At 43.2% G+C, this 57,445-nt stretch carries 55 protein-coding genes (1 of these 55 running past the window's edge); 32 read left to right on the top strand and 23 right to left on the bottom strand.

Annotation, left to right across the window (positions count from 1 at the left end):
* Positions 1–1,294: the 3' portion of a DNA recombination protein RmuC gene (rmuC, locus tag GSF04_RS05020; RefSeq protein ID WP_211856928.1), read on the top strand. It extends 188 nt beyond the left edge of the window; only the last 1,294 of its 1,482 coding nucleotides appear in the window; the start codon falls outside the window, past its left edge; it ends in the stop codon at positions 1,292–1,294.
* 75 nt (positions 1,295–1,369) lie between these two features.
* Here the strand turns inward: rmuC and GSF04_RS05015 are convergent, their stop codons facing one another.
* Entirely contained in the window at positions 1,370–1,855 is a 486-nt protein-coding gene (locus GSF04_RS05015) for a hypothetical protein (RefSeq protein WP_039495343.1), read from the bottom strand.
* Positions 1,856–2,213: 358 nt separating this feature from the next.
* On the opposite strand from GSF04_RS05015, the gene GSF04_RS05010 reads away from it, so the two are divergent.
* Positions 2,214–4,757, top strand: a complete 2,544-nt coding sequence (locus GSF04_RS05010) for a TonB-dependent receptor (RefSeq protein ID WP_211856926.1) — start codon at positions 2,214–2,216, stop codon at positions 4,755–4,757.
* An 88-nt stretch (positions 4,758–4,845) separates the two neighbouring features.
* Here GSF04_RS05010 and GSF04_RS05005 read toward each other — a convergent pair whose 3' ends face one another.
* Together GSF04_RS05005 and GSF04_RS05000 are read right to left on the bottom strand one after the other, a co-directional pair.
* Complete coding sequence (locus GSF04_RS05005; protein WP_211856924.1) at positions 4,846–6,894, bottom strand: ATP-binding protein; 2,049 nt, start codon at positions 6,892–6,894, stop codon at positions 4,846–4,848.
* Positions 6,895–7,381: 487 nt separating this feature from the next.
* Positions 7,382–8,986 (bottom strand): isocitrate lyase, encoded by a 1,605-nt coding sequence (locus GSF04_RS05000; protein WP_039495346.1) that lies wholly within the window; start codon positions 8,984–8,986, stop codon positions 7,382–7,384.
* Positions 8,987–9,233: 247 nt separating this feature from the next.
* Here GSF04_RS05000 and GSF04_RS04995 point away from each other — a divergent pair, with 247 nt between their 5' ends.
* Positions 9,234–11,411, top strand: coding sequence for a malate synthase G (locus GSF04_RS04995; RefSeq protein ID WP_211856922.1), 2,178 nt, complete (start codon positions 9,234–9,236; stop codon positions 11,409–11,411).
* A 151-nt stretch (positions 11,412–11,562) separates the two neighbouring features.
* Here GSF04_RS04995 and GSF04_RS04990 read toward each other — a convergent pair whose 3' ends face one another.
* Positions 11,563–12,078, bottom strand: coding sequence for a cysteine hydrolase family protein (locus GSF04_RS04990; RefSeq protein ID WP_211856920.1), 516 nt, complete (start codon positions 12,076–12,078; stop codon positions 11,563–11,565).
* Positions 12,079–12,180: 102 nt separating this feature from the next.
* Here GSF04_RS04990 and GSF04_RS04985 point away from each other — a divergent pair, with 102 nt between their 5' ends.
* The 11 genes from GSF04_RS04985 (at position 12,181) to GSF04_RS04935 (ending at position 22,374) form a co-directional block, all read left to right on the top strand.
* Complete coding sequence (locus tag GSF04_RS04985; RefSeq protein WP_211856918.1) at positions 12,181–13,092, top strand: helix-turn-helix domain-containing protein; 912 nt, start codon at positions 12,181–12,183, stop codon at positions 13,090–13,092.
* Positions 13,093–13,396: 304 nt separating this feature from the next.
* Entirely contained in the window at positions 13,397–13,897 is a 501-nt protein-coding gene (locus tag GSF04_RS04980; protein WP_010605544.1) for a hypothetical protein, read from the top strand.
* Complete coding sequence (locus GSF04_RS04975; RefSeq protein WP_045988593.1) at positions 13,890–14,102, top strand: helix-turn-helix transcriptional regulator; 213 nt, start codon at positions 13,890–13,892, stop codon at positions 14,100–14,102. The genes GSF04_RS04980 and GSF04_RS04975 overlap by 8 nt, the downstream gene beginning before the upstream one ends.
* A 214-nt stretch (positions 14,103–14,316) precedes the next feature.
* A complete protein-coding gene (locus GSF04_RS04970; RefSeq protein ID WP_211856916.1) occupies positions 14,317–15,168 on the top strand; it encodes a transporter substrate-binding domain-containing protein in 852 nt (283 codons plus the stop codon).
* Between the two features lie 299 nt (positions 15,169–15,467).
* Complete coding sequence (betI, locus tag GSF04_RS04965; protein WP_211856914.1) at positions 15,468–16,058, top strand: transcriptional regulator BetI; 591 nt, start codon at positions 15,468–15,470, stop codon at positions 16,056–16,058.
* A 1-nt stretch (position 16,059) separates the two neighbouring features.
* Positions 16,060–17,523 (top strand): betaine-aldehyde dehydrogenase, encoded by a 1,464-nt coding sequence (betB, locus tag GSF04_RS04960; protein WP_045988596.1) that lies wholly within the window; start codon positions 16,060–16,062, stop codon positions 17,521–17,523.
* A gap of 9 nt (positions 17,524–17,532) precedes the next feature.
* Positions 17,533–19,200: a choline dehydrogenase gene (gene betA / locus GSF04_RS04955; RefSeq protein ID WP_211856912.1), complete on the top strand. Its 1,668-nt coding sequence runs from the start codon at positions 17,533–17,535 to the stop codon at positions 19,198–19,200.
* A 151-nt stretch (positions 19,201–19,351) separates the two neighbouring features.
* The gene (locus GSF04_RS04950) at positions 19,352–20,569 is read left to right on the top strand and encodes a BCCT family transporter (protein ID WP_211856910.1); all 1,218 of its coding nucleotides are present in this window, start codon (positions 19,352–19,354) and stop codon (positions 20,567–20,569) included.
* Positions 20,570–20,581: 12 nt separating this feature from the next.
* Positions 20,582–21,283 carry a TorF family putative porin gene (locus GSF04_RS04945; RefSeq protein ID WP_130165587.1) on the top strand — a complete coding sequence of 234 codons (702 nt, stop codon included), beginning with the start codon at positions 20,582–20,584 and terminating at the stop codon, positions 21,281–21,283.
* A 101-nt stretch (positions 21,284–21,384) separates the two neighbouring features.
* Positions 21,385–21,768, top strand: coding sequence for a VOC family protein (locus GSF04_RS04940; protein WP_211856908.1), 384 nt, complete (start codon positions 21,385–21,387; stop codon positions 21,766–21,768).
* 297 nt (positions 21,769–22,065) lie between these two features.
* A complete protein-coding gene (locus GSF04_RS04935) occupies positions 22,066–22,374 on the top strand; it encodes a cupin domain-containing protein (RefSeq protein ID WP_211856906.1) in 309 nt (102 codons plus the stop codon).
* A 25-nt stretch (positions 22,375–22,399) separates the two neighbouring features.
* Here the strand turns inward: GSF04_RS04935 and GSF04_RS04930 are convergent, their stop codons facing one another.
* The gene (locus GSF04_RS04930; protein WP_039495368.1) at positions 22,400–23,335 is read right to left on the bottom strand and encodes a LysR family transcriptional regulator; all 936 of its coding nucleotides are present in this window, start codon (positions 23,333–23,335) and stop codon (positions 22,400–22,402) included.
* A 122-nt stretch (positions 23,336–23,457) separates the two neighbouring features.
* On the opposite strand from GSF04_RS04930, the gene GSF04_RS04925 reads away from it, so the two are divergent.
* From GSF04_RS04925 to GSF04_RS04915, 3 genes are read left to right on the top strand one after another with little or no spacing between them, the layout of a single operon-like run.
* Positions 23,458–25,452, top strand: coding sequence for a ligand-gated channel protein (locus GSF04_RS04925; RefSeq protein ID WP_211856904.1), 1,995 nt, complete (start codon positions 23,458–23,460; stop codon positions 25,450–25,452).
* Positions 25,452–26,543: a PepSY-associated TM helix domain-containing protein gene (locus GSF04_RS04920; RefSeq protein WP_211856903.1), complete on the top strand. Its 1,092-nt coding sequence runs from the start codon at positions 25,452–25,454 to the stop codon at positions 26,541–26,543. Before GSF04_RS04925 ends, GSF04_RS04920 begins: the two co-directional genes overlap by 1 nt.
* Positions 26,544–26,545: 2 nt before the next feature.
* A complete protein-coding gene (locus tag GSF04_RS04915; RefSeq protein ID WP_211856902.1) occupies positions 26,546–27,373 on the top strand; it encodes a DUF4198 domain-containing protein in 828 nt (275 codons plus the stop codon).
* A gap of 129 nt (positions 27,374–27,502) precedes the next feature.
* Here GSF04_RS04915 and GSF04_RS04910 read toward each other — a convergent pair whose 3' ends face one another.
* The 5 genes from GSF04_RS04910 to GSF04_RS04890 all read right to left on the bottom strand — a co-directional run bounded on the left by GSF04_RS04910 (position 27,503) and on the right by GSF04_RS04890 (position 32,957).
* Positions 27,503–29,038 (bottom strand): ATP-binding cassette domain-containing protein, encoded by a 1,536-nt coding sequence (locus tag GSF04_RS04910; protein ID WP_249122348.1) that lies wholly within the window; start codon positions 29,036–29,038, stop codon positions 27,503–27,505.
* Between the two features lie 560 nt (positions 29,039–29,598).
* A complete protein-coding gene (locus tag GSF04_RS04905) occupies positions 29,599–30,354 on the bottom strand; it encodes a DUF3307 domain-containing protein (RefSeq protein WP_211856901.1) in 756 nt (251 codons plus the stop codon).
* A gap of 38 nt (positions 30,355–30,392) precedes the next feature.
* The gene (locus GSF04_RS04900) at positions 30,393–31,001 is read right to left on the bottom strand and encodes a hypothetical protein (protein ID WP_211856900.1); all 609 of its coding nucleotides are present in this window, start codon (positions 30,999–31,001) and stop codon (positions 30,393–30,395) included.
* Positions 31,002–31,230: 229 nt separating this feature from the next.
* Entirely contained in the window at positions 31,231–32,124 is an 894-nt protein-coding gene (locus GSF04_RS04895; protein ID WP_211856899.1) for a PD40 domain-containing protein, read from the bottom strand.
* Positions 32,121–32,957 carry an alpha/beta hydrolase-fold protein gene (locus tag GSF04_RS04890; RefSeq protein ID WP_211856898.1) on the bottom strand — a complete coding sequence of 279 codons (837 nt, stop codon included), beginning with the start codon at positions 32,955–32,957 and terminating at the stop codon, positions 32,121–32,123. The genes GSF04_RS04895 and GSF04_RS04890 overlap by 4 nt, the downstream gene beginning before the upstream one ends.
* Positions 32,958–33,203: 246 nt before the next feature.
* On the opposite strand from GSF04_RS04890, the gene GSF04_RS04885 reads away from it, so the two are divergent.
* The gene (locus tag GSF04_RS04885) at positions 33,204–35,339 is read left to right on the top strand and encodes a winged helix-turn-helix domain-containing protein (protein WP_211856897.1); all 2,136 of its coding nucleotides are present in this window, start codon (positions 33,204–33,206) and stop codon (positions 35,337–35,339) included.
* A 12-nt stretch (positions 35,340–35,351) separates the two neighbouring features.
* Complete coding sequence (locus GSF04_RS04880) at positions 35,352–35,579, top strand: hypothetical protein (protein WP_010376146.1); 228 nt, start codon at positions 35,352–35,354, stop codon at positions 35,577–35,579.
* Between the two features lie 104 nt (positions 35,580–35,683).
* Here GSF04_RS04880 and GSF04_RS04875 read toward each other — a convergent pair whose 3' ends face one another.
* The gene (locus GSF04_RS04875; protein WP_211856896.1) at positions 35,684–37,516 is read right to left on the bottom strand and encodes a peptidase S41; all 1,833 of its coding nucleotides are present in this window, start codon (positions 37,514–37,516) and stop codon (positions 35,684–35,686) included.
* 294 nt (positions 37,517–37,810) lie between these two features.
* On the opposite strand from GSF04_RS04875, the gene GSF04_RS23315 reads away from it, so the two are divergent.
* The 3 genes from GSF04_RS23315 (at position 37,811) to GSF04_RS04865 (ending at position 38,912) form a co-directional block, all read left to right on the top strand.
* Positions 37,811–38,143 carry a hypothetical protein gene (locus GSF04_RS23315; protein WP_249122347.1) on the top strand — a complete coding sequence of 111 codons (333 nt, stop codon included), beginning with the start codon at positions 37,811–37,813 and terminating at the stop codon, positions 38,141–38,143.
* A gap of 240 nt (positions 38,144–38,383) precedes the next feature.
* A complete protein-coding gene (locus GSF04_RS23445) occupies positions 38,384–38,506 on the top strand; it encodes a hypothetical protein (RefSeq protein WP_017216907.1) in 123 nt (40 codons plus the stop codon).
* Between the two features lie 46 nt (positions 38,507–38,552).
* Positions 38,553–38,912 (top strand): nuclear transport factor 2 family protein, encoded by a 360-nt coding sequence (locus tag GSF04_RS04865; protein WP_130165605.1) that lies wholly within the window; start codon positions 38,553–38,555, stop codon positions 38,910–38,912.
* Positions 38,913–39,007: 95 nt separating this feature from the next.
* Here GSF04_RS04865 and GSF04_RS04860 read toward each other — a convergent pair whose 3' ends face one another.
* The 3 genes from GSF04_RS04860 to GSF04_RS04850 all read right to left on the bottom strand — a co-directional run bounded on the left by GSF04_RS04860 (position 39,008) and on the right by GSF04_RS04850 (position 40,558).
* Entirely contained in the window at positions 39,008–39,382 is a 375-nt protein-coding gene (locus tag GSF04_RS04860; protein WP_211856895.1) for a PH domain-containing protein, read from the bottom strand.
* Between the two features lie 146 nt (positions 39,383–39,528).
* Positions 39,529–39,897, bottom strand: coding sequence for a nuclear transport factor 2 family protein (locus tag GSF04_RS04855; protein WP_010605566.1), 369 nt, complete (start codon positions 39,895–39,897; stop codon positions 39,529–39,531).
* Positions 39,898–39,922: 25 nt separating this feature from the next.
* Positions 39,923–40,558, bottom strand: coding sequence for a glutathione S-transferase family protein (locus GSF04_RS04850; RefSeq protein ID WP_211856894.1), 636 nt, complete (start codon positions 40,556–40,558; stop codon positions 39,923–39,925).
* A gap of 112 nt (positions 40,559–40,670) precedes the next feature.
* Between GSF04_RS04850 and GSF04_RS04845 the strand changes: the two genes are divergently transcribed.
* The 4 genes from GSF04_RS04845 to GSF04_RS04830 all read left to right on the top strand — a co-directional run bounded on the left by GSF04_RS04845 (position 40,671) and on the right by GSF04_RS04830 (position 46,094).
* On the top strand, positions 40,671–41,030 hold the full coding sequence (locus GSF04_RS04845) for a MerR family transcriptional regulator (RefSeq protein WP_039495396.1): 360 nt from the start codon (positions 40,671–40,673) through the stop codon (positions 41,028–41,030).
* 280 nt (positions 41,031–41,310) lie between these two features.
* The gene (locus GSF04_RS04840; protein ID WP_010376134.1) at positions 41,311–41,883 is read left to right on the top strand and encodes an NAD(P)H-dependent oxidoreductase; all 573 of its coding nucleotides are present in this window, start codon (positions 41,311–41,313) and stop codon (positions 41,881–41,883) included.
* 102 nt (positions 41,884–41,985) lie between these two features.
* Positions 41,986–42,936, top strand: a complete 951-nt coding sequence (locus GSF04_RS04835) for a cytochrome c peroxidase (RefSeq protein ID WP_211856893.1) — start codon at positions 41,986–41,988, stop codon at positions 42,934–42,936.
* Positions 42,933–46,094 carry an EAL domain-containing protein gene (locus GSF04_RS04830; protein WP_211856892.1) on the top strand — a complete coding sequence of 1,054 codons (3,162 nt, stop codon included), beginning with the start codon at positions 42,933–42,935 and terminating at the stop codon, positions 46,092–46,094. Before GSF04_RS04835 ends, GSF04_RS04830 begins: the two co-directional genes overlap by 4 nt.
* Before the next feature lie 136 nt (positions 46,095–46,230).
* On the opposite strand, the gene GSF04_RS04825 is transcribed toward GSF04_RS04830, so the two are convergent.
* Together GSF04_RS04825 and GSF04_RS04820 are read right to left on the bottom strand one after the other, a co-directional pair.
* Complete coding sequence (locus GSF04_RS04825) at positions 46,231–46,518, bottom strand: hypothetical protein (protein WP_019647463.1); 288 nt, start codon at positions 46,516–46,518, stop codon at positions 46,231–46,233.
* Entirely contained in the window at positions 46,515–47,162 is a 648-nt protein-coding gene (locus GSF04_RS04820; protein ID WP_211856891.1) for an HAD-IA family hydrolase, read from the bottom strand. The genes GSF04_RS04825 and GSF04_RS04820 overlap by 4 nt, the downstream gene beginning before the upstream one ends.
* 144 nt (positions 47,163–47,306) lie before the next feature.
* Here GSF04_RS04820 and GSF04_RS04815 point away from each other — a divergent pair, with 144 nt between their 5' ends.
* On the top strand, positions 47,307–48,062 hold the full coding sequence (locus tag GSF04_RS04815) for a DeoR/GlpR family DNA-binding transcription regulator (protein ID WP_039495499.1): 756 nt from the start codon (positions 47,307–47,309) through the stop codon (positions 48,060–48,062).
* Positions 48,063–48,146: 84 nt separating this feature from the next.
* Here the strand turns inward: GSF04_RS04815 and GSF04_RS04810 are convergent, their stop codons facing one another.
* Together GSF04_RS04810 and GSF04_RS04805 are read right to left on the bottom strand one after the other, a co-directional pair.
* Positions 48,147–48,638: a GNAT family N-acetyltransferase gene (locus GSF04_RS04810; RefSeq protein ID WP_193522024.1), complete on the bottom strand. Its 492-nt coding sequence runs from the start codon at positions 48,636–48,638 to the stop codon at positions 48,147–48,149.
* 794 nt (positions 48,639–49,432) lie between these two features.
* Positions 49,433–50,257 carry an IS110 family transposase gene (locus tag GSF04_RS04805; protein WP_249122346.1) on the bottom strand — a complete coding sequence of 275 codons (825 nt, stop codon included), beginning with the start codon at positions 50,255–50,257 and terminating at the stop codon, positions 49,433–49,435.
* A 165-nt stretch (positions 50,258–50,422) separates the two neighbouring features.
* On the opposite strand from GSF04_RS04805, the gene GSF04_RS04800 reads away from it, so the two are divergent.
* Both GSF04_RS04800 and GSF04_RS04795 read left to right on the top strand, forming a co-directional pair.
* Entirely contained in the window at positions 50,423–50,842 is a 420-nt protein-coding gene (locus tag GSF04_RS04800) for a nuclear transport factor 2 family protein (RefSeq protein WP_211856889.1), read from the top strand.
* A 37-nt stretch (positions 50,843–50,879) separates the two neighbouring features.
* The gene (locus tag GSF04_RS04795; RefSeq protein WP_130165615.1) at positions 50,880–51,116 is read left to right on the top strand and encodes a helix-hairpin-helix domain-containing protein; all 237 of its coding nucleotides are present in this window, start codon (positions 50,880–50,882) and stop codon (positions 51,114–51,116) included.
* 243 nt (positions 51,117–51,359) lie between these two features.
* On the opposite strand, the gene GSF04_RS04790 is transcribed toward GSF04_RS04795, so the two are convergent.
* The 3 genes from GSF04_RS04790 to GSF04_RS04780 all read right to left on the bottom strand — a co-directional run bounded on the left by GSF04_RS04790 (position 51,360) and on the right by GSF04_RS04780 (position 53,366).
* Entirely contained in the window at positions 51,360–51,713 is a 354-nt protein-coding gene (locus GSF04_RS04790) for a VOC family protein (protein ID WP_045988624.1), read from the bottom strand.
* A 54-nt stretch (positions 51,714–51,767) separates the two neighbouring features.
* On the bottom strand, positions 51,768–52,280 hold the full coding sequence (locus GSF04_RS04785; protein WP_039495406.1) for a hypothetical protein: 513 nt from the start codon (positions 52,278–52,280) through the stop codon (positions 51,768–51,770).
* 213 nt (positions 52,281–52,493) lie between these two features.
* Positions 52,494–53,366 carry a LysR family transcriptional regulator gene (locus tag GSF04_RS04780; protein WP_130165616.1) on the bottom strand — a complete coding sequence of 291 codons (873 nt, stop codon included), beginning with the start codon at positions 53,364–53,366 and terminating at the stop codon, positions 52,494–52,496.
* 95 nt (positions 53,367–53,461) lie between these two features.
* On the opposite strand from GSF04_RS04780, the gene GSF04_RS04775 reads away from it, so the two are divergent.
* Positions 53,462–54,835: an MATE family efflux transporter gene (locus tag GSF04_RS04775; RefSeq protein WP_211856888.1), complete on the top strand. Its 1,374-nt coding sequence runs from the start codon at positions 53,462–53,464 to the stop codon at positions 54,833–54,835.
* 40 nt (positions 54,836–54,875) lie between these two features.
* On the opposite strand, the gene GSF04_RS04770 is transcribed toward GSF04_RS04775, so the two are convergent.
* Positions 54,876–55,409 carry a dihydrofolate reductase family protein gene (locus GSF04_RS04770; RefSeq protein ID WP_211856887.1) on the bottom strand — a complete coding sequence of 178 codons (534 nt, stop codon included), beginning with the start codon at positions 55,407–55,409 and terminating at the stop codon, positions 54,876–54,878.
* An 86-nt stretch (positions 55,410–55,495) separates the two neighbouring features.
* On the opposite strand from GSF04_RS04770, the gene GSF04_RS04765 reads away from it, so the two are divergent.
* Positions 55,496–56,053: a TetR/AcrR family transcriptional regulator gene (locus GSF04_RS04765; RefSeq protein WP_211856886.1), complete on the top strand. Its 558-nt coding sequence runs from the start codon at positions 55,496–55,498 to the stop codon at positions 56,051–56,053.
* Between the two features lie 59 nt (positions 56,054–56,112).
* On the opposite strand, the gene GSF04_RS04760 is transcribed toward GSF04_RS04765, so the two are convergent.
* Positions 56,113–56,907, bottom strand: a complete 795-nt coding sequence (locus tag GSF04_RS04760) for a helix-turn-helix domain-containing protein (protein ID WP_239980908.1) — start codon at positions 56,905–56,907, stop codon at positions 56,113–56,115.
* Between the two features lie 144 nt (positions 56,908–57,051).
* Between GSF04_RS04760 and GSF04_RS04755 the strand changes: the two genes are divergently transcribed.
* Positions 57,052–57,432, top strand: a complete 381-nt coding sequence (locus tag GSF04_RS04755) for a DUF3224 domain-containing protein (RefSeq protein WP_045988631.1) — start codon at positions 57,052–57,054, stop codon at positions 57,430–57,432.
* Positions 57,433–57,445 lie beyond the last annotated feature (13 nt).

Below are 57,445 nucleotides of genomic sequence, written 5' to 3'. Positions count from 1 at the left end.
ATTAAGAGCGCAGCAACTACAAAACCATGGCCAACAGCAGCAATTGCAAGCAAGATTAGCTGAGCGTCAACGGCAAGCCGCTGAATATCAGCAGCTGTGGCAGCGAGAGCTAGATGCCAAGGAAGAAATTCAAGTACATGCTCATGAGTTAGAAGTTGAAATGGCCAATCTGCAAACCTTGCTGGAGCAAAAGCAACTAAGCTTTGAGCAGCAGCTCGCGCAGCTTGAGCAAGCAAAGGTCCAGTTGAAAGAAGAGTTTCACAATCTCGCGAATCAAATATTTGATGAGAAAAGCGAGCGCTTTAGTCACCAAAGTAAAGAAAAAATCCAGCAGTTGCTGCAGCCAGTACAAGGTGAGTTAAAGGGCTTTAGAGATAAAATGGAAGCCATTCATAGTGAAGAGCTTAAGCAACGGGCGTCATTAAAAACTGAATTGCTGCACTTACAAGCCAACAATAAAGCCATGACTGAGCAAGCAGATCGTTTGACCACTGCGTTACAGGGCCAAAAGAAAGCACAAGGTAATTGGGGCGAACTCATGCTCGAAAATGTACTAGATAGCGCTGGGCTACGTCCGGGTTACGACTATCAGCGAGAAGTCAACTTTAATACCGATGAAGGCAAGTTTCGCCCTGATGTCGTGGTTTACTTACCGCAATCTCGTCACTTGGTAATTGACGCTAAAACCTCATTGAATGCCTATACACGGTATATTAATGCCACAACCGATAGTGAAGCGAATCAAGCCATTGTGGCACACACCGAAGCCATCACTGCACGGATCAAAGAGTTAGGTAGTAAATCTTATGAACGCTTACCAGGTCTTAACTCCCCAGAGGTGGTCATCATGTTTATCCCTGTGGAATCTGCATTTGTTGAGGCGGTTAAGCATAAACCAACGCTTTATCAGGAGGCTTTACAAAACAATGTATTGGTGGCAACGCCAACAACGCTTTTAACCAGTCTTAATATCGTTAAACAGTTATGGCGTTTTGAGGAGCAAAGCAAGCACACCAGGGAGCTGGCGCTTCGAGCTGAGAAGTTTTATAACAAGCTCAATAGCTTCCTACATAGTATGGAAGGGGTGGGTAAACAGCTTGATAAAGCAAAAGAGAGCTACGAGCGAGCGTTTTCTCAGTTATATATGGGTAAAGGCAACTTAATTAAGCAAGCTTCTGAATTTAAAGAACTAGGCGTTGCCGTAGTCAAGGAGTTACCCGAAGAACTCGAAGAAAAAGCTAAACTTGAGCTCGAGCCGGTAAGTCAGCTTGGCAACCACGATAGCTCGAAATAACCCTTGAAATCCAAAAGAACAAAAAAGGCCCAATGGGCCTTTGAACGAAAGATAAAAGAATTTAACTTGAAATGATTAAGGTGCCTTGCACTTGGCATAGTCACTGTGGCGTGGCGTATCCGAATACAAGTGCATATAAAGCGCAAACTGGCTGACATCACGCCAAACATTGCTACTGGCCGGTGGGCATAGTGACTGCTCGATATAACCCTTAAGTGCCTGTCCCGTTAATGCTAATTTAGTCGGGATACGGATAAACACATTGATGTCATCTTTACTGGTTTTTAAATGTGAGAACTGCCAGCTACCAACCATATACTGTTTGGTAAAGTAGCGGTTGATACGCATTTGAGATTCTTTACTAAGCTGCTGAGTGGGTGCCTCAGGCGTTTCGGTAACAAATGCCCATGCACTTACCAGTGAAATAATAGTGGCTAGTACAAAAGTCCAAATCACAGCAGGTGATAGTTTATTTTTTGGCTTTATTTGAAGCTGCTGCTGGCTCGCTCTAGATTCAACAATTTTCAACCATTCAGCATGTTTTAGCGTCCGTTGTGTCATTGGTACTCTCCGTTTCTGCATACTGGTATTTAAGCGCTTCAATGTGGAGTAAAGATGGAGTGGGAAAACATCAGACCAGTGCCCTTATGAGGTATAAGGTAGATCAAAAAATTCTTTATTATTGATGAAAGAATAATTCTAAAATCCGCGTCTTTTCTTATGATAGTGACCTAATTTTAGGCTGGTATTGAATTAGTAAGTACCAACATTTTGGTCATAAGTCGAATGGGTATCGTACCGCATTTTGTGTTATTTACTTGGGTACCTTATTCAGTCTTGATTTATCTTCATATTGACTAAATTAAGTAGTAATCGGTCTTTTACAGACTCTGCGTTCAACATATTCACGGGACAAACTATGCAATTTATTAATAACAAGCTGGAAAACGCTGTTCGCAAGCCAATCTCGTTGGCTGTCGGTGCCGCGCTTCTTTCAACTATTTCAATTCATGCGCAAGCAGAAAGTAACAACACTGAAGCCAAAGAAAGTGTTGAAGTCATCGAAATCACTGGTACGCGAAGAAGTCTTCGTAGTGTCGCCGAGAGCACGGTGCCGGTAGATGTGATTTCTTTAGAAGATATGCAAAGTACAGGTCAGCTGGAGCTGAGCCAAGTACTAACAACTCTAGTGCCTAGTTTTAACTTCCCAAATTCAACGCTGGCGGATGGCACGGATCACGCCCGTCCGGCAGTGCTTAGAGGTTTAGCACCGGATCACACCTTAGTGCTGGTAAATGGTAAACGTCGTCATGCCGGCGCATTATTGAATTTAAATGGTACCGTTGGTCGTGGTTCAACGGCGGTTGATTTAAATACCATTCCAGCTGCCGCGATTAAGCGTATAGAAGTACTGCGTGATGGCGCTGCTGCTCAATACGGCTCAGATGCCATTGCTGGCGTTATTAATATTGTGCTTAAAGATGCCGAAGAAGGTGGCAGTATTAGTGTGACCTATGGTGAGCACGATACGCAGATGGCAGGTGTCCCTGACTTATTACAAACCCGTGCAAACGCTGCGGGCGATTTAGACTTTGTATTAGGAGATGACCGCAAGCGTAATGATGGTGGTACTACAACAATTGGTGCCAACGTTGGTTTTGCTTTAGGTAATGATGGTTTTATTAATCTGTCTGCCGAATATAGAGATAAAAAACCAACTAATCGTTCAGGCTTCGATCCAAGGGAGCAATATGCTCGTGATGAAAATGGTCAACTTGACTCAAGAGAGTTTTCATTCGATCGCTACAACCACCGTTTTGGTAAAGCTGAAGTGGAAGACTTTGCACTATTTTACAATGCGGGTTACAACCTAGATGCTGAAACCGAGCTTTATTCATTTGGTAGCTACTCGACACGTGAAGGTAACTCCGGCGGTTTCTATCGTCGCGCAAATGACAGCCGCAACTTAACTGCGGTTTACCCAGATGGTTTCTTGCCTCAAATCGTCAGCGATGTAGATGATTACTCTTTTGCGCTTGGTGTAAAAGGCACTCAAGGTGAGTGGGATTACGATATCAGTACAAACTATGGTGTGAATGACTTCGCTTTGGGGGTCGTAAATAGTTTGAATACTTCGATGGGGGTAACAAGCCCGACTGAGTTTAATAACGGCGCTTTAGTTTATTCACAGTGGCTTGTGAATGCTGATGCTAAAACGGCATTGGATTTGGGCTTACCGGATGACGTATTTTTCACGATTGGTGCAGAATATCGCCGCGAAACCTATGAAATAGAAGTCGGTGAAGAAGCTTCTTACCTCACCGTGCTTGATGCAGAAGGCAATCCCGTTGCAGCTGGTGGTGCGCAGGTGCTCGCTGGTTTCTCACCAGCAAGTGCTGTCGATGAATCTCGTCATAACATCGCTTTATTCGCAGAGTTTGATACCTACTTAACGCAGGACTGGAATGTCGTCTTGGCGGGTCGCTTTGAAGATTATAGTGATTTTGGTAGCACTTTCACCAGTAAACTGGCATCGCGCTATGTGGTGTCGGATAACTTTTCACTACGTGGTGCAGTAAGCACAGGTTTTAGAGCGCCTTCATTGGCTCAAACGTCCTATAAATCAATTGCTACGGTATTTGAAAATGGCGTACCGAGTGAAGTTGGCCACTTCCCTGTTGATACGCCAGCTGCAAAAGCGCTTGGTGCTCGAGAGCTTGAACCGGAAGAGTCGGTCAATATGACGGCGGGCTTTGTCTACACACTAGATGCGTTCTCATTTACTGTGGATGCCTATCAAATTGACATCGACGATCGCATCGTCCTTTCTGAGAACTTGGGCGGTCCTGAGGTCATTAATATTTTGCAGCAAGCGGGTGAACTTAATACGCAAAGTGTAAGGTACTTCACTAATGCTATTGACTCGCGCACTCAAGGTGTGGATATCGTAGCAACGTACAGTTTTGATCTTGCCGACTACGGTGATCTGCGTTTAAGTGCCGCGGTAAACATCAATGACACTGAAGTGACGCATGTAAAAGCAAACCCTGCTGAGCTTGAAGCCCTTGGTGACAGCTATGAGTACTTTGCTCGTCGTGAAATTGCACGATTTGAAGATGGGACACCAAAAGACAAATGGAACCTAGCTGCAATTTGGCAATTTGGCGATTGGCAGACGACATTACGTGCCACACGCTATGGTGAAACGGTAGATTCTTCGAGCGCAGTAGAGGGCGATGAAGTATTAGATGCTAAATGGATCACTGATTTAGAAGTGGCTTATAACCTAGGTGACAACTGGAAGTTTGCTGTAGGCGCTAACAATCTATTTGATCAATATCCACAAGATACTGTTAGTAATATTGGTTATACAACGTTTAACCAGATCTTTCCTTACTCTGCGTTCTCGGCATATAACACCGATGGTCGTTTTGTGTATGGCAACATCAGCTACCGATTCTAAGCTTGCTTAGAAAGACGAAAGGCCAAGCATCTGCTTGGCCTTTCGTACATTACTTACTTAATATCAACTCACATTTTATGCGGGTACTTTATGCTGGTACATCTATCGCATGAGGTAAGTTTATCTGAATACACAAACCGCCATACTTCCCGGACTTCACTGTGATTTTTCCATTCATCGCTTCAATTAAGCTCTTACAAATAGATAAACCAAGACCTGAGCCTCCTGTTGCACGACTTCTCGATGCTTCGACACGGTACAAGCGTTCAAACAGTTTGTTCTGCTCGGCCTCAGATACGCCTGGTGAGCTATCATCTACTTGTAGGAATAGTCCTTGTTTATTGACCACAGCTTTAAACCTTACCTTGCCGGGTTTATCTGTGTATAAACATGCATTCTTAGCAAGATTATCGATAACCCTATCCAGCTTTGGTTTATCAATGTAAATACTCATATCATCGACGTGAATGTCGGCGATAAATTGCAGCTGATTACTAGTTACTAGTCTTTCAATATCGTACACATAGCTTTGTATAACCGTTTTCGCGCCATGCTGCTGGGGATGGATCACAAGCGCGTCATGATCAGCTTGAGACAATTGATATACGTTCGAGATCAATTCATTTAGCTGATTTATCTTGTTGTTGATCTTGGCATATGCAAGTGTGCTGTCATCAATAAGATTGTGTTCCATCGCTTCTATATGGAGTTTTAAGACACTGAGTGGCGTGCGTAACTCGTGGGAAATATCGGCCAGCATTTTATCTTTATGCTCAATATTCAATTGATACATTTTTGCTTTTAGCGCCGCATTTCTATGTTTGACGACAAAAAATCCGACTAGAAATAATCCAGCTAAAAAGGTCGAGATTGCAGTGATCACCCACATTTGTGTGGATAGCTTGGCATTTTGTAAGTTAACCTCGGTTATGGCTTGTGCAGAGCGTGCTTGCTCCAGTTGTTGAGATTGAATAAGCGCGTCAATACTGGCTTTATAGGTACTTACTTGTTTTTCTAGTAATGTTTCATGAAGTTGAGTCTGTAGCTCTGAAGTCGACTTCATAAATTGAAAAGCTTGAGCGTATTCACGATGTGCAGCAAGCGTTATCGCTTTAAGGCGATGATATTTTTCGAGCAGCACCGCTGCAGTTTCAATTTCGGTTAGGGCGTCCAGCTTGGTGAGGAGTGTTTTTGCTTTGGCTAATTCTTTGCGTTTTAGCCTAACTTCTAGCTCCGTCAGGTAGGCGTAAAATTGTTGCAGCGTTGAACTGGTTTGAGTGGCATATTCAATGCCTGCAAGTGCATCCGCCAGGGCATTGTCTAAGTCTGCCTTGGCTATATGGATCAATGCGGAGTTACGATATGCCCTAGCGAGTGAAACCCTAGCATTGAGTTCTTTTAGAAATTCAATGGCCTCTTTTGTTTGCGCTAATGCTTCGTCCGTTTTACCGTTCTTAAACTTCAGCTCTCCCAAGCGAAGGGCCGTGCCTGCGACATTACGTAATTCTTTTGAAGCTTTATCTGCAATGAGAGCTTGTTGAAAGAAATACTCTGCATTTTCCTCATCCCCCATACGCACAGAAATATCACCAAGATTATAAAAATTAGCCCCTTGCTTTTCGTACTGCTCAGTTCCTTTTAGTAATTCATAGGCTTTTAAGTGATATTGCATAGATTGCGCAAGCAGATTTCTATGGTCGGCAACAACACCTAGATTATTATAGGTTTGCGCCACTAAATTTGACTTGTTCATCGCTTCGGCTGAAGCGAGCGCTTTTAAATAAAAAGACTCGGCCTGCTCAAGCTGGCTTAAGTGACGATAGTTAATGCCTATCTCTCTGTATAAATCATACTTGCGCGCTTCGGTAAGGAAAAACTGCTTTTCGATATAGCTAAGGGTAGATATTGATTTCTCATATAAGTCTTGCTTTCGATAAATCATGGCCTGCAAATAAATCGCTTGATATCGCGTTTCTTCTTCTTCACTGACGCTGGCCGTTTCAATTTTAACTAAGGCTTCGGTGTATTTGCCTGCCTTTTCTAAATCTTCTATTTCCTTGATAACTGTATTCCCAGCCTGGCAATGCATCGCTGTAAGCAGTGCTACTGCTTTTATTAAGTTCTTGATGGGGGTCATGTATCAACTTTAATGTACTGTAATCAGTTTTATAGTTTTACATGGAAAAGTGGGGTAAATATGGAAAGTGTAAAGGGGGTTTACAGCAGAATGAAGTGCTTATAAATCTGAGGTTAGTCATATTTTGATTTTTAGTCAAAATAAACTCAGAACAAAATTTTACTAAGTAAGTTAGTAAAAATGTGACCTGTCGCTGGTTTAGTTAGTAAAATTTTGGTTTGTGAAAGTGAAAAAAGTCACAAATGCGCTCTTTTTTGTCTGGATCTTAGATCTTTACTGTAAAGATCGGGATCGTTAGATGTTGAGTTAATAAAATTCTGATCTCAAATAGGTATATGTTAGTAAAAATATGATCTGAATAACTGACGTTGGTAAATACGTGATCTCAGTTACCAGTAGCTAGTAAAAATCTGATCCACATAGATAAAAGGGCCTGGCGGCCCTTGCTGATTAAGGAACTATATAAGTCGTTATCTAAATCCAGTGTTTAGAACTGGTTCATGGTGTTGGCTTCACCGCCTGCTTTGAGTGCGTTCTCACCAGAGAAATACTCTTTGTGCGTGTCACCGATATTAGAGCCCGCCAAGTCTTGGTGTTTAACTGATGCTTGTTCGCGACGGATTTCTTGTCGTTGCACATCGCGTACATAGGCAAGCATACCCGCGTCACCAAAATAGCCTTCAGCCAGAATATCAGTGCTGAGTGCTGCTGTATGGTAAGTTGGCAGTGTAATAAGGTGATGGAAAATTCCGGCTTCTCTTGCCGAGTCTCGCTGGAAGTTTTGCACCAGTAGATCGGCTTCGGTTGCCAACTCGGTTGCGTCTAACTCTGGCGCCATCAATACTTTTGCATCCGCGCTTGGATTTGGGTATGCCGATAAGTCTTTACCTTGTTCCTGCCATTGCTGGTATACCTGTTCACGGAATTTTAATGTCCAGTTGAACGATGGCGAGTTGTTGTATACAAGCTTAGCGTTAGGCACTTGTTCGCGAACTCGGTTAACTAGCTCGGCAATTTGCTCGATATTTGGCTTTTCGGTTTCAATCCACAATAGATCTGCGCCTGATTGAAGACTGGTTACACAGTCTAGTACCACACGATCTTTTTCTGTGCCTGCTCTGAATTGGTATAAACCGTTGTCTAAGCGAACTGGCTTTTGCAGTTCGCCACCCAATTTAATTGCCATCTCACCTTCTTGTAAGTCAGCGGCCGAGGTAACTGGCGTGGTGTCTAAATAGCTAGTGTATTGGCTCGCAAGGTCGCCCTGCGCTTTTGATACTGGCACTTTTTGCGTCAAACTTGCACCCAATGAGTCAGTGCGTGCGACGATAACGCCATCTTCAACACCAAGCTCAAGGAAAGCATATCGTACAGCGTTAATCTTAGCTAAAAAGTCCTCATGGGGAACCGTTACTTTACCTGCTTGGTGGCCACACTGTTTTGCGTCCGATACTTGGTTTTCGATTTGAATTGCACAAGCACCCGCTTCAATCATTTGTTTAGCTAATAGGTAGGTTGCTTCTTCGTTACCAAAACCGGCATCAATATCAGCAATGATAGGCACTACATGGGTTTCGAAGTTATCGATTTTGCTAAGGATCTCTGTTGTATCTTGGCCTTTTGCTCTCGCTGCATCAAGATCTTTGTAGAGATGATCTAGCTCTCGCGCATCGGCTTGCTTGAGGAAGGTGTAGATCTCTTCAATCAAAGCTGGAACCGCTGTTTTTTCATGCATACTTTGGTCAGGTAGTGGGCCAAACTCTGAGCGCAGTGCAGCAACCATCCAGCCACTTAGGTATACGTAAGAGCGTTTTGTGGTTTTATTGTGACGCTTTACTGCCATCATCATTTGTTGCGCGGTAAAACCGTGCCAACAACCAAGCGATTGCGTGTATTGGCTGCTATCTGCGTCGTACGCTGCCATGTCTTCACGCATCACTTTTGCCGTGTATTTTGCAATGTCCAAACCGGTTTTAAAACGGTTTTGTAGGTGCATACGGCTGGCATACTCAGGACTGATAGACTGCCAAGTTTTTCCTTGGCTTTGGCATAGACTAGAGAAATGATCTAACTGAGTTTGATACTGAGACATAATTAGCTTCCTTTGAACGGGTACTATAAATCAAATTAAATTCTGGTTGTTTGTTACACGAAACCAACTGGTGTGAGAGTGGTTGGCTGCGGGCTTAATTAAACACTAGGCCGATAAATTAGATTTTTTAAATTTATAGTTATTATTACGAGTATATTTTTTGTGAATGGGAAAAGGGGTTCGTTTTTCCAAAAATTGTTTTATGTTTGACCTATCCCGTTCAAAAAATGTTAATCAAGGACTCTCCATGAGCAAGTATGTCACTCATTCAGGCTTCCAAATTGCGACTCCACTGGCGCAGTTTGTTGAGCAATCTTTACTTCCCGGTACGGGGATCGCGGTCAATCAATTTTGGCAAGGCGTAGTGGATATTTTTTCGGAACTTGGGAAGCAAAACCAAGCGTTACTCAACAAACGCGATATCCTGCAACAGCAAATTGACGATTACCACCTCTCTCATCCTGATTGGCAATCTGCAGAATATCGGACATTTCTTGAATCTATCGGTTATTTGCAGCCTGAGCCTGAAGATTTTGCCATCAAAACCGAACATGTAGAGCCTGAAATTGCGAGCGCAGCCGGTCCTCAGTTAGTGGTGCCTGTTAGTAACGCAAGGTTTGCGCTCAATGCGGCGAATGCGCGTTGGGGCTCCTTGTATGATGCGCTCTATGGAACGGATGTCCTTGGCGAAGAGGATGGTGCTGAGCGTACTCAAGCCTATAATCCGAACCGTGGATTTAAAGTCATGGCTTATGCTAGGCAATTCCTCGATAAAGCACTGCCGTTGGCTGAAGGTTCTCACATAGAAAGTACGAACTACGCGATTCTAGACGGCAATTTGGTGATTACACTCAACGACAGTACCCAAGTTGCACTGCAAAAGCCTGATCAGCTAGTGGGTTATCAGGGGGAGGCACAAAATCCAAGCGCGGTATTGTTGCGCCACCATGATCTGCATATTGAGATCCAAATTGATCCACACCATCCGATCGGACAGGCAGACAAAGCCGGGATCAAAGATGTCGTCCTTGAGGCTGCACTTACGACAATCATGGATTGTGAAGACTCAGTTGCGGCGGTGGATGCACACGACAAAGTATTGGTATACCAAAATTGGTTAGGCTTGATGAAAGGGAGCTTGAGTGAGACCTTCGAAAAGTCAGGTCAATCGCTGACTCGGACGCTAAATGCCGACCGAAGTTACGTAGATACACAAGGCCAGCGTATGACACTAAAAGGTCGCTCTATGATGTTTGTGCGCAATGTTGGCCACCTAATGACAACGCCAGCGATACTGGATGCAGAAGGAAACGAGCAGTTCGAAGGGATCTTAGATGCCATCATGACAAGCACGGCTGCGCTGCATGATTTACAAGGCAATAGTCCGTTTAAAAACTCGACGGCAGCAAGTATCAATATCGTGAAGCCAAAGATGCACGGGCCTGAAGAAGTCGCTTTCACTGATACCCTATTTAGCCGAGTTGAAGCGCTGCTCTCGCTACCCAAAAATACCATTAAAATGGGGATTATGGATGAAGAGCGCCGTACTTCGGTAAACTTAAAAGCGTGTATTGCTGCTGCTAAGCAGCGTGTAGTATTTATCAATACTGGCTTTTTGGATAGAACAGGCGATGAAATTCATACCTCAATGCTGGCGGGCCCTGTATTGCCCAAAGTGGCAATTAAAGGACAGTCTTGGATAGCGGCCTATGAAGATCAAAACGTGGACATTGGCCTTAAAACCGGTTTTAGGAAAAAGGCACAAATAGGCAAAGGAATGTGGCCAATGCCAGATAAAATGGCGCTGATGATGGAGCAAAAACAAGGCCATCCTGAGTCTGGTGCTAATACTGCATGGGTGCCCTCTCCTACCGCAGCAACGCTCCATGCGATGCACTATCACTATGTGGATGTGTTTGCACGCCAACTTGAGATAAAAACACGTCAGCAAGCATCGCTTGATAACTTACTTACGCCCCCGTTGATGTTAGAAAACGATTTGTCTGCGGAGGATATTCAAGCCGAATTAGACAATAATGCGCAGGGAATTTTGGGCTACGTGGTGCGCTGGATAGATCAAGGTGTAGGTTGCTCAAAAGTGCCTGATATCAATCACGTTGGATTAATGGAAGACAGAGCAACCCTTAGGATCTCAAGCCAGCATATCGCTAACTGGTTATATCATGGCATTTGTAGCGAAGAGCAAGTAGAAAAAACCTTTAGACGCATGGCTGCTGTTGTAGATGGTCAAAACGAAGGTGACAGCCTCTACCAACCAATGCTCAATGACCATAAACCGCTTAGTGAAAACCTTGCCTATAAAGCGGCGTTATCTTTGGTATTTGAAGGCCGAGTACAACCCAATGGTTACACCGAACCGCTACTTCACGCTTATCGACAAGCCTATAAGCAGCAGGCTAATTAGTCCCTTTTCATTTCGATGTCACTCAAATCAAGGCTGGTCAATCCAGCCTTTTTGGTTTTTCTGCTTGTGTCGAGGTAAACCTCGACCTACGTTGGATTTGTAGGTCGTGATTTATCATGACGAGCTTCTATTTATATCTCGCCGTTATAGGCTACATTTGCGACACGGCAATCAAAGGTACTCGTGTTGAAACACCGTTGAGTGCAATTTTGTGGATCATTTCATCTATGGTAGTGCTGCAATCACTGAGAATGTAGACATTGTACTGCTCCGCCGATTTCGATAGTGCGGTATGGGTTACACAGTTTTGTGTCATCATGCCGCAGATATATAAAGTGTCGATATCTTTAGATTGGAGCAAATCGTTTAAGGAGGTTTGCTCAAAGCTGTCGGCATAGGACTTTACGATATGGTGGCCGTTTTCTCGCGCTTGGCGTAGGCCATTATGAAGCTCTACACCGCTTGTGTCGGCATTGAAAAATGGTGCTTTTCCTTGCTCTGGATTAGCTATGTGCTGGACATAAATGACTTCCATATTTTGCTCTGCTGCTTTTTTGATAGCTGAATTGATGTTTGCTAGTGTATTTCTGGTATTCCATAGCGGGAAAAGCCCTCCAGGAAAGTAGTCATTTTGAATGTCGATCACCAATAGTGCGCTGTTGTTCATTTTTTTACCTCGTTAGTTAATTTGCAGAGGTATTGTGCTGGAGTTGTAACTTTGACTGGAGTGTCTAAAATGACATTTTTGAGTTCAAATTCGACAACGTAGATGAAACCAATCAAAGTGGCGATTTGTCACTATCCTTATGCGATGAAGTCGGCTGTGTATGGTCTAGAAGAGTTGTTTTTTCTAGCAGATAGAATTTGTATCGAAGAGTCACAGGATACTCGCTTTATAACACATGTTGTCACCTTCAGTGGTGCTGTAAAGGGGGATTACAATATTGTGTTATTGCCGCCGAGTGTTAGTTCTGATTATTACCTCAAACCTGAACCTCAATTACTTGCTTGGTTAACCGAGCAGCACCAACAAGGTGCAGTTATCGCCTCTGCCTGTGCGGGGGCTTTTATACTTGCGGCCTCGGGGCTAAGTCATCAGCGCTTACTTACCACGCATTGGGGGTTAACTGAGGCATTTAAACGGCACTTTCCTAACCAGCCTATCGATACGCGAAAAATTTTAATCGATCACAATGATATTATGTCGGCTGGCGGCATGATGTCATGGCTTGATCTTGGATTAGAGCTAGTCAAAAAATATAGCGGTCACATAGTCATGCGTAAGTTAGGCAAAACGCTTGTCGTAGATACGGCTCAGCGGGAGCAGAGCTACTATCATCAATTTCAGCCAAACTTTCAACATGGTGATGATGCTGTGCTGCGCGCTCAGCAATACATTAACACCCATTATGGTCGCAATATTTCAATTACAGAACTGGCTGATATCGCTCTACTTACTCAAAGAACCTTACAGCGACGTTTTGCTAAGGTGCTCGGACTCAATCCAAATCAATATCTGCAGCGGTTTCGGGTGCAGAAAATGTGTGATTTATTAGAAAGCACGAGCAAGCCATTTGATTGGATTGCGCACCAGGTAGGGTACGAGGATACGACAGCCTGCCGCAAGGTGTTTAATAAGTGTATGGGCTTAACACCAAGCGAGTTTCGAAAACGTTTCTAGCTAACCTGAACCCGGGATAACAACTTGTTCTCTAGCAGCTGTTATCCCTTACTACTGCGTTAAATTTGCTTGCAATAGGCCAGCTATTGACGCACAAATTTGCCTTGTATTAAGAAATAACTTCTGGCTAGAGTGATGTTACACTTTTGAGCTTAGGTATTTTAGTTTAATAACTAACTTCTTATCCCAAGTTCAGGTTGGTTATTTAAACTTGACTTAAAGTAAAAAATATTTGACTTGTGGTTGAGCAAAGTTTACGCTTTTAATGTAAAAAATACTTAACTTTGAGTAAAGTGAGGGTAACATGGAAAGCAACAATAAGATTAAAGCGTTTTTAGACTCGTTGAGTTTCCGTGACTTAACGATTGCGATAGAGTTTTTGGTAACAGGTTATATCTTGTATTTTTATTTAGGCGAAATAACAGCGGCTACAGAGCAGTTACGTCAAGATCCGAGTTGGGTATCAGGATTGTTGCTCAAGGTGATTGTTATTTCTATCGTGACATCTATTGCAGGTCAGCTGCTACTGAGCTTTGTTAGTGATAAAGATATGGATAAGCCGTTAGATGAACGTGAAAAATTGATTGCGCTATCTGGGTGCAAACCTGCCTACTGGGTGCTTCAGGTTGGTGTGTGTATCTCTATTTTCCAGTATTCTGCCGAAGCGCAAGATTGGTCGCAAGCGCTTCCTTTTGAACTACCATTTGCACCACTTCATATTTTAGTGATTGCATTTTTGCTGGCTGAATTGGTCGGTTATGGAACTCAGCTCGTCAAAGCTCGTTTGGGAGCTGTGTATGGCTGATTTACCAATAAAAAACAAAATCAGAATGCTGCGTTTTATGAGCGGTGAAATGACACAAAAAGAGCTTGCTGAGCGAGTGGGTGTTACGAGACAAACGATTATGGCGATCGAGGCTGCAAAATACTCACCTTCGCTCGAAGTAGCATTTAAGATAGCGCATGTATTTAATGTCTCTATTGAAGAAGTATTCGAATATCAGCCATAAAGTGCCAAAACAAGCGTGATGTAAAGGGGGTTTACGTCACGCTTTTTTGTTTCTGTGAGCACGGATACGTTTTTTGATTTAAATAGTTTAATAATTAGGCATTGTAATCTAGGCTTTAGGTAAATATATTGTTACTACTAAAGATAGTGCCTATGCAATGAACAGAGTCGTCATGTTATAAGGCCGATTGTCATAGACTTGCTCACGAGGTGTCATGGTTAAGCAGTACATATCAGTGAATAACTTGATTGGCACGATTATTTTGGTGTGGGGCTTGGTAATTCCCCCTGCCAGTGCAAGTGAATGCAGTAAAACGGTGAATATCGGCGTTGTTGCCGATTGGCCGCCATTAACTGTATTTGATGAGCTTGGACCTTGGGGCCTAGACGTAGACATTGCCGAAATGGTGTTCCAGCATGTTGCCGTGTGTACCACCTATATTCGCCTCCCTTCCAGCGCTCGCACTTTTGAAGAGATGTCAAAAGGAGTGATAGATGTCGCGGTAATGGTTAGCTACACTAAAGATAGAGAAGCATACGGAGATTTCTCTCTGCCCTACCGTTTTGAACGTATGCGATTATTCTCGTTATCACCTCCCACAGCGCTTGCCGATCTCGCTTCATTACTAAAGCAATCGAAAACCATAGGGTTGAGCATCGGATCTTACTATGGAGAGGAACTTAATAAGCTTAAACAAGATCCCCGCTATAAAGATCAATTTGTGAGTATTGCCAGTGCGCAGCGGCGGGTTGAAATGCTAATGAAAGCGCGCGTTGATTTTATTGTGGATGATATGATCACGGGGAACTATTTTATTAAAGAGCGAGGACTTGACGCTGCACAGGCTTGGCCTTATGTGGTACATGATAACCAAGTACATTTTTTGCTGCGTAAAAATGTTTTTAGTGCGAGGCTGAAAAGTAAAATTGATGAGGCGATCTTAGCGCTTAAGCCTAAGATTGAATTGCTAGTGGCGAGTTATCAGTCAAACGCGTCTTTTGGGGTTTCAACTGTCTCAAATAGATTTCCTAGTTACCAATCGTTACCGCTTTCAAATCTTAACTAGCAAGGATGTTTAGTCTTACTCAGTTCCATCATTTGATTCGGTTTTGGTTGTTTTATAGTCAAACCAAACTTAATCAAATTGTCACATCAAAACGGTAAATTATCGCAAATACCTGCAAAATCTCAGATTTTTTAAAATTTTTTAAGATTTTTTGTAATCCTTTAAAACCCCTTAGCTATCATGGGATTAACCTAGGTACAAACGTCAAAAATTTGGCTTTTTACAAAAAGTCAACCTTGAAGTCTCATCTTTATCACCCTAAGATTTATTTTAATTGAACGGTCAATTAATAAAAAGCTATGCCAAAAGTCGGAATGGAACCTGTTCGTCGTCAGCAGCTAATTGACGCCACTTTAGAGTCAGTTGCCGAGTTAGGATTACAAGCAACCACTATTAATAGTATCAGTAAAAGAGCCGGTCTCTCATCAGGGATCATCAGTCACTATTTTGGTGGTAAACAAGGCTTGATTGAAGCAACCGTGCGCTATCTATTAAATAACTTGAAATACAGTTTGTTGGACAAAACCTACGGTGGTTGTAGTGCCGAGCAGCGACTCATGTATATCGTAGAAGCTAACTTTGCCATGGTGCAGCAGCAGTCAAATACGACGCGCACTTGGTTGAGTTTCTGGGCGCAGTCCATGCACGATGACGAGTTACACCGACTACAGCGTGTTAACAGTCGCCGTCTGCAGAGTAACCTAGCGACTTCGTTAGCTGCTTTTATGGCGCGAGCACAGGCAAAGGAAGCGGCTGAGCTTGCTGCCGGTATGATTGACGGACTCTGGTTAAGAGCAGTGCTAAGCAAAGCTGACCATCATGCGTTTCATCACAGTGAAACGCTCGCAAAACGCTACATTCAATCACTTATTAAGCAGTTTGGAGGATAATGTGACAGTCCCTGTATATCAAAATTTTATTCATGGCCAGTTCTTGGCAAACCACTCAGGCGAAAAGTTTGCAGTAAAAAATCCAGCAACGGATGAAGTGATCTATGAGGTAGAGGTTGCTGACAGTCATGTTCAGCAAGCTGCGATTGAAAGTGCTAAAGCGGGCTTTGCATTATGGTCAGCGATGGCGCCAATTGAGCGTAGTCGTGTTTTACATAAAGCGGTATCTCTGTTGCGCGAGCGCAATGATGAGCTTGCTAAGATTGAAGTGTTAGATACAGGTAAACCTTGGCAAGAGGCTGAATGTGTAGACATTCAAACTGGCGCTGATGTGATTGAATATTTTGCAGGGTTGGCTCCCGCTCAAGTTGGCACTCAGCAGCCAGTGGGAGGGGACTTTTTCTATACTCGTAAAGAGCCCTTGGGGATTTGTGCAGGCATTGGCGCGTGGAATTATCCACTGCAAATTGCGTGTTGGAAATCAGGCCCTGCACTTGCCGCTGGTAACGCCCTCATTTTTAAGCCATCGGAAGAAACACCACTTGGCGCGATTAAGCTGGCCGAAATCTTTATTGAAGCCGGCGTCCCCGCGGGCGTATTCAATGTGGTACAAGGTGCCGCTGAGGTGGGCCAATGGCTAACTACCAGCCCTGATATTGAAAAAGTATCGTTCACCGGTGAAGTGGGTACTGGCAAAAAAGTAATGCAAAGTGCGGCAAGCAATTTAAAAGAAGTGACGATGGAGCTAGGTGGCAAATCACCACTTATCGTCTTTGAAGATGCTGATATCTCTCAAGCGATAAGTGCCGCGATGTTGGGCAACTTCTACACTCAAGGTGAAGTGTGTACCAACTGCACACGCGTATTTGTACAGCGTAAGGTTTACGACGCCTTTTTGGCTGAGTTAAAGCAGCGTACCGAACAAAATATCATCGCTGGCGATCCGCTCGATCCAAACGTAAATCTTGGCGCCCTAATCTCAAAGCAGCATCACACACTGGTGATGGATTACATTGCAAAAGGCAAAGCTGAAGGCGCAACCGTACTGACCGGTGGTGAGGCACTTAGTCCTGAAACGGCGCCAAACGGCTACTTTGTCGCACCGACCGTATTTATCGACTGTCATGATGACATGACCATAGTGAAAGAAGAGATCTTTGGCCCAGTGATGTCGGTATTGGTATTCGATGACGAGGAAGAAGTCATTCAACGTGCAAACAACACCCACTTAGGTTTGGCTGCAGGTGTGTTTAGTAAAGATATTCAACGTGCTCACCGTGTCATCCACCAGCTAGAAGCTGGTATTTGTTGGATCAATAGTTATGGCAACTCACCCGCTGAAATGCCAGTGGGAGGCTATAAGCAGTCGGGCATTGGCCGCGAAAATGGCATCGAGACGCTAGATCAATATACCCAGACTAAGTCTGTGTATGTTGGTATGAGCGATATTGAAAGTCCATTTTAATCGAGGAGTATGATGACTGATTTTGATTATATTATTGTAGGTGCGGGTTCTGCTGGCTGTGTGCTTGCAAACCGCCTATCGGAAAATCCAGCGCACAAAGTGCTACTACTCGAAACTGGCGGTAGTGATAAGAGTATTTTTATTCAGATGCCAACCGCGCTATCTATTCCAATGAATACCGATAAATATGCTTGGCAGTTCCATACTGAGCCCGAGCCGCACTTAGACAATCGCGTTATGCATTGTCCTCGCGGCAAGGTACTTGGTGGCTCATCGTCAATCAATGGCATGGTGTACGTTCGAGGTCATGCTAAAGACTTTGACGAGTGGCAAGACAGTGGTGCACAAGGTTGGGATTATCAGTCTTGTTTGCCTTACTTCAAGCGCGCTGAATCTTGGTATTTAGGTGGCGATGAATACCGTGGTGAGCAAGGTCCGCTTGGCACCAATAATGGTAATGAAATGGCAAACCCGCTCTATCGTGCGTTTATTAGCGCTGGTGAGCAAGCGGGTTATGCGTTTACCAAAGACTATAACGGTGAGCAGCAAGAAGGCTTTGGGCCGATGCATATGACCGTAAAAGACGGTAAACGTTGCTCGTCTAGCCGAGCCTATCTAGACCCCATTAAACATCGCAGTAACCTCACCATAGTCACGGGTGCCTTGGTACAAAAAGCACTGTTAGATGGCAAAACCGCTACAGGCGTTGAATACAGTGTAAAAGGAAACCTGAAAAAAGCGAATGCAGCGAAGGAAGTGATCCTAAGTGCAGGTTCAATTGGTTCACCACATTTATTACAGTTATCTGGCATTGGTGATACAGAGGCTTTGACTGCCGCAGGCGTTGAAGTAAAACACCATTTACCCGGAGTGGGCAAAAACCTTCAAGATCACTTGGAGTTTTATTTCCAATACAAGTGTAAGCAGCCCATCACCTTAAACGGCAAGCTGGGGTTAATTTCTAAAGGTTTGATCGGTGCAAGATGGTTGCTTGATAAATCAGGTCTTGGCGCGACCAATCACTTTGAATCTTGTGCCTTTATTCGTTCGAAAGCAGGCGTTGAGTGGCCAGATCTTCAGTACCACTTTTTACCTGCGGCCATTCGCTACGATGGTAAAAGTGCCTTTGATGGTCATGGGTTCCAAGTTCATGTCGGCCACAATAAACCAAAGAGCCGTGGTGAAGTAACGATTAAGTCAGCAGATCCAACGGTGGCGCCTAAAATACAGTTTAATTACCTAGCTGAACAAGAAGACATCGAAGGGTTTAGAGCTTGTGTGCGACGCACGCGTGAAATCATTGAGCAAAGTGCGTTTGATGACTTTAGGCAGAGCGAGATCCAACCTGGTGAGCAAGTGCAAACCGATGAAGAAATTGATGCCTTTGTGCGTCAAGCGGTAGAAAGTGCTTATCACCCTTCTTGTTCATGCAAAATGGGTGAGGATGAAATGGCGGTTGTAGACTCGCAAACCCGTGTGCACGGTGTAAAGGGGCTACGCGTTGTGGATTCATCTATTTTCCCGACCATTCCAAACGGTAATCTCAACGCGCCGACTATTATGGTCGCGGAAAAAGCAGCGGATATGATTTTAGGCAATTCGCCACTTGCCGCTGAGGGAGCAAATGTTGCTATGACACAAAACTGGCAACAGGTTCAACGTAGTTCGGAGATCTAGTTTCGCCACTCGTATGGGAAAGTTCGTGCCCCATATGAGACCTGCAGTGGCATGCAGTGCAAATCGTTTGCACTGCATTAATGCGGGAATAATGTAAATAAAAACAACGGAGAAAAAATGAGTTACTTCTATCAATTTTGGGAGGGTGACAATGACAGTATGGCTTAGTGCAGGCATCATTTTCACCCTATTGGCAATTGCCTTTATTTTATTGAAGTGGGGGAATTTACAGTGCGTTGGTGTTACACCGGTTAAAACGTTCACTTTTATTGCAATCTTATTTACTTCTGGCCTAGATGTTGGCCTCATCATGTTTCCGCTTACGGAGTTTGCGGGTTACGCAGACATAAAAGCAAGCCCAGAGTATGCATTTACTAATCCGCTGGCCATAGAGTTTGGCTTTTGGGGGTTTTTAATCTGGGGGTTCTACTTTCTTACGTGCTTTTATTTCTGCGTAATAGAGCCCAAAGTGAAATTCTTTGAAATTCCTTGGGTTAAATTCATTAATAACCTAGTTATTATCGGTACTTGTGCGTTTACCGCATTCTTATTGTTGTCTAATCTACCTTGGTATTTGCCAAGCTTAGGCGACGGTGAGTCGGTTATTCCTAGTTTCTATTTGATAGTGTTTGCGGCGATTGCTTTTGCGGTTTATTCAAGCACCAGCCTGAAGTACGTGCGCTTTTTAAGCATTACGACAACTTGGGTCTTTATCGGTTTAATTGCCTTTATGTGGGCGTCAGCATTTGTCTTTGGTGACAGTGCAATGTCGAGTTATACCAACAACTTGGCGCTGATCGGTGGCTATTTTACTAATTTAGATCAGTTTGTGCTGCCACTGAATGACTATCACGAGTTCTATCTATTCTGGTGGTTTGCGTGGAGTATCATGATTGGGCAATTTACATCGCGTTTTGTCGGTGGTTTGAAAACCTATCAAGTGCTAGCGGCGATGTTGATTTTCCCATCTATTCCAATCGCAGCATGGTTTAGTGTGCTTTATCACTACCATGAGGCTGGGATCCCAACTGCGGGTATTAAAAACTTTGCAATGGTCTTTGTTGGCGTGGTGTTTGTAATTAATTCACTCGACTCTTTGATCCGCCTATATACAGACAACCTAAACCTCACGGTTAGCCGTTTGGGAAAAAGAAACTATATTTTATTTAATATCGTGGCGTTATCACTGCTTACGCTGTTATTTAAACTAAACTTTTTACAGATCCAATGGGTTGGTGCGTTAGTCATAGGCTTGTTCTTCTCATGTTTTGGTTACATTGCATATAGCAAATACAAAACCGTGAGCAAGATTGATAGCTCGCCAAAAGACAACCTTATCGACTTTAGCAAAATTGAATCAGTAAACTAGGGATACAACTACATGACAACTTTAAAGAAAACACTTTGTGCACTCCCACTTGTACTCGCGTCTAACTATGCGGCGGCAGACTGGTCTGCAACGCTTACAGGTGCATCTGACTATACCTTTAACGGTGTGAGTCAAACGCAAAATGATCCAGCTCTACAAGGCAGCATCGATAAAGCCTTTGCTAATGGCGTGTATGCTGGGAGCTGGGCGTCTAACGTCGATTTTGGTGATGACACGGATCTAGAGTGGGACTTTTATGTTGGCCGCTTTATCGAGCTGAACCAAAGCTGGAGCCTTGACTATGGTATTGCTTACTATTCTTATCATGGTGGTGACAACTCAAGCGATGGTAACTACCCAGAGATCTATACTAAGTTTGGTTACGCGAGTGAGTTTGGCCAAACTGAGTTTAATTTTTGGTACAGCTGGGATTATTTCGGAACTGAAGCGGGTCATACTATTGCGATGGTAGCACATACTTTTGAAATTGCAGAAGGTCATGCACTACGAGCAAGCTTTGATATTTCCAATTCATTGGATGGCGATAAATATACGTGGGATGGTAACGATAAGTCTTACAATCACTATCGCCTTGCTTACCAAACTGCATTTAAAGGGTTTGATATTGAAGTGGCGGCTGAAAACACGAGCTTAGATTGGGATACGGCTGATGAACGTATCGTACTTTCTGTGTCGAGAACATTTGATTTATAACTCGCATTAAGATGTGATGATTGTAATACCAGCCTAACCTAGGCTGGTATTTTTTTGCCTACAAGGCACAATGATTCAGTATTGTTATAAGGATGATGATTATGAATCTTAACCAAGTTACCCTGCCCGTTGATAATATGGATGCAGCTTGTCAATTCTATCGAACGCTAGGTTTTACTCAAATTGTTGATACACCTCACTATGCTCGATTTGAATGCCCTGAAGGTAATGCAACCTTCTCGTTATCTTTAGAAACGCCTCCCATCAAGAATGGTGCGGTTATTTACTTTGAGCATGAACAGTTAGATGAGTGGGTCACTGAGCTTGAGGCCCGGGGTATCGTATTTGAGCAACTGCCTACAGAGCAGCGCTATCTGTGGCGAGAAGCCATACTGTTTGACCCCGCAGGGAACAAGATCAAATTATACTGGGCTGGTGAAAATCGACTGGATCCTCCTTGGCGTGTGGAACTTAAAGGATTTTAGTAAGTTCATTCTTGTTTATTTAATGTTAAAATTTGTTTTACAAACATTGTTAAATTGTGTAACTTTAATGGTGACTGTACAACTGGGTAAGAAGTCCGAGTGGAGTCGCTTAAGTTAGGGGATTTTTCACCAATCGCCTGATGGATTGTTTTGAAAGATTGAGAACGACGTATTGAACATTTCTACAGATCAAGTTGTACCATTCTCCCAATTTGCCGTTACCAGATAAACGGATGTGCTGTTGCGGCAAATTATTTCTCTATCCTTGACTAATTGCTAGGCCCAAGTTTCAAACTTATGAACTTTCTAAAAGGTATTCCAGCTGATGTAACCGAAGAAATTTTTGAAACGGTGCTGTCTCGTCCAAATATTCGTATTGAACGGATAGTATCAAACGGTCATACCTCGCCAAGCTCTGGATATTACGATCAAGACGAAAACGAATGGGTATTGGTATTAAAGGGCTGTGGTGAGTTGACTTTTGATGATGGTAAAATAGTAACCTTAAAGGCGGGTGATAGTCTTAATATTCCCGCACATCAAAAGCATAAAGTAAGTTATACAGACACTTCTGAGCCAACTATATGGCTCGCCATCTTTTATTAACTACCAAAGTTCAACTGAGCGAAGCTTAGATAAAACTAAAGTCGCCAACAAACACTTGGTTGTCGTTGGAAACTTGGGTAAACCACTCTTTTAGGCTTTCAATGGCAGCGGTTGTTTTTGCCGCAACGGTATCGCGATGCGGCGTCACGGCGTAAACGCTATATTTTTGTAATGACCACTCTGAACATAGCCGTTTTAGCCTCCCTGATGAAAGGTGGTGCCTAATTTCTGGTTCAGGTAATACCCCATAGCCAATGCCATCTAGGGTGAGCTGAATACAAGCCTGCATATTATTCACCATAAAGCGCGCTGCCGGCAGCGCTATTTGCTGGTGGGTTTGTTGGTGGCTCAAATGGTAAGGGTTTTGTTTACTACTCGAATGACCAATCAAGGCGTGAGGCGCTAAGCTGTCTGGGTGCGATATATTGAGTTGTGCCAGTGGATGATGGCAACTGACACAGGGGATTAGTTGCCAGTCAGCAAGGTGACGGGCAATAAGGTTTGAGTCCTGTAAAGGGCCTATACAGATAGCTAAGTCAACTCCTTCAGTAATGATGTCAATGGGTTCGTCTGTTAAGATCAAATCGACTTTTATTTGTGGAAACTGCTCACTCAAGTAGCGCAGTGGCTTACTGAGTAGCCCTCCTCCAAACCCGATGGGGGCAGAGATCTTCAATATGCCAGAAGGCGTATGTTGTAATAACTCGAGTTCATGCTCCGCTTGCTCTGCGGTTTGCAGTATTTGTATCGCGGATTTGTAATAGATAGAGCCCGCTTCTGTGAGCGTGAGGTTACGAGTATTTCGATTAAATAAACTTAGGCCTATGTCTTGCTCTAATTTGCTGATCTGCTGGCTGACAGCCGAGGTGGTCATATGCAATAAGTCAGCGGCTTTACTCATACTGCCAGCTTCTACTGTTTTTGCGAACACTTTAAGTCCGCGAGTCAATTTCTGATTCATTGTTAAGACCTGCTTAAAATACCTTTAAGAAAAACCGCATTGCTCCAAAATACGCAATCATCATACCATTACAAATGAAAATAATTGTTATTTATCTTGTATTCTATCATGGAGGTTTCTCGATGTTGATGGCCTGTCGTAGTTTGGCGCCACTCTCTTTAGCTGTTGCTGCAGCCCTGCCTTTTTCCTCACTTGCACAAAGTGATGCAAAATCAGAAATAAAAGAAGAGGTGGAAGTGATCGTCGTATCCGCTTCTGGATTTGAGCAACTGCTAAAAAATGCACCGGCGTCTGTTAGCGTTATCAATCAAGAGGAGCTTCAGCAGCGATTTTATCGAGATCTTACCGATGCCATGACAGATGTTCCCGGAGTTGTAGTAACTGGAGGCGGAGACAGGGAAGATATTAGCCTTCGCGGCATGGGCAGTCAGTACACGCTTATCTTAGTCGACGGGCAAAGACAAAGTTCGCGTGAGACTCGGCCAAATAGTGACGGCCCTGGTGTTGAAGGTGCATGGACGCCTCCTGTTGCTGCCATCGAACGTATCGAAGTTGTGCGCGGACCTATGTCTTCGCTGTATGGCTCTGATGCAATTGGTGGTGTAATTAACATTATCACTAAAAAAACGCCTGACGAGTGGCATGGAGAAGTCAGAGTTGACGCAACCAGCCAAGAAAACAGTCGCTCAGGTGATATTTATCAGGCTAATTTCTTTGCTGCCGGCTCGCTAATCAAAGATACCTTAGGGGTACAAATTTACGGCCAAACTACGCACAGAGACGAAGACGAAATCGTGTCTGGCTTTAGAGGTCGCGATGCCGACACGTTGAAGGTAAAACTGGCCTATACACCATCAGATGAACACGAATGGTTATTGGATTATGGTATTGCTTCACAAACGCTTGATGCCACGCTAGGTAAAACGGTCGCAATGCTTGCGCCAGGTGAGCCGTGTGGCCGCAGAGGCTGTCCTGAGTCCACCACAACCGAATACGATAGTGAGTCAATCTCTTTGACGCATAACGGTTACTGGTCATTTGGTAGCTCTCGTAGTTACTTAAAACATGAAGAGTTTGACAATAAATCCCGTGAGATGACGGTTAAAAACGTAGATTTCCAGTCTCTTTGGACGTTACCGCTTGGCGAGTCTCATACTAGCTCAATCGGTGTTGCTTATCTCAATGAAGACTTGACCGACAAAACCAGTAACCGCATTAGTGATTTGCAGCAAGTCGACAACGATCAATGGTCGGTATTTGCTGAGGATGAGTGGCGCATCGTTGAGCCATTTGCCCTAACTATGGGCCTACGCTACGACAAAGACGGTAACTTTGGCGGCCATGTTAGCCCGCGTTTATACGGTGTTTATACTGCATCAGACGTGGTGACCGTTAAAGGTGGGATCTCAACCGGCTTTAGGGCGCCGAACTTGCGTCAAAGCACTGCGGCGTGGGGCCAAGTGAGTCGTGGTGGTAATATTTATGGTAATCCAGACTTAAACCCTGAAACCTCAATTAATTACGAGGTAGGCGTATACGTTGAGCTTGCTAAAGGGATCAGCACCTCAGCAACGGTATTCTATAACGAGTTTGACGATAAAATTTCACGGGTTTCATGCCCACTAACTCAATGTACGGACGGCCCTAACGAGTTTGGCTCGTTACCGACAACTTATGTCAATGTTGATGAAGCCGTAACCCAAGGGGGTGAAATTAGCTTCTCGGGTCAATTGACGGAAAAACTAAAGCTTAGCGCAAACTATACCTACACAGATTCGGAGCAAAAAACCGGAGTGTATGCTGGTAGCCCATTAAACCAGTTACCTAAACATCTGTTCCAAACTTCGCTTAATTATCAGTATTCTGATGAGCTAAACACGTGGTTACGCTTCCATTATCGTGGTGAAGAAAGCCAGCCTGTAACAGGGCCTTCGCAAAGTAGCTTAGTCGCACCTTCGTACAACCTAACTGATTTAGGTGCAAATTATCAGCTGAACGAAGCGATTAAGCTTGGATTTGGGATTTACAACCTTTTCGATGAAGAAATTACTGAAGCAGAATACGGCTACTTTGAAGATGGTCGTCGCTATTGGGCTTCATTGGCGTGGAGCTTTTAATGACACGAGTTCGCTCAGCGGCTAAGTCGTCGAATCGGCGATTTAAAAAGCTGTTTGATTGGCGCACTTGGCATTGGATGAGTTCAGCCGTGTGCTTGGTGGGAATGCTGCTATTTGCCGTGACTGGGATCACCTTAAATCACGCAAGCCAGATAGAAGCTGCACCTACTACATATGCCAAAGAAGCGGTGCTGCCAAGTGCTCTGTTGACCCAGCTTAACGCGGCGGCAGAGCAGACAGCGCTGCCACACAGCTTTCAATCTTGGTATCAGTCACACACAGGCGCGGCGTTACCTGCACTACAGCAAGTGCAGTGGAGCGAGTACGAATTGTATGTTGCGCTACCGAGAGCAGGTGGCGATGGCTGGTTTAGCATCGCCCTTGATAGCGGTGAGTTTTATCAAGAGATCACGGATCGTGGTTGGGTATCATACCTTAACGATCTTCACAAAGGACGTAATACAGGATTTGCATGGCGTATGTTTATTGATGTGTTTTCAGTAGCTTGTGTAGTGTTTTCACTCACAGGGTTATGGCTTTTATACAAGCATTCTCGAGGAAGAAAGTCGACCTGGCCGCTCGTCGCAGCAGGCTTTGTATTACCTGTTTTGGTGCTGATGGTACCCGCGCACGCTAAAGCTGATGAAGTTGAAATCACGATCCCGCGTTTAAACGTTGCGGAATATCACCCTCCTTATGTCGCAGTATGGCTGGCAGACAGCAAACAACAGCGAGTTGCCGATATTGCCGTTTGGTATGACGTTAATATGGCGGATAAAGAAGGTGAAAAGTGGCTAAAAGACTTACGCCTTTGGTGGCGTAGAAGCGGCCGTAGCCTATCCATGCCTGTAGATGGCGTAACTGGTGCGACAAGGCGTCCAGGTACGGCAAAGATTGATTTAACCCCTTGGCGCGATGAGTTTAAAGCTTTACCTGCGGGTGAATACACGCTGTTTGTGGAGGCTGCTCGTGAGCTTGGAGGTCGTGAAGTATTGAAACTGTCAGTGACCTTACCTATCACTGCGCCTGTCACTGTGATTGCAGAAGGTAAATCTGAACTCGCTACAACAATTTTAACAATGGAGCCTTAATCGTGAAAATTTCAACGTTAGTTTCTGGTGTCTTAGTTGCCTTAGCCGCATATAGCCCGTTAAGCGAAGCACACCGGGTATGGATAAAGCCAAGTACCACCGTGGTGTCTGGTGATAGCGAATGGATCACGTTTGATGCTGCCATCGCCAATGGGATCTTTAACCCAGATCATTATGCTTATCCACTAGAACGTTTATCTGCACTGTCCCCTTCTGGTAGCAAGGTCGAGCTTAAGAACGCCGCAAAACTTAAGTATCGTAGTGTGTTTGACATTGAGCTCAATCAGCAAGGCACTTACAAAGTGTTTAACCAAAGTCGCTCACTGGTGGCGCGCTGGACTGATGAAAACGGTGAAAAGCATTACTGGCCAGGACGCGGAAAAATTGGCTCAGTAGAAGCCTTTAACAAAGAAGTGCCAAAAACGGCAAAAGATTTAAGTGTGACCGACGTTGCAAGACGATTAGAAGTATTTGTAACTTTGGGCGCACCAAATAACACTGCGCTTAAGCCAACCGGCAAAGGGCTAGAGCTAAACTCGGTTACTCACCCTAATGATTTGTACACCGGTGAACCAATTACCCTGCAGTATACGATGGATGGTGAGCCTGCGAAGGGGGCAGAAATGATTGTGGTACGTCAAGATGAAAAGTACCGTGACAACAGTCAACCAAGCAAATATACAACAAATGCCAAAGGTGAAGTGACGCTAACGCTATCTGAGCCAGGCATGTATTGGTTTGAAGTGGAATATGAAGACGACAAAGCACAAGCACCCGCCACAAAACGTGCCGGCAGCTATGTCACTACCCTCGAGGTATTACCGCTTTAACCCATCGTCCCCATGTGGTTTGAGACGTGCAGTCGTCTCAGCCCATTTAATTTAGTGGTCATAACAGAGACGCCACTAAGTGCTCAAAGGGGGAGGCGTTCCTTCCTCCCCCTTTTCTTCCTTCTATGACTATTGACCACGCAGCGGTAGAACTTTTATGTTGGTAAGCTGAGTGCAAAAATATTCATTGTGAGAGACAAGTATAAATCCACAAGGAAGCTGATTAAGCATGGCAGCAAGCTCTTCTTGTGCTTCGAGGTCGAGGTGATTATCCGGCTCGTCAAGCAGTAAAAAGCCTTGCAGTTGCACTGCCAGCACGATGGCCGCTTTCATTCTCTCGCCACCACTGAGACTCGTGATAGGTCCTGAAATCTTATCTAGACTCAGACCAACGCTTGCAAAGCTGGTGATTAAATTATGATGTGGCGTGTCAAGTGAGCGCTCGGCAATATCTAAAACGCAAGGGCCATGCTCAAGCCAAGCGCAATGCTGATCTAAGTAAACAGATGTTGTTGGGCGCTGGATTTCTCCGCGCTTTAACTCTAGCTTACCTGCAAGGGTTTTAAGCAAGGTCGATTTTCCGATGCCATTTTCTCCAATTACCCTGAGCTTTTGTGTTGTATCCGTAAAAAGGTTCAGTGTCTTTTCCGGTCCAAAGCACAGTTCGGCTTCACATAAGCGGATCTTTTCTTTTGCTCGAAAAGTTGAGTTAAAATGAAACTGCTGTTTGTCTTCTCGATAGTAAACCGCATTTTTCTTAACCCTATCTTGAGCTTGCTGAATTTTATGGGTTTGTCCGGCATGACGCTTACTTCCTCTGTCTGACTTAAAGTCAGTAACTAGTTTACTTTGGCTACCAGCACGCACTTGTGCTTTTCCTTTACTGGCTTGCCTTTGATGTTGCAGATCCGCTGCAATTATGGCTTGTTTAAGTGCTTTTTGTGCCGCGCGATTTGCCAAGTGTTGTTGTTTTTGTCGAGCTTGAGTTTGAAGTAGCGTTTCTCTAAAGGCGTCAAATCCAAGCGAGTGATGAGTTAGCTCCCCCTGTTTTATGTGCAGTATATGGTCGGCTGCGTCCAATAAAATAGGATCGTGTGTGACGGCAACCACACCATGCTTGTGATGCTTTAGTCGCTCAGCTAGCCAGTGCTTATTGACGCTGTCCATGTGATTACTCGGCTCATCCAGTAATAGGATTGCAGGCTGAGATTGTAGTATCTCAATATAAACACGCATTCGCTCTCCTGGACTAAGCCTTGTAAAGGGGGTTTCCAAAGTGAGTGCTAGCGGTGCAAGTGTTGCTTGCCAAGTTGATTCTAACTGCCAATCATCTGAGATTAAGTCAAAATCGTGCTCAGAGGCTAATCCCTGATGGGCTCGATGCAGTGCTGCTAGCTTCTCTTTAAGCCCGAGTAGTTCAGAAACGGTGGTAAAGCGGTTAGTTGCATCTTGTGGGAGATAAAAGCATTTCCCATGACTTTGGCGCTCGCCCGAAGTTAGAGGCTGTTCACCGGATAGGGCTTTGAGTAAGTGTGATTTTCCTGCCCCATTTGGGCCTGTTATCGCAATAAATTGTCGCTCTATTGTTAGGTCGACATCGCAAAATAAACATTGACCATTTGCAAGCGTCAAGCTTGCTTGCTTTACCTGTATCCAAGGCATCATTCTGCTCCTAGTCGCAGCAGTGCAAAAGGCTAAAGGCACAAAGACTCGTAAAAGCCGTAAAAAGTAAAACAGAAAAAGAGTCTATAGATTGGTCTGAGAAGCCCCAAAGATAACCATAAGCCTTGCACTGGAAATTAATAATAAGTTCGTCAGTTACAAAGGGCTTAGTTATTCATTGTGATGGCAGCTCCTAATGAGGAAATAAAACGAATAGAGGCAAATAATTAGCGATAGATCGTGCCTACGTTTATTTTGCAGGCACAAGGGCCTGTTGATCTTTGCTGTTTGACTTTTGTTCTCCTGAGTGTGTTTTGGTCGCGACGCTCGACTTGCCGCCTAGTAATCTAGGCAAAAGTTGAGCAACAATGAACAAAGCGCACTCAGGTGAACCCAAAGGGCAGCGCTTGATTAGCATTTCTACTGTGTTATCGCCTGACTCACATAGAATAACTATGCTACGCAGGCTCTGCCTTGTATAAATACCAATCAAACTGCTGCAAAAACAAACTTGAAAGATACACAGGCCCTAGATTAAATGTCAAGGCGTGGAATTGATTAAATTACAATTGAATGGGCATAAATGGTTTGATTAAGACGCCGACCACAAGGGCCTGCAACACACTAACAAGCGTACCCAACATCACGTATTCGGTGAGCTTTCTGTCTTGGCTTTGGGTTAGATCGCCAAAGCGAAACACCGATTTAGCGGCGAGAATAAAGCCGATAGCAGCCCAGCTATCCAGTAACACGCAGCTCAGTAGTAATACACGTTCAAGTTGACCAATTAAACTTCCTGCTTGCGGCAGGCTATCAAGAGCTGAATTATTGAGTTGCCAACGCTCAAGCAGCATGCTGGTGAATATCGATGCAGGATGCAATACCATTAAATAGCCCACAACCAATATTAGCAGCTGGACATTGGCAAAAGGCTTGGTAAAGGCACTGAGGGCAATCTCAGGCTCTGCAATTTGCCAAGTGACGGCCACTAATATAGTGATATGTGCACATTGGTCTAGCACAAAAGGAATAACGCCTTTGCTAGAATAGGATTTAGCTAAGTCGATACAATAGTGGCTAATACCTACCGCTAGCGCAAAGAGCAGCGCATTCCACTGTACTCCCCAAAACAAAGTCGACTGCCAAAGTAGGATGATTGCAAGTGCAGCCCCGCCATGCGCCACACTATGCCACAACAACTTGATGGACTTATAGTGGCGGGTATTTCTGTCATGCACCCAGCTCATAGGTTGGAGGTAAAAGTCAGTGATTGTGTGGCCTATTACTAACCACAATAACAATACTTGCCATTCGTTCATTAAGTCCACCTCGTGATATGTAAGTGTTGAGCATTCGACTATTGGTGCGAGCGTGCAATTGCTAAAAATTGATCTAATAAAGTGTAGTGCGCGCTATTGAGTAATTTAGTCACGTTCACCCGACTGGTGTTGAGTTGTTTTGCAATATCGGCATGGCTCAACTTAGGGTGTGAAATATGAATGAAAGCGGCCTCTGCTTGTTTTTGGGTTAAGTTCGAAAGTAATAAATCCACAAATGCCAGATTTAGTGCAAAGTGGGCATTGCTGCCATTGTTATACCTGAGTCTTGCTTGTCCAATTGCGTCCAACCCTCGGCCTGCAAGTACCAGCGCAGCACCTGTTGCGGTTGATAAATCTGCTGCTGTGATATTAACTTCACCGACCGCGAGGCTGAGTCTGGCATCGCTATGTCGGCTAATTAAAAACAACCGTAGCTGTAATGCTACATTGAACAGTTTCGTCGCATCTGGCAACACAAGCTGAAAACCGTCGCCGCGGTAAAAACTATAATAGCCCTGCTCCGCAGTCGCGATTTCAGCTAAGTAATCCTTTAACTCGCTTTGCAGCCTTGTAAGTTGTAGTTGTGACAGCGATTGTGAGCCGACAATGTCTGCTGTGATCACCGCACCTTGAGGTATTGATGTCATAAAGGTAACTTAATTTGGTTACATTTAAGTAAGTAACTAATATTGGTTACATTTATTCTGGTCTGAAGCTGAATAAAAAGCAAGCAGTCGGTAAGGTTTGTTCGCTTTGGCAGTATTTTACCAAAGCGAACGCAGGTATGGAGGCAGACAAAGCTTCCGTATATGTGAGAAATAGGCATTTATCACATACGCTAAGGATTACATTATTGAAATATTTAAGATTTTGTTTTTATTGATTTTTGTTTCTAATTTCATCAATGATTTTAGCGTCCACCCAATAGATGTCGACGTTGTTATTTGCTTTATCAACAGCACGGTTGAACAGCAGGTATTTGCCATCTGAGGTGACCGTTGCATAAGCATCCCACTTATCTGAATTAACGTTTTCCCCCATATTTATTGCAGGTCCCCATATTCCATCAGGTTGCTTAAAGCTGATATACAGATCGGAGTCACCAAAACCATCCTCACGTTCACTATCCCAAATTAAATAGCTTTCGTCTGGCGCTATGAAAGGGTGTGCTGATTTTTTCCCTGAGTTAATTTCACTGCTTAAAAGTACTGGCTCTTGGCGCATACCATCTTTTACTGTTGAAATTCTAACCGTATTTATTTGCTTAAAATTATCAAATACATAGGTTCCAGTTGCGGAAGCGGACAATCGCATTATCCCCCATTCAGGGCGGTCAAACATGACTCCCAGGCTGGTAAGTTCAGACCAATCATCACCTGCTCTGTCTTTGTATTTTTTTGCCATGTGCATGCGTTTACCATCTGGTGAAAAGCTTACCTCTCCGGCACGAGGAAACTCAGTGTATTTCTCCCACTTATTATTAATTAGTCGAAAACCAATGACAGTTGGACGAAATCCAGTTTTATTTTCAGTGTTGTATACACCACGGTCTAAGGTGAAATAGAACTCTTTCATGTTTGGAGCAAATACGCCTTCTAGCTCCCATCCCGACTTAGAGATAATTCCAGGTGCGAAAGGTTCTGCTTTTAATCCAGGAGGTTTTTGTCCCATTAAAGGACCTTCCAGTATCGGGAATTCGTCTTGTGCCGAAGCTCGATGACTGAGAGAAGCAACAATCGTTAGTAAAAGAAACATCGGTGCTAATTTCATTGTTGACTACTCCCATAAATAGATTTTAACCAATTGATACTACGGATTACGGTTTCAGGGAAAGCGGTTTGATGTGTGCCATCGGGCATTGTCTTGTGCAGTGATAAGCTGTCACTTTGCGTGCTTTTTAGATAGTCGATAAATGCGTCGATTTGCGGTGCTAACTTATGTTCGTCTGTACCAACAGAGATAAACACTTTCCCTTTGAGTGGTTGTTTGGAGCTAGAGAGTGTTTTTAGCGCATCCAGTTGTCTAACAGATGGACTGCCTAACATATAGTTGTCAAAGGTATTTGGCTGGGTGAGCAGTATATAGGCGCCAAATAGTCCACCGAGAGAGTAGCCAAAATAACTGCGACTATTGGACTTTACCGAGTAATTGCTTTCAACATACTTAATAACTTGATTACGAATAAAGGCCGCGTGGGCATTGGCTTGGCCAAATTGGTACTTGTGCTGTTGTTCACTGTTTTTTGACTTTGTAAAAGAATAATCAGCGTAACGGCTAACAAAAGGGCCTTCTTCTTGAAGCTGTGTGGTGTTGATATTTTTCCGCCAAGAGATACCAACGAGGATCACTTCATCGAACAAAAAGAAGGTTGCCGAAGACAATGCTTCGATATGCCATACCGCATCGGTAAAGTAGAGTACAGGATAGCTTTTATCTTTTGAGTATTCCTCAGGCAGCTTGATATAAAGTTCATATTGATGGCCGGTAGTGATATCTTTTAGTGGCACAACTTGTGTTCCGGGCATCGCATATTGCGGTACTTCACTGGCATGTAGCAAGCTACAGAATAGGAGTAATATCAGCATAAACAGCAAACGTTTCATCACACATTTCCTTCTTTCATGTTATTTTTAGACTAGTGAATAAGTATCTCGTACTGGCAACTTAGCAGCTGAGAACAAAAATGCATGACGTTTACATGATGTTGTGCTGAATTGTGACTTTTAAATAAAAAACTATTTCTATCAAGTGGTTATGTTGTTGAGTTTCGATTGCTTCAAGTTTATCCTTATACTGATAATTATAATAATTGGCGTGGTTAGTGCGTGCGCTAGGCACATTGGGGATTTATGGTAGAACAATATTGGGTTGGTGATTTTTTTGTAGATTTATCACGTAACCAGATTTCACACCAAGATGAATGTCAAACGCTTGCACCAAAGGCCCTGGCAGTACTCACTTGCTTGGCTCAGAATCAAGGCAAAGTGATGAGCCTTGATACCTTGCTCGATACAGTATGGCCAGATACGGTGGTCTCTCCTAATACTTTGCAGCGTAGTATTGCGCAATTGAGAAAGGCGCTTGGGGATGATGGTAAGGTGCAAGGTTACATCCAAACGCATGCTAAAAAAGGGTATAGCTTAGAGTGTGAAGTACGTTGGGGAGGGCAAACGAACGAGCGGACGAATACTGAGCCGCAACTTGAGGTGATGCCAACCCCTGAACCTGAAATGCAACAAGATAAACACCTCAATCAAAGTCAGAATAAAAACAATCTCAGTCCTTATGTGTTTGTTTTACTTGCCTTCACTATTTTGCTTGGGGCTATCGGTTATCAATATTTTTCCATCAAAAAACCTTCACCACTGTTCTTTGATACTTTGCGCTCATTGACCGCAACTGACGATAAAGAATTTGATGCAAGCTATTCCCCAGATGGTCAATACATCGTTTTTCACCGCTATTTAGATAAGTTTTGCGATAATAAGATATGGGCAAAAAAGGCGGATACCCAGCAAGAGATCCTGCTCACAGAGCGCTTTGGAGCATACGGCAGGCATAGTTTCTCAAAAGATGGTGAGCAGTTACTGTTTTTGGCCACCGACGCTTGTAGCGAGCCCGTTACACAAAAGCGCTGCTACGACCTTGTAACACTCGATTTTACTAAAGCATTGAAAAGCCCTCAGCAGCCAAAAGTTATTCTCCAGTGTAAAAACTCAGTGGTTGATAAGCCTATCTGGCTGAACGATGGCAATGTGGTATTGAAGCAAAAACAAGGCGAGCGCTGGAAGCTGATCAATTACTCCATTGATGACGACAGCGGTGTCGATCTTTATACCGTAGAAGACGGGACGTTGATTGATTACGCTTATTCCCCTCAAGATGATTTAATCGCGGTCAGTAGTATTCATGCCGATGGCCTACATTATATTGATATGCTAAAACCCGACGGTGAGTTGATCTCTAGCCATCAGATCCAGCTGCCGCCGGAAATTACTAAATTTCACGATATCTACCCAAGTTTTGACCCACTCAACCAGCAATTGATTTTCAGTACCGGACGTCAGCTATTTAGTCTGACTTATGAAGGACTTGTGAGTAAAATTCAATTGCCGTTTTCAGATCGAATGAGACAGCCTGAATTTCGTCCTGATGGCAAAAGTGTACTGATGATCAAAGGGCCTTACGACAGCGATATCGTCAAATTACCGCTGACACAGTTAGCACAAGGCGCTCAAACATACACCAGCTTTGCGCGAACCAACCTTGGTGAAGATTATGCTGTCTTTCAGCCTGATGGAGATTTAGTGGCATTTTGGTCAGAGCGCTCTGGTACTGAACAGGTGTGGTTAAGCGATGGCAATAACACGCGACAACTGACTAACTTCCCCTTAGATACTTTTGTTCGCGGGATCCACTGGGCTGAGGATGGCCAAAGCATATTGGTCAGTGCCAGTGGTGTACTGACGCGAATTGCTTTAGATGGCAGCTTGACATCTTACCCGCACGCCTACCCTGTTTTACGCTTATATCAATGGAAAAGTGCAAAACAACGTGCGCTAACACAGATTCGGGTAAAGGGAGAAATGAAGTTAGCTGCTTATGACTTTGCTCAACAATCGTTTGAAATACTGACGCAGCAACCTGTGCTGTGGGCACTTGAAAGTGAACACGGTAAAATTGTGTATAAGGATAGACTTGATCAGTTTTGGCAAATCGGCGCTGTTGAACCTCAGCGGATCAGTGCACTAAACAATCAAGGCGGCAGAGGAAAATCTTTTGTAATGCGCGGCAATGGGATATATGGCGTCAATGAAGACAATCAACTTTGGTCCTATGATCTGGACAAGACGTCGTTTACTATACTCGGTGAAGTGCCTACCAGTGTTGACTATCTCACCGATATTAACGATAACGATGTACTATTGATAAATCGAATATCGGCCAAGAAAGAAGTGGTAGAGCTTACGGTTGCGAATCAATAACTGGAGTATAAAATGAGCCAATTAGCTCAATATCAGCGTTTTAGGCAAGAACTGGGGCAATTGCTCGCACAATACAAAGGCTATGGGTTTGTACTCGGTTTTTTGCTAAATCTGAGTATTTGGCATATTGCATCTCAGTTTGTTGCTGATCCCTTTGTCTCTAACTTTTGGAATCAAGTGTTTGTTTCCTTGCTCTTTTCTGCGGTTTTTTATCTGCGCTCAGAGCGTACGGTAAGTTGATGTGGCGCTAACTCCTCATTCTGAGTTAGTTCATCACTTAAAAGCTAATTACTTGTTGTCATAGCTTTTAAGTGGACCATTCAATTAAGTGAGCTGTTATAAGACTAAAGCTCTGATTTTAGAATATCAATGGCACGTTCTACTTGATTATCAGTACCATTGATAATGCTCTCTCTAGTTCTTGGCACTAAATAATCTGGCGCAATACCTGCGTTGATCAGAGGGTCACCATTATAGCGGCTTGATAGAGTATTGGTGTAATGAAGTTCAACACCTAAATTCCCCTCTCCTACTCCCCCGAAAAAAGGGATCCCAAATACTGTTCCGTTAATTCCTGATGTGTGTTCTCCTAATATGGGCAAGCCGCCACTGCGTGCAAATATTAACGCATGTTCCCCTTGGCTTTGGCTTCTCCTAGAGGAAAGTACAATGGCGGGTATCGAGAGTGGGTTGGCATCTCTATGAATTATTTGCTGAAATGACTGAGCCTTTTTATCTGCTTGATTTGGTGCTCCTTGCCATAGCACAGACAAAGTATCATTAATCGCATCTTGTTTGATAAACCAACTTAATACGCTTCGCCATCCGTCCCAGCTTTGTGGGTAATGGCGAAAGTCGATCACGACGGCTTGTGCATTTTTTAACGTTTCTTTTATCGCGTTCAGGTCATCTGGTGTAACGTTATAGATATTGAGTTTATATATATTGTCACCCAGATATTCAATGTTTGATGGTGAGTGAGGCACGTAGGGTGAGCTAACAAGAGGTTTTATTTCACTGGGTTCTATTGGCGTTATAGTTGCTTGATAAGTAGTGCCCGTTGACTTTTTAAGGGTAAAACTAAGCGGGATCTTTTCTGTAAAAAAGAACTGCTGTCTCGCAGTATGACTCAATCTTTGTAATTCACTTTTCAAAGAGTAAAGCGCTTTCCTTGAAAGGTACTCAATAATATCTTCACCATTGACGGTAAGTAGCTCATCTCCAACCTCAACGCCATTTGGATCATCTTGTTGAGCGCTTGTAACAATCGCTTTGCCTTCTACTATCTCGTAATAAAAAGTACCATAATATGTATTGTTATTCGTAAGCATATTAGTCGTTTTGATTATGATGTGGTTGTCATTCAATTTTGTGAACTCGGTATTAATTAGTTGCAGCCTTTTATTTGGCTCTTCAATTAAGCATGCGGCTAGTAGTGGATTCAAACTTGCTGGCCAGTCGACATCAATCTGTTCAAAGTAAGGCCAGAAATGTTGAATGTTGGCCCACATTCCTGACACAGTAGCCATACATGTTTCAATATGCGCGAAGTTAGGTTCAACTTGCCATCGTCCTAACTCTGTATATGTGCCACCAGTGAGCTCTGTTTTAACTGGTAGGTAGAGTGGTAAGTAGAGGGAACTCTGATAAAAGTTGAGGGTTACAAACAGTTCGTTGGGCGCGAATTCTCTCTCTTGAAGCTCGTTAAACGAGCCTGCGGTAAGCAAACTCGTATAAGCACTTACGTTTGCCGGCGCATTTTGTATCCAAGTATATGTTTGCGCATTGGGTAACAATTTTGGAATGTGATTTTGTTGTGTAACCAAGTAAGGCGCAATTTGTCTTAAGAGTTCAATCCCTTTTTCTCTGCGCTCTGTACTCGATGTTTGGTTTAATTCGACAATGCTTTCTGCGATGAAAAGTGACCAATCTGAGCCTCTCACCTCGGCAGAAGGATAAAAATACTGAACAGCATGCGCTAATTTAACAAACTCAGAAACATCATCAATAAAGCTTTGGTCAAAGCTCATATTAGGAAGAGGTGTGGGTGATGATGGTAAAGGCGTATTTGTTGGAGGCTTGTTAGAGGTTATATCTGTTGGAGTTGTATCACTTGTGTCACTGCCACATGCCGTCAGTACAAAACATAAAATTATGCTAGTAAGTTGCTTTATCATTTTTATATCCTTACGCAATTTTTTAGGTACAAGTTAGCTGTTATTTGAACAGCTGTAAACTTTAAGGAGCAAATGGGCAAGTTTGAATTGGCAAACGTGTAGCTAGATTGCCTAATTTTACTGTTATTAATTCAATTCATTTGCTGTGTTCAAATTCATTAATGCCAGTTGAAATTCGGTAGCAGGAGCATGTTTATTGTTTCATGCGAGTAACCAATTAGGGGAAGAATCACTTTGACTAATTAAAGTGAGACGTATACCTTAAGGCTGTTGCTGAGATGGAGACGGGATTTAATGCAAGCAATTGAGGGTAAGGAAAATGCGGTTGATTTCATTGAAAACTATAAGTTTGACGAAGCTGTACTGGAGTGGTTTGACTGGTATATAGAAACGCACTTGGAATATAAATTATCTGATGATGAGATCCAGGTGGTCGTTGAGGGTCTAAAAGACTATCTAATATTTGTGGTTATTTCACCACAAGCAGTTGCTGCAGCAAGCAAGTTAGTTGATGAGTTATTCCATGCATTTATTTTGCATACAGAACTATACCAAGCATTTTGCAAAGGTGTTGGGCAGTTTATACACCATTATCCAATTAGAAAAAAAAGTGGTTCTCGGGAATGAAACTCCACTAGAAAATATTGAATATAATGATCATTACCAATCCATAATAAGAACATACTGTCTGGCTTGTCAGGCATCAGATTTCGATCCGCTAACCACTAATCAAGTTCCCTACCTATTTAAAGTCGATTCAATATTGCCTGAAAAACACGCCGCCTTATTCGACATCAAGTTTTTTCAATCTGTACTGCCTAAGTTAGGTGTACATAACTTTATAATTCAAGAGTTAAGGAGATAGTCATGTCATATTTAAAAAATCGTGCTAAGCGTAATGAAGCTGCCCATTCACAAGTTGAGATTGAGCTGACGAAACCCAAAAAGTTTGTAGATGTATGCCTAGCAGGTGTTTGGCCTCGCAAGTAAGTAGCGCATAAGCAAAGCCGGTTTATGCTGGCTTTTTGGAAAGAGTATGCTGGATAAAATTGAAGCCTTAGAGCGAGCGTTACATTCGCCAGAGCTACGAAAAAATATTAATCTGATCTCGGACTACATCCATGATGAGTTTTCAGAAAGTGGACTATTTTGTGATGGTATGACAAAAGATGACATTATTGAAGGCTTGAAGAGTGAAGATCTCAGCGAGCATAAAATAATTAGCGAGGATTATAAGTTAGTTGAGCAGAGTCCCAATAAGGTTGTGATTGAGTACGTCTCCGCACTGGAAAATACCTTGGGTGAGAGGTCTTATGACGCACTAAGGCAGTCTATTTGGTATTTATGTAGCGATGAAAAATGGCGGTTGATAGGTCACTCTGCAAATTTGTTATAGCGCCAAGCCTGTAATCTATTGATAAAAGAGTGGATTGAGAAGCGCGAGGTAGAAGCACGCATCCTGCGTGCCTATTCAAAGTTAACTGGGCGTGGCTATAAGCAATATTGTGAGATGATCTTATACACTTGGTTGATATTGTCGCCTGCTTTAAATTCTTTACTAATCGGCGTTGGATCTGAGCCAATCCAGATTTTTAATTCCGCATCAAGGTCGAAGTGACCCGCAGATTCTTTGCTGTACTTTGTGATTTTGCTATACGGGATACTGAGCATTTCTACTTTACTGCCCGTCATGCCTTGCTTGTCGATTAAAATTAGGCGTTTGTTGGTAAAAATAAACAAGTCGCGGATCACCTTGTAAGCTTGTGCAACCTCTTCTCCAGCAATTAGCGTATCTGCTAATAACTTATCTACTTCGCTACTGTCTACTTCGCTTGCATTACCGAGTAGACCACTTAATAGTCCCATTGTTATTCTCCGTTTTATTTCAATTCGTCTTAGGCTGATCGCAAGATAGTGCTTAGGTCGAAATGAATTAATGATGAAAGTGCAAAACCAGCATAGAAAAGCGTGCTGATTTTGCCAAATAAATAACCCGAGTTTGGAGTAAGGAGTTAGCTTATATCTCTTATCAAACAAATTTTGCCATCGCGAAATGCAAACTCTGAGCGGCCTTGTAAGGAGATGCTTTGTCCTGCTTTCATGCCATTGGCCAAGTCTTGGGCTAATTTAGCTTTGTAGGTCACATGAACAATAAACAGATCATTGTCTTGCGTGGCAGCGGTTAAAGATTGATTGCGTTCGGAAAATAACTTAGCGGACTGATTTGCTAATTCTGCAAATTCCATTTTACTGGTTGTACGCGTTGTAATTTCACCATTGGCGAGATTCTCAAACACGACATCATCCGTGAGCTGAGCTAGCATTCCCGGAATATCAAAATGATTGTAGGCAGAGATATAGTTTTTCACTAAGGTTTCCATTTTTTCCTCCTTGGTGTAATGGATGCTAATAAAAACTTAGATCGGTTTGTTCAATTTCGCACACTCTTTTTACCACTTTTTGCTGTGCCATCATTCGCATAAATCGGCCCAAATGTGCATAGCTTTTTGGCGCAGTATTAAACCCACTTGCCCAATGGGCTAGCATAAACAAATAATAGTCACAAAGCGTGAGCTGCTCACCAACTAAGTAGGTGTGTGTTGCTAACTGTTTGTCGATAAGTGCAAACATGTCGCCGACTCGTTGCTCAGCGGCTTGAGACATGGTCTTGCTGCTCTCTGGTGACAGCTGATATTTTTCAGGATAGAAATACAGCATGAGTTCTGGCTGAACCGTCGTGGTTAAATAAAAAAGCCACTGATAAAACGTGGCTCTCTGTGGGGTTGCTGGCGCTGGGATAAGCTGTCCTTCAGGGTGCTTTTCACATAAATGCAAACAAATTGCTGCACTCTCGAAGATGATTTGGTCACCGTCGACCAATGTCGGGATCCGTCCTGTTGGATTGAGTTCTAAATAGGTCGCAGACTTTTGTTGTTGTGTTTTTCTATCGACCAAGAGCAGTTCTTTTTCTAGTTGTAGGTGCTCAAGTACGAGATGCGGTGCCCAACTGGCATTACGAGGGTAGTAAAATAACTGATACATCTTTTGCTATTCCTTGACGATACTTTTTGTTAGCGTGCAATTGGTATTAGATGGTTGCAACTTTTACGGAGGCTGTAAACCGTTATTTTGCTTTTAGCTGGGAGAATCAAAAATGTATATTGGCAAGCTGTCAAAGCAAACTGGGCTGTCAGTAAAGACCATTCGCTTTTATGAAGAGAAAGGGCTTATCCCTACCCCGGAGCGTGTTGGTAAATATCGCGTCTATTCTCAAGTAGATGTCGATCTGCTGTTATTAATAAAAGAAGCAAAATCGCTCGGCGTGTCGATTAAGCAATTACAGCAGGTGATTGAAATTAAAGGGCGGCAAGTCAACTGGGTAGAAATCAACACATTTTTAGTTGAACTCAAAGCATCCTGCATAGAGCAAGTTGCGCAGCTTCAGCAAAAAATACAGCGTATTGAACATTGCATCGCATCGCTTGATGAATGTCCACAAATAAAACTATCCTAACCTGAGGTTTGGATAAGGAATGTTCCAACTCATTGTTGCTAAAGCACAACTTAGTTTTTTCCTTGTCTAGCCAGCAAGATTTAGGGAAAACAAGGCGAATTTACGCACCAATAGCTGGCTATTGGAAGTGAATTCAACGCAGTTAGCACTAAAACTGGCTGCTAGAAAGGCATTAATTATCCGCAGCTCAGGTTATCCTAGTCTCAGGTAGAGTAACTTGACTCTCCCGTTAAGGGGAGACAGTACACTCGTTTCTCAGTCATGTGATAAGGAAACGACGATGAAAAAAATACTGCTACTAAACGGTAACCCCAAAACCAAAAGCTTGTGCCACGCTATCACCACAAGTTATGAGCGAGCTGCAAGCACCCAACATCAAGTACGCAGAATGGATCTTAGTGAAATGCACTTTGAAATCAATTTGATGTATGGTTATGAAGCGAGCCAACCATTAGAGCCATGCCTCAAGCAATTCCAAGAGAACTTACTGTGGGCGCAGCACATTGTGATAGTAAGCCCAATTTGGTGGTTGGCGTTACCAGCCAAGCTCAAAGGGCTAATAGATAGAGCATTACTTCCAGGCTTTGCTTTTAAATACAGTGAGGCCGGCACTGAAATTGAAAAGCTTCTACCGCATAAAACCGCAAGAGTCATTCTCACCTCAGACACGCCGCAAACTTATTTGCAAGAAGTTGCTGCTGGGCTTATGGCTCAGCTAGAACATGGGACATTGGGATTTTGTGGTATAGAGCCAACTCAACATACGCTATTTGGCCCTGCGCACTTAGCAACGCCTGAGGTAATTGATAACTGGCTGAGTGAAGTGACAAGCCTAGCCGTGCGGGGTGAGTGAATAAAAACACATCACTTCTATTGCTAAGCTTATTTTAAATCAAAATTTGCAATGCCGAATGTTGCTATCTTTTACACCAAGATGGCAACTTGGGCGGAGTGTATGCGAATTTGGAGTTTATTTCTTTTTGCGTTTCCATTATTGGGAGCAGCAAATGAGCCAATTCTGCCACTTGAGCCTGCAATAGGACTTGATGCCGATAAAGTTAGCTTGGGCAGATCACTTTTTTTTGATAAGCAGCTTTCCCGAGGAAACCAAGTCAGCTGTGCGTCATGTCACCAATTACTCACTCATGGCGCGGATGTAAAGCCCCTTTCCAGTGGTGTTAATGGCGCACTCGGTGAGCTAAAAACTCCAACTGTTTACAATGCGGCTTTAAATATTCGTCAAGCGTGGGATGGCCGTGCGCAAGCGCTTTATGATCAAATCGACTCACCCATCTTAAACCCAAAAGAGCATGATATGACGTGGTCAGAAGTCGTTGCCAAGTTAAATCAAGATAAAACGCTGGTCGCGCAATTTACTAGAGTGTACTCGCAGGGAGTAACGCAGCACACGATAAAAGACGCAATAGCGACTTTTGAAGGGTCGTTAATCACGCTTAATGCGCCGTTCGATTTATGGCTTAAAGATAAAAGCGTAAAACTGCCTAAGTCGGCTATTGCCGGTTATGAGTTATTTAAACGGTATGGTTGCATTAGTTGTCATCAAGGGCGCAATGTTGGTGGCAATATGTTTGCCAAAATGGGCACCTTTGGTGATTATTTTGGCGATAGAAATACACCAATTCAAAAAGCGGATTATGGTCGTTTTAACGTCACTGGCAATGAGCAAGATCGTTTTGTGTTCAAAGTACCGAGCTTGCGACTTGCTAGCAAACAAGCATACTTTTTTCACGATGCTAGTCATAGCAGCCTAGAAGCCGCCGTTGCGACCATGGCCAAATACCAACTTGGCCGCAATATCTCAGACTCCGATATTAACAAGCTAGTTGCCTTTATTGACAGCCTAGCAGGACATCACCACGAAATGGATTTGGAAAACCACGAATGAAGAATAAGGCCTTCATTGGCGTGCAAGCGTTACTGCTGTGCGCGCCAATTGCGCTTTTTGCGTATTTTTACTCGCAGCAAGAGCTCAGCAGTCAAACACACCAAGCACGAGTTACCCTGCTCTTTGAAGCCAAAAGTATTGATGCCAAACTGGATGCCGCGGTGTTACAAATGCTTAGTGCACAGCTCAATCAATATGATGAGTTAGCGCAATTAGCGCATGCAATTGATGCTTTGAATACACCACAGCGAGATGCATTATTTGCAGAAGCTACGCCTGACATTCGACAGCAATTTGATGCTTATCGTCGGCTACTCAGTAATAAAGTATTGCAAGTCGAGTCCATTAAAACTGCGGCGGCAAATATTAAAAATAGCCTGCTTTATCTTCCCGAGTTGCTAATCGAGCTGGAGCAGAGTGAGCCCGAACTGGCAACCCACGCCAATAGAATGCTTGCTAATTTAATGTTGGGTCAGCTCTACGAATTTGTCGCAGAGCCTTTAATGACCATCAACTCTGAAAGTAGCTTAGAGCAGCTTATCTATCAGCATTTTAATGTTGCCCTTGCTAACAGTGCAGAATTAAAAAAGGCAAAACAACGCTTTTTGTCTTTGCCGAGTGACCAAGCTTTTTCAGCACTTTACGCGGCATATAGCCAGCACCACAGTGAAACCATAGAAAAAACCAAGCATCAAAGTGAATTACTCTTACTGCTGACCATTGTGCTATTTTTGCTCTTGATTGTGTTTGCAAACCGGCTTTATGTGGCCAAAAATAAAATTCTGAGCACCAGCCAAACTTTGTCCGATGCCGTTGCGCGTTTAACCGAAGGCTTTGCTCTTTTTAGTCGCAGCGGCAATTTGCTGCTCTGTAACAGTGCTTGGCGTAATCATTTCGCAATTGCTGATAGCGAAAAAATGCCATGCAAACTAGAAGAGTGGCAGCAGCAGTTTGGAGAAATTTTTAACTCCGATGCCAATTTGCATCAAACCGAATCTGGCGCTTGGTTACAGGTAAAACAAACGAACACGCACAACAATGGCCAAGTGTTTGTGAGTGTTAATGTCTCCCTTTTTAAACAAGCGGAAGAAGAGCTTCGCAAGTGGGGCCATGCCATTGAGCAAAGCCCCTCCTCCATTGTGATCACTGACCCTCGTGCTCGCATTGAATACGTTAACCCTAAGTTTGAACAAGTTACTGGGTATTCACTTGAGGATGTGAAAGGACAAACACCCAAAGTACTAGGCTCCAAACAAGGATTTACCGACTACAAAGCGCTGTGGCAAACCATCAAACAAGGCAAAGTCTGGCGTGGTGAGTTTTACAATCGCCGTAAGTCTGGAGATTACTATTGGGAGTATGCGTCTATTTCCCCGATTAAAAACCAACAAGGGGAAATCATTAACTTTATTGCGATCAAAGAAGATATCACTGCACAAAAAAGCGCAAGTGCACAGCTTAAAACCGCAGCGGCGGTATTTAATGCAACGCAAGAAGGGATCATGACCACCAACGCAAAACTTGAGATCACCGCGGTCAATCCTGCTTTCACCAAAATTACTGGATACGAAGAACATGAAGTGCTTGGTCAACGACCTAATATTTTAAGTTCGGGTAAGCATGACAAACATTTTTATGAGCAGATGTGGCGCACCCTCAACTCGCACGGACAGTGGGCAAGTGAGATCTGGAACAAGCGTAAAGACGGTACTTTATATCCAGAGTGGCTAGCAATCAGTGTCGTGCATGATGACAAAGGGTTGGTGCAGCAATACGTTGCCATATTGTCTGATATGACCGAGCGCAAAGCGCAAGAGGAGCAGATTGAATATCAAGCCTATTACGATGTGTTGACCGGACTGCCCAATAGAACGTTATTACTCGAGCGCATTGAGCAAGATATTAAACGCATGAGCCGCACTCATCATCAAAGCGCAGTGTTATTTATTGATTTAGATAGGTTTAAGCGTGTCAATGACACCATGGGTCACGAGGCCGGAGATGCCTTACTTATATCCGTAGCCAAGCGCTTAAACGGCCTGCTGCGTAAAAGCGATACCTTGAGCCGCTTTGGTGGAGATGAATTTGTATTGTTATTGAGCCAAATTGCGCATCCGGATCATGCAGCTCAAGTAGCCGATAAAATTGTCAAAGCACTGAGTGAACCATTTGTGATCAACGGCTTTGAGGTATTTACCGGGGCAAGCATCGGGATCGCGATTTTACCAAGTGATGCAAAAGATCAAAAAGAGCTATTACGACTTGCCGATTTAGCCATGTATAAAGCAAAAGAGGCGGGGCGCAATCAGTATCACTTTTTTGCGCAAGAAATGCAGCAACAGGTGAATCGTCGAGTTGAGCTGGAGCAGCTGCTCCGAGCTGCGCTTGAACATCAGCGCTTAACCGTACACTACCAACCGATTGTCGATACGGTGTCGGGTAAATTATATGGTGTCGAGGCGCTCATGCGCTGGCCAACTGATTTCGGCCAGTATATTTCCCCTGCTGAATTTATTCCAGTCGCTGAAGAAAGCGGCCTAATTGCTCCTCTTGGTGAGTGGTTACTTGCTAAGGCATGTAATGATATTCGCAGATTAAATAAAGCGCTCGGTATGAATTGTTATTTGACGGTAAATGTCTCGAGTCAGCAGTATCGACTCGGCTTTAACGCCACTATCATTAAACAAATCATGCAGCAATCAGGCTTTCTTCCAGAGAACTTAACGCTTGAAATCACAGAAAGCATCTTACTTGAAGATGATAAAGCCGTAACCGCTTGGCTGCAAAGCTTAAGGGCAACGGGGGTCAACTTAGCAATCGACGATTTTGGCACTGGCTACTCTTCGCTTAGCTACCTGAAACGCTTCCCCATCAATATATTAAAGATAGACCGAGGTTTTATTCAAGATATAGATCAAAACCAAGATGCTGCCGTTTTGGTCAACGCGATTTTGTCGATGGCAGAGAGTTTATCGCTCAAAGTGATAGCTGAGGGCGTAGAACAACAAGGACAACTAGATTGCTTAAAAGGCTTGGGCTGTCAGTATGTACAAGGATACTTTTATGCCAAACCAATGGCGATTGAGGGATTAATTGATTGGGTTGAGCAATTTGCCATTGCATCGGAGCGAGCATCTCCTAAGTTGTGGTTGGATTGAAGTGTGTGGCTGTTAAATTGCAATATGGAGTGTTGTGATCCAATTAGAGCTGATATCTGGGTCCGTGAATAGGTTCCCAATCAAATGGCAACCCGTTCTAAATGGGTTGGCAAAGCTGTTTAGCTTTGCCAACTACTCAACGCAAAATGGCAGTTAGTAAAATTAAGATCTGTAAAAGTAGGCAAAGTACATTAGTAACAATGATTGCCATTCGCTGAAATCTCAGCCCATACATCAGCCAAAAACTAAACACCAACACATACCCGATTAAAAACGTAAAGGACAAGTTGGTTGGGCCTTGGCGCTCAAGTTCGCTAAGTAGCTGGCCGAATAATGCGATAAAACCGATACCGCCGAAGAACACACCGGCGAAATCCCAGTAGGTATCTTTCGTTTGATAAAAGCCTGTCAGCCATGTTTTCATTCGCTTACTTCCTCTGATAAGTAGATATCCTGATAGTGATTGATACGGGCAACAATATGGTCATGGTGAATAGTGCAAAAACGGTTAACTACGATTACGTCACAGCCAGCGCTAAGTGCAGATCTTACCCCTTGATCTGAGTCTTCAAATGCAAGACATTTAGAGGTTGCCACTCCCAGTCGTTTGGCCGCCAATAAAAATGGCTCAGGGTGAGGCTTACCTTGCCCAACATCATCTGCGGTAATTAATATTTCAGGAATAGGTAAACCTGCTGTGGTGAGTCGTGCAACTGCATTGTGACGATTTGCAGAAGTTGCAACGGCCCACTTGCGTTGCTGTGCTTTTATTTCGCTCAAAAACGATTTAGCTCCAGGAATGGCTGTGACGGTATGGGCAAGGTCGGCTTCTGCTTGTTCCAACAGCTCAACTTCATGCTGGCAATCTAAATGCGGAGTAAATTGTTCTATAAAGTCTTTGAAACGTGCACCTCTGCCCGTAGTTAATACCATTTCTAAATCGACATGATGTTTCTCACACCAAGGCGCGACGGCCTGTCGTACTGCAACTTCAGAATCAACAAGTGTGCCATCCATATCGAATATCAATCCCTGATAAAGGTTCAGGTTGAGTGAATTAAGTGCCATTTTTACTCCTTATGATAATGTTTCATGCATAAACAAGCGTTTGTTGATGTTAAACCGGCTTTACCATGCATATTCATGCAAATAATACGCTTGTATCTCGATCTTTTTCAAGTAAAATTACGCAAAAACATGCAGGAACATGCAATGCTATTGGCAGAACGTCATCAATTCATTCTCGATCAGCTTAATTTACAAGGGCGGATCACCTCAGTGTCCTTGGCGCAAACGCTTGATGTGAGCGAAGACACAATCCGTCGGGATTTAAACAAACTGGCTGAGTTTAAGCTCCTGCGGCGTGTTCATGGTGGCGCTTTAGCGCTGCAGGATAATACTCCTGACTATATCGAGCGTTTAGATAAACCCGATACCAGTAAAATTCGTTATATTGAACCTGCCTTAGCGATGCTCGTGCCTGGACAAACGATAGTGATTGATTCTGGCGAGACGTGCCGTTATTTGGCACAACACTTACCTAAAAATATGCCGTTGACTGTGGTTACGGGTTGTCCACTGATCGCCAAAGAGTTGGCCTATCATTCGCTGGTGGATGTGATTTTACTGGGCGGCCCTATGTTTAAACCAGCAATGCGGGTGGTAGGCATGACGGCGATCGAAATGGTGAAACGGATCCGTTTTGATATTGTTTTTATGGGGATTTGCTCGTTCCATATTCATCACGGTTTTAGTGCAAGCTATATCGAAGAAGCGGAGATCCTCTCTGCGACTATTCGTCAAAGTGATCACACTGTGATTATGGGACCGAGTAATAAACTAGATAAAGTCGCTACTTATCAGATTGTTACAGCTAACGAAATTGACACAATTATTACCGATGAAGAAATCAATCCAAGCTTAAAAAAGCAGATTGAGTCGCTAGAGATAGCGCTGACTTTGGTCTAGGTTAATAATGAAGCCAACAAATTAATATGGATCTACTTAGCAACTAGGGTCGCCGACTGACTATTGAGCTAAGCAGCTGCATACCTAAGGCTTTAATAAGGCAAAAATGTGATTGTTATAGAAACGCTCATTTTTGAATATAGCGCGTTTTAACACCGCTTCTTGCTCAAAACCTGACTTCTCTAGTAGCTTCATTGATGCATGATTGTCGTCAAATACTGCGGCAAAGATCCGTTCAATATTAGTCTCGTTAAATACCTCTGAGGTAATGTGCAAAATGGCTTTATGAGTAATTCCTTTACGCCAATGGCTTTTTGCGAGCCAATAGCCTATTTCACCAGAGCGCTCATATTCAAACTCGCCAGGGTTAACACCTATACAGCCGATAAGCTGCTGACCATCGCAAATCGCCCGAACATAGCCGTGTTTACTACCTTCATTTACCCACCACATGGCATCTTGCTCGGTGTAAGGTTGCGGAATTTTTGTTGATAAATACCGAACGACATCGGGATCGTTCAAAATCACGACCATGTTGGCAACATCATTGGCTTGGAACGGTCTTAGCTTGAACATTGAGCTCTCTTTCAATAAATTTAAACGTAAATTCATCAATAAGTTACCATTCCTTTTCGGGGTATACAATGCGTGCTTTGTGCAGAGAAAAGCAAGCTGGGGTTGATTGTCGTCATCTGACTTTATTTTGCGTATTCTGATTGCATTAAATAAGGTTAATTATTTTATGGGCGAGGAATCTACAGTGCTCACTTTAAACCTTGCATCGCAAATTCTTCAATTGAGATTACCTAACCTTAACTCGGAATAAGAAGTTAGTTAAGCTACTAAAATACCTAAGTTCAAAAGCGTAATATCACTCTAGCCAGAAGTTATTTCGTAATACAAGGTAAATTTGTGCGTCAATAGCTAGCCTATTGCAAGCAAGTTTAACGCAGTAGTAAGGGATAACAGCTGCTAGAGAACAAGTTGTTATCCCGAGCTCATATATGGTCTCCTCCCTTATTGCAAGGCTTCTTTAGTAAATAACAGGGTCAGGATTGCTGTCATATATACGGTCTGTTAATGAGTTCTATTTGAAACTCTGACCTAGATGTAAATCGCGCATATTGTCCTAATCAGGTTATCGGTATTTAGCTACCCCTGAACTCGACAGGTTTTCAATATGCCGGTTTGACCTGTTATGTCATCTACTTCAGTCACTTTCGCAATTCGGTGAAAGAAATCTACTTATCTTGCTTGATATGCCTCTTTTGATACTGTAATTGCCCAAGTCACTCTAGCCATTTTATTCGCATAAGCGACACAGGCTTTGTTATGCCCTCGCGTTTGTACAAGTCGATTTATCCAAAGACTCAGTTGGTCTGTTTTATACTTTGCTCTCGATATTGAATAAGTAAACATCTCAAATATCGATTACCACGCTTACTTATCCCGAGCAAAACTGATTTTCCACCCGTACTACGTTGCTTGGGCACGAGACCTAATGAGGCTGAAACATCTCGCCCTTTTGTATAACCACTACCATTACCCACTTCGTTAAAGTAACTACTTGCAACTATTGGCCCTATGCCCGGAATACTCTGTTGATTGTACGTTTCAATACTTTCATCAAGCACTTGTAGGAGTTTATAGAGTTGGCTAAGCACTTGTTTAAAGCTCGTGGTCAATACTCGCTCCTCACCTAACAAAGCAACCACTTCTTTGCGAACATTTTCGATACCTTTAGTAATGGCAATGCCGTACTCAAGTAGCAAACCTCGAATTTGATTACTCAGTGCTGTTCGTTGACCAATTGCAAGCTCTCTCACTTTATGGATTGTTTGACTATCTTGCTGCTCTAATGTTTTCACTGGAACTGAGCGAATATGTGCCTGCTGTGATGCAATTAAAATTGCATACGCATCGTTGTAATCATTTTTATTCCCCGTCAAAAATGGCTTCACGTGTTGTGGTGGTATGAGCTCAACTTGAAAACCTAATTGGCTAATTTCACGACCCCAATAATTAGAGGTTCCACACGCTTCCATGACTAATTTACAATTTGGCATTTGTGCCAAATAAGTCAGTAGTTGACGACGTTTAATAGCTTTCTTTACTACAATCTTATTGGATAGGTTACATCCAATAAAATGAAAAATATTTTTTGCGATGTCGATACTGATTGTTGTAATCTGCATTTGGTCTTCTCCCATTTTGATTGTTTGCAATTCAATCATGGCACACCGATGCCGAGTGTGGGAGGAGACCATTACATCAGGTTACCTATATTGTTTTTATTTTGTTTGCCCTAATTAAGAGAGTGGGATTACAAATTAATTGCAAAGGACTAGGAAGAAAAAACGATGGATAAAAATACCTTAATTGAATTGGTGACTGAGTACTTTAAAAAGATTGATGCTGGAGATTCAAGCTATTTAGACTTATTTCATGATGACGTGACTTTCTTTTTTCCAAAGTTTGGTGACGCTGTTGGTAAGCAAGCATTACTTGAGTTTGGCGATAAAATTGGCAGCTCACTCAACAGTATTTGGCACGATATTGCGCATTTTAATTTCATTGTGTCTGGAAAAACTGTTGTTGTTGAAGGGCGCGAAGGCGGTGTGATGCGTGATGGTACGCACTGGCCTGATAATCAAATTTCATCTGGCCGTTTTTGTAGTGTGTTCGAATTCTCTGATAACTTGATCACAAGAATGCATATTTATGTTGATCCAGACTTCTCAAGCCAAGATAGTGATAGAATTTCAATATTATCGCGCTAATGTTGAGCGTTTTGATAAATAAAAGGATAGCTGAATTATGGTTTTCTCTGAAAGTGAAAAAGACACCTTACTCGCACTCAAGGGAGTTGGCCCTACGGTAATAAAGCGTTTTGAAGAAATCGGTATTTGCAGTTTGAGCGAACTTGCGACTTATGAAGTTGAAGAAATTGCTGAGCGGGTCGCTTCTATGTTGCGAACAACTTGTTGGAAAAACAGCCCACAGGCCAAAGCTGCGATCCAAGCTGCTATTACCAAAGCCAAAGAAGTAAGTTAACTGACTGGTTTATGGGTGGTGTGATGTAAAGCCCCTTTACATTTAGTGGGTTAGATTTATGGGTTTTACCGCTCTATCATCCGCAGCTGAGAATATGAGTTAACCATCGTACATCGGGTTGCAACTTAAACTACAGGTTTTTAAATCAGGGCTCCTTTGAAGTGATGAATAAGGGAGTGTTTGCAAGAAAGCTCCCTTATTATTTGTTGCAACGAATAATCAATCTGCTGCGATAAAAGTAGCTTACTTTTCGTGTTGTAGAACATTCACTAAGTAGCCAAAAGGATCCCGAACATAAAAGCGGCGCACACCCCAGGGCTCCGACACGGGTCCATACTCAATCTGTATTTGCTCCGCAACAACTCTATTCAAAGCGGTGTCAAGGTCGTCGACTTCTATGGATAATTGAGGCACAGGCGTTCCTGATCCCCCTTCAGATGCCACACTAATTTGTGCGATCATTTCTTCACCTGAACTAAAAGTTTTAATCCAGCCATGGTCCATGACAAGCTCAAGACCAAAGACACGTTCATAGAATACTGCGGCATCCTCTGGGTTGGGGGTGTTAATATTTGAAATAATCCGTTTTACTTTCATTAGACTAAGCTCCAAATATGTCTAAGCGTGTGCTTAAAACTTTGTTTCACCGCCCTACTGAGAAGCGGCTGCTATAAAGTTGAGATCAAAACGTCCGTCCGGATCTTCTACTTTGATAAGCTCGTTAAACGGTTTGTTTTTTAACGCCTTATTTTCAGCAAAGATGTCTAGTAATAGTGGTTTTACTTCGTTTCCGCATAGTGCCTCGGCGAGCGCTTCATGAGATAGCTTGAACAACATATCCATATTCTCGTCCTCGTCTTCAACGAGTTCTATATCTTCCCAGCTCTCGAAAATGTCTCTCAGTTTACTGACTTCTGGACAATCATCTTCAAAATCAGACAAGATGATAAACTCGTCTGAAGCAACGTTTTTATGCTGCTCGAAACGGCTGTCGGGCAGGCTGTAGATATTCCAATTTACATCGTAATGCCAAAATTCAACAGATAACGACATATGAGAATAAGTACTTTGATTTACATAAAATTTTAACTCGTTGATACGCTTCTTAATAAGCGTAATTAAAACGTTTTCGTAGGCTTCAATAAGCGTATTTTTATCAAACATAATGTATCCTAACTGCAGTCTTAAACAATAAAACTACGTGCTCCTAAATTGGTTCTCAGTATTAATTCCACTCTACTATGTAAATGTGAACTTTTGTTACTGGTGTTTGCTAAAAGGAAATTTATCCAAAACAGATCAATTTAACCATCAGTGTAGAAAAAATACCAGATTATGCAGAGCCTGTATGGCTTTAATTTGACAGTATAGGTTTACTCAGAATAAGTTAGCTGTTTCGTTATAAAGCCACTGCACAATAGGGCCTTTACTTTGTTCTCTGCGTTGCACTATGCCCATTTCGACGACCAAAGAGTTAGGAATATGCTCGGTTGACAGCTCGAATAGTTCTCCCATGTACCAAGGCGTATTGACAACATGTTCAGGTACTAATGCCCAACCAACGCCTCTAATGACTAAACCCATGATGTAATAGTAACTGTCAATGTGCCAATGGCTTGTGGATATGGCTTGTGACTGAGTATTACCAATGCGGTCGCGTATTACGAGCTGCCGATGTCGATTTAGCTCTTCAATACTCGGGGCTGGATGTTGTGCCAGCGGGTGGTGAGGGGAGCAGATCAAGATTTGTTTAAAGCTGTTTATCGAAGTGAAATCCAGCGATTCTGGCAATGGTTTTTGGTGAAATAAAATGCCTATTTCTGCCCTTTTTGCGCTTACCCATTGTGCAATGTCGTCTTGAGAGCCATTAATAATGGCTAATTTTAATAACGGAAATTGCTGAGCCAATCGTTCAAACAAAGATTCAAATGCGATGATGGGTACTGCTTCATCCATGGCAACGGTGAGAGACACCTCTTCGCCACTATTAAGAGAATTGGCTCTTGATTGCAGTCGCTGACACTGCATGAGCACCGCTTCGGCTTCTTTAAACAGATCGAGACCAGCTTGATTTAACACTGGCAGTCTGGCGGAGCGGTCAAAAAGTGCAAAGCCTAGATCGGCTTCCAGATTGGCAATTGCGGTGCTGACCCGAGATTGTGCCTTCCCCAAGTGTCTTGCTGCAGCTGAAAATGACCCCAACCTGACGGCGGTGACAAAGGCTTCGAGTTGATCGAGTGTCCAATGCATGATTATTTAACCTATCCGAATTCCGGATGGATACTAATTTTGACCAATCTCAATTACAAGGATAATAACCGTTTTTCTTGCTTAAGGATTTCATCATGCTGTTAGATTCAGCGAGCAAAACCCCCACAAAAGACGCTAACGTTACCCGCACTTTTTGGCGTTATACCATCCCTGCCGTTGTCGCAATGATGGTCAATGGATTGTACCAAATCGTCGATGGTATTTTTATTGGTCACTACCTTGGTGCTCAGGGGTTGGCCGCTGTAAACCTTGCTTGGCCCATTATAGGGATCATTATTGGTTTTGGCGTTTTAGTCGGGATGGGAGCTGGCAGTTTGCTGTCGATTTATCGTGGCGCTGGCGACAATACAGGTGTGCAGCAGCTGATGAGCACCAGCTTTTGGCTCATCGCTATATTGGCTGTGGTTGCAATGATTGTCCTTGTATTATTCGGACCGAGTTTGCTCGAGCTTCAAGGTGCATCGGGCGAACTTTTACATTCCAGTTTGGCCTACTTACAGGTATTGAATTGGGGAGCTGGGGTTACCATTGCGGCAGGTGCGCTGCCGTTACTACTAAGAAACAACGGTAAACCAGAAATGGCAACAGCGTTGCTAATTATAGGGGCGCTCAGCAATATAGTGCTCGATTATTTTATGATTGTGAACATGCAATGGCAACTGCCCGGTGCTGCACTTGCTACGCTGATTTCACAAGGGATAGTCGCACTGGCGGCACTCTACTTTTTGCTCACTTCTAGTGACGAAAGTAAACCCAAAGGCGCGTTTAATCAGCCACTAGCTCTGGAAATACTAAAGTTAGGCGCTGCAGGGTTGGTGATGTTTTTATATTTTGGCTTTATCGTTGCGTTACACAACAAGCAGTTGCTGATATTTGCCAGTGAAGTTGAGGTTGCAGCTTTCGCTGTGGTTGGTTACCTTGGCGTTATTTACTATTTTATCGCAGAAGGCGTAGCGAATGGTGTCCAGCCACCTATCAGTTATTATTATGGAGCAGGCCTTTACCAGCGCATTCACACTATGTTTAAGCTGGCACTCAAAGTGAGCTTGGGTGTTGGTGTGATGATGGTAACGATGTTTTATCTGTTTCCGAAGGATGTACTTGGGCTCTTCAGTGAGGATTTGGCTTTGCTCAGCGCGGCCGAGCGTGGTTTGCAGCTGCATCTATCCACGTTATTCTTGGATGGCTTTATATTTCTTACCTCGATGTACTTTGTTGCGGTAGGTAAAGGCGGTAAAGCGTTGGCTATTTCGCTTGGAAATATGTTGGTGCAATTGCCGTTTTTATATTTATTGCCCTTCTGGTTTGGTGTTGATGGGGTGTGGCTTGCGGTACCTATCTCAAACATCACGTTAACCGTTATTATCATCCCTCTACTTTGGCGTGATTTATATCAGTTAAAGCATGCAGAGATGGAGGCTACGTCAGGTGATAAGCAGTGCGCTTAGTTGCATACTGTAGGCGCTTATTTTAAGCGCCTTCTTAGGGTTATCTTTGGCGTATGTAGTAATTTTTTACCACGCAATCTAAATATCTCACAGCATTCACATGTCTAAATTTAAGCGGTTCGTTTAATCCTCCGAATAAAGGTATTCCGCCACCTAAAATAGTTGGAATGGTCGTGATAATTAGCTCATCAATGAGATCTTGTTGAAGAAAGCTTTGTATGGTTTTTCCGCCATCAATGTAAAGGTTTTTAAAGCCCTGCTGAGCCAGTTGTTTGACGATATCTGTCAGTTCACCTCGTACAAGCGACACCTTATCTGAAAAGACTTTTGGTACATCTTTAAGCGTATTACTTAGTACAAAAACAGGTTTATTGTATGGCCATTCGCAATCAAATCCTTGGATTGTCTCAAAGGTATTACGTCCCATGATGATGGCATCTACGCGGGCCATAAAATCGGCGAACCCCAAGTCTGAACCTTCAGAGTTGGGTAAATCGTGTAGCCAGTCTAAGCAGTTGTTTTTACCCGCGATAAAGCCGTCTAGACTTGCCCCAATATAGACGATGTTTGCCATCTTATACTCCAATTGAACTCTAAACCATTTCAAGATAAAATAAATTCTACGGCGTAGAATTTATTTTATCTTAGCGAGAGTAAACAATGAGTGTCAAGGATAAGAAGCGTGGCCGACCGTTAGCTGAAGGTGAAGCACTAAGTCAGGAGCGGATCATACAAACAGCCAAATTGCAGATGAAGGAAAGCAGAAAAGTGCCTAGTATTCGAGCGTTGGCGAGCAGCCTAAATGTCGATGCGATGGCAATTTATCATTACTTTAAAAACAAACAGGCTTTGCTCGAAGCTTTGACCTGCTCTTTAGTCGATGAAATCTATGAACCTAGCTGCGCTGAAAAGTGGCAAACAGAACTACAAAAGCTCAGTGCAAGTTATTTACAGCTACTCGATGACTATCCAGGGTTGTTAACTGTGCTGCTGTCAATGGACTCAGTAGGTCCAGCTCAAGTATTTCAAACTCGATTTGAAGAAGTGACTCAAACGCTTGAATTACAAGGGCAGGCACAACAAGATGCGATTTGCTTACTGGTTGATTATTTACATGGGGTAGCACTCGCTATGGAGTGTAACCCAGATAGAGAAGCGTTAAATGTCTCGATGACAAGCGGTGCAATTGCACTAATTTGTAAAGCGATTGAGGCTTAAGTGTCATTGCGTTGTGGCGTTGTAAAGGGGCATTACAACACATAGAGGCGAAGTACCTGTTAGGGGCGCTTGAGATAACGGTTTGGAGTGGTGCCGATTATTTCTTTAAAATCTCTTATAAGGTGGGACTGATCGGTATAGTCCAACTGAGCAACAATATCTGCCATCGTAGTCACATTGGATTCAAGCAGTGCAAGTGCTTGGTGCAGGCGATACTTTCGAATTAGCCATTTAGGACTAAAACCTATGTAGTGTTGGCAAAGCCTTTGTATTTTTCGTATTGGCATGTCGCAGTGTTTAGCAAGTTGCTCAACCGTAAAAATATCGCTGTGATCTTGCAAGGTGTTGAGAATATATTCAGCCATAGCAGCACCTGTGCTTTGAGGGAGTGTAAACGACATTAAAAATTGTGATAGCACTTTTACCCGCTCTGCATCATCACTTGCCATGGTTAATGAAGAAACCAGCGGACTCGATGGCACATCGCAAAGATGCTCCCAAGAAAAGGTTTTATCGACACATGCCAAAGGGGTGATATTAAATTGCTCCACTAGGGCACCGACCCTAAATTTAACCCCCAAGAGCTGCCCTTTTCCACGCATTGTGTAATCGTATACTTTGCTTACAGGGCCAATAATTTTTATTTCATCGGTACTTTGCAGCAAATGAAAGTTGGGATCTGGTAAGTTTCTTTGTGTATGAGTTTTATTATCCGGCAAACACCAGTCGACAAACCAAAATTGCTCGACAAGATCTTTTAACTCTGTGCATGGGAAATACCGTCTAAGCTGGTAGTTTGGCGCGCTTTGTTGTTGGTGAAGTACGCCGTTGATTGGGCTAAGGTTAGATTTCATCGCTGCCTTGTTATGGATAGAGCTTATTGTTTGATGTCGTGTTTTTACAATACCAATTTTAAATTGCGTGCTAGATTTAAAACAAGCTGCATGAAACTGCAGAGCAAGGTCAAACTCTTCTACTATAAAATTAAGGGAAATGCGATGCAACTAACAGGTGTGTACGAAATTATCAATTGGCAAGAAACCACAGAAAAACAATTTGATGATGGTGCTAAACTCTCCAAAGCCGTGGTGAGCCTCAGTTATGAAGGCGAAATTGAAGGCAGTAGCGAAGTTTATTATCAGCTTCACTATACCGAAGAAGGAGATGTTGAGTTTAATGGCTTTGAAGCAGTAACCGGGGGCTTTTCTGGGCAACAAGGTAAGGTTGTATTGATGCACGATGGTCGTTTTAAGCACGGTAAAGCACATAGTAATTTTACGGTGGTACAGAGCGATGTTGACGCGATTGCGGTGGGTGACAAAGGGTCATTTGAGTCGACTGAGGGAAAAAAGGCAAACTACCAAATAACACATAACTGATAGCTTCAATGTT

The sequence above is a fragment of the Pseudoalteromonas sp. A22 genome, assembly GCF_018141345.1.
Taxonomy (GTDB): Bacteria; Pseudomonadota; Gammaproteobacteria; order Enterobacterales; family Alteromonadaceae; genus Pseudoalteromonas; species Pseudoalteromonas maricaloris.
The sequence above is the reverse complement of the archived record's forward strand: the minus strand, read 5'-3'. Positions and strand labels throughout refer to the sequence as shown.

Coding starts and splice junctions, on each gene's coding strand:
- GSF04_RS04930 (WP_039495368.1), bottom strand. CDS start 23,335: ATGAATCAGAAATTGACTCGCGGACTTAAAGTGTTCGCAAAAACAGTA.
- GSF04_RS04950 (WP_211856910.1), top strand. CDS start 19,352: ATGACAGTATGGCTTAGTGCAGGCATCATTTTCACCCTATTGGCAATT.
- GSF04_RS04800 (WP_211856889.1), top strand. CDS start 50,423: ATGGATAAAAATACCTTAATTGAATTGGTGACTGAGTACTTTAAAAAG.
- GSF04_RS04900 (WP_211856900.1), bottom strand. CDS start 31,001: ATGACATCAATACCTCAAGGTGCGGTGATCACAGCAGACATTGTCGGC.
- GSF04_RS04860 (WP_211856895.1), bottom strand. CDS start 39,382: ATGGGACTATTAAGTGGTCTACTCGGTAATGCAAGCGAAGTAGACAGT.
- GSF04_RS05000 (WP_039495346.1), bottom strand. CDS start 8,986: ATGTCTCAGTATCAAACTCAGTTAGATCATTTCTCTAGTCTATGCCAA.
- GSF04_RS04925 (WP_211856904.1), top strand. CDS start 23,458: ATGTTGATGGCCTGTCGTAGTTTGGCGCCACTCTCTTTAGCTGTTGCT.
- GSF04_RS04970 (WP_211856916.1), top strand. CDS start 14,317: ATGGTTAAGCAGTACATATCAGTGAATAACTTGATTGGCACGATTATT.
- GSF04_RS04895 (WP_211856899.1), bottom strand. CDS start 32,124: ATGAAATTAGCACCGATGTTTCTTTTACTAACGATTGTTGCTTCTCTC.
- GSF04_RS04790 (WP_045988624.1), bottom strand. CDS start 51,713: ATGAAAGTAAAACGGATTATTTCAAATATTAACACCCCCAACCCAGAG.
- GSF04_RS04815 (WP_039495499.1), top strand. CDS start 47,307: ATGCTATTGGCAGAACGTCATCAATTCATTCTCGATCAGCTTAATTTA.
- GSF04_RS04830 (WP_211856892.1), top strand. CDS start 42,933: ATGAAGAATAAGGCCTTCATTGGCGTGCAAGCGTTACTGCTGTGCGCG.
- GSF04_RS04835 (WP_211856893.1), top strand. CDS start 41,986: ATGCGAATTTGGAGTTTATTTCTTTTTGCGTTTCCATTATTGGGAGCA.
- GSF04_RS04940 (WP_211856908.1), top strand. CDS start 21,385: ATGAATCTTAACCAAGTTACCCTGCCCGTTGATAATATGGATGCAGCT.
- GSF04_RS04770 (WP_211856887.1), bottom strand. CDS start 55,409: ATGGCAAACATCGTCTATATTGGGGCAAGTCTAGACGGCTTTATCGCG.
- GSF04_RS04905 (WP_211856901.1), bottom strand. CDS start 30,354: ATGAACGAATGGCAAGTATTGTTATTGTGGTTAGTAATAGGCCACACA.
- GSF04_RS04945 (WP_130165587.1), top strand. CDS start 20,582: ATGACAACTTTAAAGAAAACACTTTGTGCACTCCCACTTGTACTCGCG.
- GSF04_RS04920 (WP_211856903.1), top strand. CDS start 25,452: ATGACACGAGTTCGCTCAGCGGCTAAGTCGTCGAATCGGCGATTTAAA.
- GSF04_RS04995 (WP_211856922.1), top strand. CDS start 9,234: ATGAGCAAGTATGTCACTCATTCAGGCTTCCAAATTGCGACTCCACTG.
- GSF04_RS04780 (WP_130165616.1), bottom strand. CDS start 53,366: ATGCATTGGACACTCGATCAACTCGAAGCCTTTGTCACCGCCGTCAGG.
- GSF04_RS04755 (WP_045988631.1), top strand. CDS start 57,052: ATGCAACTAACAGGTGTGTACGAAATTATCAATTGGCAAGAAACCACA.
- GSF04_RS04935 (WP_211856906.1), top strand. CDS start 22,066: ATGAACTTTCTAAAAGGTATTCCAGCTGATGTAACCGAAGAAATTTTT.
- GSF04_RS04850 (WP_211856894.1), bottom strand. CDS start 40,558: ATGTATCAGTTATTTTACTACCCTCGTAATGCCAGTTGGGCACCGCAT.
- GSF04_RS05010 (WP_211856926.1), top strand. CDS start 2,214: ATGCAATTTATTAATAACAAGCTGGAAAACGCTGTTCGCAAGCCAATC.
- GSF04_RS04910 (WP_249122348.1), bottom strand. CDS start 29,038: ATGATGCCTTGGATACAGGTAAAGCAAGCAAGCTTGACGCTTGCAAAT.
- GSF04_RS04760 (WP_239980908.1), bottom strand. CDS start 56,907: ATGAAATCTAACCTTAGCCCAATCAACGGCGTACTTCACCAACAACAA.
- GSF04_RS23315 (WP_249122347.1), top strand. CDS start 37,811: ATGCAAGCAATTGAGGGTAAGGAAAATGCGGTTGATTTCATTGAAAAC.
- GSF04_RS04885 (WP_211856897.1), top strand. CDS start 33,204: ATGGTAGAACAATATTGGGTTGGTGATTTTTTTGTAGATTTATCACGT.
- GSF04_RS04865 (WP_130165605.1), top strand. CDS start 38,553: ATGCTGGATAAAATTGAAGCCTTAGAGCGAGCGTTACATTCGCCAGAG.
- GSF04_RS04840 (WP_010376134.1), top strand. CDS start 41,311: ATGAAAAAAATACTGCTACTAAACGGTAACCCCAAAACCAAAAGCTTG.
- GSF04_RS04775 (WP_211856888.1), top strand. CDS start 53,462: ATGCTGTTAGATTCAGCGAGCAAAACCCCCACAAAAGACGCTAACGTT.
- GSF04_RS04890 (WP_211856898.1), bottom strand. CDS start 32,957: ATGAAACGTTTGCTGTTTATGCTGATATTACTCCTATTCTGTAGCTTG.
- GSF04_RS04805 (WP_249122346.1), bottom strand. CDS start 50,257: ATGCAGATTACAACAATCAGTATCGACATCGCAAAAAATATTTTTCAT.
- GSF04_RS04825 (WP_019647463.1), bottom strand. CDS start 46,518: ATGAAAACATGGCTGACAGGCTTTTATCAAACGAAAGATACCTACTGG.
- GSF04_RS04985 (WP_211856918.1), top strand. CDS start 12,181: ATGAAACCAATCAAAGTGGCGATTTGTCACTATCCTTATGCGATGAAG.
- GSF04_RS04845 (WP_039495396.1), top strand. CDS start 40,671: ATGTATATTGGCAAGCTGTCAAAGCAAACTGGGCTGTCAGTAAAGACC.
- GSF04_RS23445 (WP_017216907.1), top strand. CDS start 38,384: ATGTCATATTTAAAAAATCGTGCTAAGCGTAATGAAGCTGCCCATTCA.
- GSF04_RS05005 (WP_211856924.1), bottom strand. CDS start 6,894: ATGACCCCCATCAAGAACTTAATAAAAGCAGTAGCACTGCTTACAGCG.
- GSF04_RS04875 (WP_211856896.1), bottom strand. CDS start 37,516: ATGATAAAGCAACTTACTAGCATAATTTTATGTTTTGTACTGACGGCA.
- GSF04_RS04975 (WP_045988593.1), top strand. CDS start 13,890: ATGGCTGATTTACCAATAAAAAACAAAATCAGAATGCTGCGTTTTATG.
- GSF04_RS04810 (WP_193522024.1), bottom strand. CDS start 48,638: ATGTTCAAGCTAAGACCGTTCCAAGCCAATGATGTTGCCAACATGGTC.
- GSF04_RS04880 (WP_010376146.1), top strand. CDS start 35,352: ATGAGCCAATTAGCTCAATATCAGCGTTTTAGGCAAGAACTGGGGCAA.
- GSF04_RS04855 (WP_010605566.1), bottom strand. CDS start 39,897: ATGGAAACCTTAGTGAAAAACTATATCTCTGCCTACAATCATTTTGAT.
- GSF04_RS04765 (WP_211856886.1), top strand. CDS start 55,496: ATGAGTGTCAAGGATAAGAAGCGTGGCCGACCGTTAGCTGAAGGTGAA.
- GSF04_RS05015 (WP_039495343.1), bottom strand. CDS start 1,855: ATGACACAACGGACGCTAAAACATGCTGAATGGTTGAAAATTGTTGAA.
- GSF04_RS04980 (WP_010605544.1), top strand. CDS start 13,397: ATGGAAAGCAACAATAAGATTAAAGCGTTTTTAGACTCGTTGAGTTTC.
- GSF04_RS04785 (WP_039495406.1), bottom strand. CDS start 52,280: ATGTTTGATAAAAATACGCTTATTGAAGCCTACGAAAACGTTTTAATT.
- GSF04_RS04820 (WP_211856891.1), bottom strand. CDS start 47,162: ATGGCACTTAATTCACTCAACCTGAACCTTTATCAGGGATTGATATTC.
- GSF04_RS04990 (WP_211856920.1), bottom strand. CDS start 12,078: ATGAACAACAGCGCACTATTGGTGATCGACATTCAAAATGACTACTTT.
- betA (WP_211856912.1), top strand. CDS start 17,533: ATGATGACTGATTTTGATTATATTATTGTAGGTGCGGGTTCTGCTGGC.
- GSF04_RS04795 (WP_130165615.1), top strand. CDS start 50,880: ATGGTTTTCTCTGAAAGTGAAAAAGACACCTTACTCGCACTCAAGGGA.
- betI (WP_211856914.1), top strand. CDS start 15,468: ATGCCAAAAGTCGGAATGGAACCTGTTCGTCGTCAGCAGCTAATTGAC.